Source organism: Paenarthrobacter sp. 22069 (assembly GCF_052046035.1).
In the GTDB taxonomy this organism is placed as follows: Bacteria; Actinomycetota; Actinomycetes; order Actinomycetales; family Micrococcaceae; genus Arthrobacter.
Map to the genome: position 1 here is coordinate 56,681 of NZ_JBQEQF010000013.1, position 54,988 is coordinate 111,668.

54 protein-coding genes and 2 pseudogenes (2 of these 56 cut by a window edge) are annotated in these 54,988 nt (G+C 65.4%); 32 read left to right on the forward strand and 24 right to left on the reverse strand.

Features of this window, described 5'->3' with window-relative positions:
- A protein-coding gene (locus tag ACTJK0_RS12175; protein WP_440745337.1) for an MOSC domain-containing protein crosses the window boundary here: on the reverse strand, positions 1-476 show its 5' portion. The gene continues 97 nt to the left of window position 1, outside the view; only the first 476 of its 573 coding nucleotides appear in the window; the start codon lies at positions 474-476; the stop codon falls past the left edge of the window.
- Positions 477-537: 61 nt separating this feature from the next.
- Between ACTJK0_RS12175 and ACTJK0_RS12180 the strand changes: the two genes are divergently transcribed.
- Positions 538-1,500 carry an alpha/beta hydrolase gene (locus tag ACTJK0_RS12180; protein WP_440745338.1) on the forward strand — a complete coding sequence of 321 codons (963 nt, stop codon included), beginning with the start codon at positions 538-540 and terminating at the stop codon, positions 1,498-1,500.
- Positions 1,501-1,520: 20 nt separating this feature from the next.
- Here the strand turns inward: ACTJK0_RS12180 and ACTJK0_RS12185 are convergent, their stop codons facing one another.
- From ACTJK0_RS12185 to ACTJK0_RS12195, 3 genes are all read right to left on the reverse strand, one after another.
- Positions 1,521-3,905 (reverse strand): ATP-binding cassette domain-containing protein, encoded by a 2,385-nt coding sequence (locus ACTJK0_RS12185; protein WP_440745408.1) that lies wholly within the window; start codon positions 3,903-3,905, stop codon positions 1,521-1,523.
- A 110-nt stretch (positions 3,906-4,015) separates the two neighbouring features.
- A complete protein-coding gene (locus tag ACTJK0_RS12190) occupies positions 4,016-4,435 on the reverse strand; it encodes a VOC family protein (protein ID WP_440745339.1) in 420 nt (139 codons plus the stop codon).
- The gene (locus ACTJK0_RS12195) at positions 4,432-4,839 is read right to left on the reverse strand and encodes a helix-turn-helix transcriptional regulator (RefSeq protein WP_440745409.1); all 408 of its coding nucleotides are present in this window, start codon (positions 4,837-4,839) and stop codon (positions 4,432-4,434) included. The genes ACTJK0_RS12190 and ACTJK0_RS12195 overlap by 4 nt, the downstream gene beginning before the upstream one ends.
- Positions 4,840-5,103: 264 nt before the next feature.
- Between ACTJK0_RS12195 and ACTJK0_RS12200 the strand changes: the two genes are divergently transcribed.
- Both ACTJK0_RS12200 and ACTJK0_RS12205 read left to right on the forward strand, forming a co-directional pair.
- Positions 5,104-5,493 (forward strand): CBU_0592 family membrane protein, encoded by a 390-nt coding sequence (locus ACTJK0_RS12200; protein WP_110542220.1) that lies wholly within the window; start codon positions 5,104-5,106, stop codon positions 5,491-5,493.
- Between the two features lie 41 nt (positions 5,494-5,534).
- A complete protein-coding gene (locus ACTJK0_RS12205; protein WP_440745340.1) occupies positions 5,535-6,323 on the forward strand; it encodes a sugar phosphate isomerase/epimerase family protein in 789 nt (262 codons plus the stop codon).
- Positions 6,324-6,345: 22 nt separating this feature from the next.
- On the opposite strand, the gene ACTJK0_RS12210 is transcribed toward ACTJK0_RS12205, so the two are convergent.
- The 3 genes from ACTJK0_RS12210 to ACTJK0_RS12220 form a co-directional block, all read right to left on the reverse strand.
- Positions 6,346-6,981: an ANTAR domain-containing protein gene (locus tag ACTJK0_RS12210; RefSeq protein ID WP_440745341.1), complete on the reverse strand. Its 636-nt coding sequence runs from the start codon at positions 6,979-6,981 to the stop codon at positions 6,346-6,348.
- 672 nt (positions 6,982-7,653) lie between these two features.
- Positions 7,654-8,706 carry a Vgb family protein gene (locus ACTJK0_RS12215; RefSeq protein ID WP_440745342.1) on the reverse strand — a complete coding sequence of 351 codons (1,053 nt, stop codon included), beginning with the start codon at positions 8,704-8,706 and terminating at the stop codon, positions 7,654-7,656.
- Between the two features lie 292 nt (positions 8,707-8,998).
- Entirely contained in the window at positions 8,999-9,532 is a 534-nt protein-coding gene (locus tag ACTJK0_RS12220) for a hypothetical protein (protein ID WP_440745343.1), read from the reverse strand.
- Between the two features lie 346 nt (positions 9,533-9,878).
- Between ACTJK0_RS12220 and ACTJK0_RS12225 the strand changes: the two are divergent.
- Positions 9,879-10,307, forward strand: a pseudogene (locus tag ACTJK0_RS12225) (RNA polymerase sigma factor); the annotation flags it as partial.
- On the opposite strand, the gene ACTJK0_RS12230 reads toward ACTJK0_RS12225, so the two are convergent.
- The 9 genes from ACTJK0_RS12230 to ACTJK0_RS12270 form a co-directional block, all read right to left on the reverse strand.
- Positions 10,211-11,560: an MFS transporter gene (locus tag ACTJK0_RS12230; protein ID WP_255173930.1), complete on the reverse strand. Its 1,350-nt coding sequence runs from the start codon at positions 11,558-11,560 to the stop codon at positions 10,211-10,213. The pseudogene ACTJK0_RS12225 and the gene ACTJK0_RS12230 overlap by 97 nt on opposite strands.
- A gap of 157 nt (positions 11,561-11,717) precedes the next feature.
- Complete coding sequence (locus tag ACTJK0_RS12235) at positions 11,718-12,515, reverse strand: IclR family transcriptional regulator (RefSeq protein WP_440745344.1); 798 nt, start codon at positions 12,513-12,515, stop codon at positions 11,718-11,720.
- A 95-nt stretch (positions 12,516-12,610) separates the two neighbouring features.
- Positions 12,611-13,348, reverse strand: coding sequence for a fumarylacetoacetate hydrolase family protein (locus tag ACTJK0_RS12240; RefSeq protein ID WP_440745345.1), 738 nt, complete (start codon positions 13,346-13,348; stop codon positions 12,611-12,613).
- Positions 13,349-13,365: 17 nt separating this feature from the next.
- Positions 13,366-14,418, reverse strand: a complete 1,053-nt coding sequence (locus ACTJK0_RS12245) for a D-2-hydroxyacid dehydrogenase (RefSeq protein WP_440745346.1) — start codon at positions 14,416-14,418, stop codon at positions 13,366-13,368.
- A gap of 363 nt (positions 14,419-14,781) precedes the next feature.
- Positions 14,782-16,257 (reverse strand): NAD-dependent succinate-semialdehyde dehydrogenase, encoded by a 1,476-nt coding sequence (locus ACTJK0_RS12250; protein ID WP_440745410.1) that lies wholly within the window; start codon positions 16,255-16,257, stop codon positions 14,782-14,784.
- Between the two features lie 32 nt (positions 16,258-16,289).
- Entirely contained in the window at positions 16,290-16,739 is a 450-nt protein-coding gene (locus tag ACTJK0_RS12255) for a riboflavin kinase (protein ID WP_110542229.1), read from the reverse strand.
- Positions 16,736-17,218 carry an NUDIX domain-containing protein gene (locus ACTJK0_RS12260; protein WP_440745347.1) on the reverse strand — a complete coding sequence of 161 codons (483 nt, stop codon included), beginning with the start codon at positions 17,216-17,218 and terminating at the stop codon, positions 16,736-16,738. The genes ACTJK0_RS12255 and ACTJK0_RS12260 overlap by 4 nt, the downstream gene beginning before the upstream one ends.
- 88 nt (positions 17,219-17,306) lie before the next feature.
- Entirely contained in the window at positions 17,307-18,737 is a 1,431-nt protein-coding gene (locus tag ACTJK0_RS12265; RefSeq protein ID WP_440745348.1) for a purine-cytosine permease family protein, read from the reverse strand.
- Positions 18,738-18,841: 104 nt separating this feature from the next.
- Positions 18,842-19,780, reverse strand: coding sequence for a flavin reductase (locus ACTJK0_RS12270; RefSeq protein WP_440745349.1), 939 nt, complete (start codon positions 19,778-19,780; stop codon positions 18,842-18,844).
- 140 nt (positions 19,781-19,920) lie between these two features.
- Between ACTJK0_RS12270 and ACTJK0_RS12275 the strand changes: the two genes are divergently transcribed.
- The 7 genes from ACTJK0_RS12275 to ACTJK0_RS12305 are packed head-to-tail and all read left to right on the forward strand — an operon-like array spanning position 19,921 to position 25,380.
- A complete protein-coding gene (locus ACTJK0_RS12275) occupies positions 19,921-20,601 on the forward strand; it encodes a GntR family transcriptional regulator (RefSeq protein WP_110542233.1) in 681 nt (226 codons plus the stop codon).
- Positions 20,602-20,650: 49 nt separating this feature from the next.
- Entirely contained in the window at positions 20,651-21,262 is a 612-nt protein-coding gene (locus tag ACTJK0_RS12280; protein ID WP_220034377.1) for an amino acid synthesis family protein, read from the forward strand.
- Positions 21,259-21,813 carry an amino acid synthesis family protein gene (locus ACTJK0_RS12285; RefSeq protein ID WP_440745350.1) on the forward strand — a complete coding sequence of 185 codons (555 nt, stop codon included), beginning with the start codon at positions 21,259-21,261 and terminating at the stop codon, positions 21,811-21,813. The genes ACTJK0_RS12280 and ACTJK0_RS12285 overlap by 4 nt, the downstream gene beginning before the upstream one ends.
- A 13-nt stretch (positions 21,814-21,826) precedes the next feature.
- Positions 21,827-22,564 carry an alpha/beta fold hydrolase gene (locus ACTJK0_RS12290; RefSeq protein ID WP_110542537.1) on the forward strand — a complete coding sequence of 246 codons (738 nt, stop codon included), beginning with the start codon at positions 21,827-21,829 and terminating at the stop codon, positions 22,562-22,564.
- Complete coding sequence (locus ACTJK0_RS12295) at positions 22,554-24,041, forward strand: aldehyde dehydrogenase (RefSeq protein WP_110542235.1); 1,488 nt, start codon at positions 22,554-22,556, stop codon at positions 24,039-24,041. Before ACTJK0_RS12290 ends, ACTJK0_RS12295 begins: the two co-directional genes overlap by 11 nt.
- Positions 24,042-24,053: 12 nt before the next feature.
- Complete coding sequence (locus ACTJK0_RS12300; RefSeq protein WP_110542236.1) at positions 24,054-24,287, forward strand: tautomerase family protein; 234 nt, start codon at positions 24,054-24,056, stop codon at positions 24,285-24,287.
- A gap of 25 nt (positions 24,288-24,312) precedes the next feature.
- A complete protein-coding gene (locus tag ACTJK0_RS12305) occupies positions 24,313-25,380 on the forward strand; it encodes an LLM class flavin-dependent oxidoreductase (RefSeq protein ID WP_440745351.1) in 1,068 nt (355 codons plus the stop codon).
- 169 nt (positions 25,381-25,549) lie between these two features.
- On the opposite strand, the gene ACTJK0_RS12310 is transcribed toward ACTJK0_RS12305, so the two are convergent.
- Complete coding sequence (locus ACTJK0_RS12310) at positions 25,550-26,980, reverse strand: MFS transporter (RefSeq protein WP_440745352.1); 1,431 nt, start codon at positions 26,978-26,980, stop codon at positions 25,550-25,552.
- Between the two features lie 153 nt (positions 26,981-27,133).
- Between ACTJK0_RS12310 and ACTJK0_RS12315 the strand changes: the two genes are divergently transcribed.
- Positions 27,134-27,655, forward strand: a complete 522-nt coding sequence (locus ACTJK0_RS12315; RefSeq protein ID WP_440745411.1) for a TetR/AcrR family transcriptional regulator — start codon at positions 27,134-27,136, stop codon at positions 27,653-27,655.
- A 92-nt stretch (positions 27,656-27,747) separates the two neighbouring features.
- On the opposite strand, the gene ACTJK0_RS12320 is transcribed toward ACTJK0_RS12315, so the two are convergent.
- Positions 27,748-28,854, reverse strand: a complete 1,107-nt coding sequence (locus ACTJK0_RS12320) for a GTP pyrophosphokinase (protein WP_440745353.1) — start codon at positions 28,852-28,854, stop codon at positions 27,748-27,750.
- Positions 28,855-28,900: 46 nt separating this feature from the next.
- Positions 28,901-29,890, reverse strand: coding sequence for a LacI family DNA-binding transcriptional regulator (locus ACTJK0_RS12325; protein ID WP_440745412.1), 990 nt, complete (start codon positions 29,888-29,890; stop codon positions 28,901-28,903).
- Between the two features lie 219 nt (positions 29,891-30,109).
- Here ACTJK0_RS12325 and uriH point away from each other — a divergent pair, with 219 nt between their 5' ends.
- Genes uriH through ACTJK0_RS12340 form a run of 3 tightly spaced genes read left to right on the forward strand, consistent with a single transcriptional unit; the run spans position 30,110 to position 33,612 of the window.
- Entirely contained in the window at positions 30,110-31,219 is a 1,110-nt protein-coding gene (uriH, locus tag ACTJK0_RS12330; RefSeq protein WP_440745354.1) for a uridine-preferring nucleoside hydrolase UriH, read from the forward strand.
- The gene (gene uriT, locus ACTJK0_RS12335) at positions 31,220-32,647 is read left to right on the forward strand and encodes a uridine transporter UriT (RefSeq protein WP_440745355.1); all 1,428 of its coding nucleotides are present in this window, start codon (positions 31,220-31,222) and stop codon (positions 32,645-32,647) included.
- Positions 32,644-33,612 carry a ribokinase gene (locus ACTJK0_RS12340; RefSeq protein WP_110542243.1) on the forward strand — a complete coding sequence of 323 codons (969 nt, stop codon included), beginning with the start codon at positions 32,644-32,646 and terminating at the stop codon, positions 33,610-33,612. The genes uriT and ACTJK0_RS12340 overlap by 4 nt, the downstream gene beginning before the upstream one ends.
- Positions 33,613-33,682: 70 nt before the next feature.
- Here ACTJK0_RS12340 and ACTJK0_RS12345 read toward each other — a convergent pair whose 3' ends face one another.
- Both ACTJK0_RS12345 and ACTJK0_RS12350 read right to left on the reverse strand, forming a co-directional pair.
- Positions 33,683-34,423, reverse strand: coding sequence for an SDR family NAD(P)-dependent oxidoreductase (locus ACTJK0_RS12345; RefSeq protein ID WP_110542244.1), 741 nt, complete (start codon positions 34,421-34,423; stop codon positions 33,683-33,685).
- Between the two features lie 45 nt (positions 34,424-34,468).
- Complete coding sequence (locus ACTJK0_RS12350; RefSeq protein WP_440745356.1) at positions 34,469-35,116, reverse strand: cyclodeaminase/cyclohydrolase family protein; 648 nt, start codon at positions 35,114-35,116, stop codon at positions 34,469-34,471.
- Positions 35,117-35,254: 138 nt separating this feature from the next.
- Between ACTJK0_RS12350 and ACTJK0_RS12355 the strand changes: the two genes are divergently transcribed.
- The gene (locus ACTJK0_RS12355; RefSeq protein ID WP_440745357.1) at positions 35,255-36,055 is read left to right on the forward strand and encodes an alpha/beta hydrolase; all 801 of its coding nucleotides are present in this window, start codon (positions 35,255-35,257) and stop codon (positions 36,053-36,055) included.
- A 42-nt stretch (positions 36,056-36,097) separates the two neighbouring features.
- Positions 36,098-37,033, forward strand: coding sequence for a carbohydrate kinase family protein (locus ACTJK0_RS12360; protein ID WP_440745358.1), 936 nt, complete (start codon positions 36,098-36,100; stop codon positions 37,031-37,033).
- Between the two features lie 3 nt (positions 37,034-37,036).
- On the opposite strand, the gene ACTJK0_RS12365 is transcribed toward ACTJK0_RS12360, so the two are convergent.
- Positions 37,037-37,906 carry a ThuA domain-containing protein gene (locus tag ACTJK0_RS12365; RefSeq protein ID WP_110542246.1) on the reverse strand — a complete coding sequence of 290 codons (870 nt, stop codon included), beginning with the start codon at positions 37,904-37,906 and terminating at the stop codon, positions 37,037-37,039.
- Between the two features lie 107 nt (positions 37,907-38,013).
- Between ACTJK0_RS12365 and ACTJK0_RS12370 the strand changes: the two genes are divergently transcribed.
- Both ACTJK0_RS12370 and ACTJK0_RS12375 read left to right on the forward strand, forming a co-directional pair.
- On the forward strand, positions 38,014-39,306 hold the full coding sequence (locus ACTJK0_RS12370; protein ID WP_440745359.1) for a C-glycoside deglycosidase beta subunit domain-containing protein: 1,293 nt from the start codon (positions 38,014-38,016) through the stop codon (positions 39,304-39,306).
- A 32-nt stretch (positions 39,307-39,338) separates the two neighbouring features.
- Positions 39,339-40,817 (forward strand): C-glycoside deglycosidase beta subunit domain-containing protein, encoded by a 1,479-nt coding sequence (locus ACTJK0_RS12375; protein ID WP_440745360.1) that lies wholly within the window; start codon positions 39,339-39,341, stop codon positions 40,815-40,817.
- An 89-nt stretch (positions 40,818-40,906) separates the two neighbouring features.
- Here ACTJK0_RS12375 and ACTJK0_RS12380 read toward each other — a convergent pair whose 3' ends face one another.
- Positions 40,907-41,851 carry a LysR family transcriptional regulator gene (locus tag ACTJK0_RS12380; protein WP_440745361.1) on the reverse strand — a complete coding sequence of 315 codons (945 nt, stop codon included), beginning with the start codon at positions 41,849-41,851 and terminating at the stop codon, positions 40,907-40,909.
- A gap of 237 nt (positions 41,852-42,088) precedes the next feature.
- Here ACTJK0_RS12380 and ACTJK0_RS12385 point away from each other — a divergent pair, with 237 nt between their 5' ends.
- The 13 genes and pseudogenes from ACTJK0_RS12385 to ACTJK0_RS12445 all read left to right on the forward strand — a co-directional run bounded on the left by ACTJK0_RS12385 (position 42,089) and on the right by ACTJK0_RS12445 (position 53,980).
- Positions 42,089-43,384: an ABC transporter substrate-binding protein gene (locus tag ACTJK0_RS12385; RefSeq protein ID WP_440745362.1), complete on the forward strand. Its 1,296-nt coding sequence runs from the start codon at positions 42,089-42,091 to the stop codon at positions 43,382-43,384.
- Between the two features lie 155 nt (positions 43,385-43,539).
- Positions 43,540-44,397 carry a carbohydrate ABC transporter permease gene (locus tag ACTJK0_RS12390; RefSeq protein WP_440745363.1) on the forward strand — a complete coding sequence of 286 codons (858 nt, stop codon included), beginning with the start codon at positions 43,540-43,542 and terminating at the stop codon, positions 44,395-44,397.
- Between the two features lie 3 nt (positions 44,398-44,400).
- Positions 44,401-45,237 (forward strand): carbohydrate ABC transporter permease, encoded by an 837-nt coding sequence (locus ACTJK0_RS12395; protein ID WP_440745364.1) that lies wholly within the window; start codon positions 44,401-44,403, stop codon positions 45,235-45,237.
- Positions 45,238-45,243: 6 nt separating this feature from the next.
- A complete protein-coding gene (locus ACTJK0_RS12400) occupies positions 45,244-45,615 on the forward strand; it encodes a nuclear transport factor 2 family protein (RefSeq protein WP_440745365.1) in 372 nt (123 codons plus the stop codon).
- Positions 45,616-45,643: 28 nt separating this feature from the next.
- Entirely contained in the window at positions 45,644-46,417 is a 774-nt protein-coding gene (locus tag ACTJK0_RS12405) for a TIM barrel protein (RefSeq protein WP_440745366.1), read from the forward strand.
- On the forward strand, positions 46,414-47,973 hold the full coding sequence (locus ACTJK0_RS12410; protein ID WP_440745367.1) for a GMC oxidoreductase: 1,560 nt from the start codon (positions 46,414-46,416) through the stop codon (positions 47,971-47,973). The genes ACTJK0_RS12405 and ACTJK0_RS12410 overlap by 4 nt, the downstream gene beginning before the upstream one ends.
- A gap of 70 nt (positions 47,974-48,043) precedes the next feature.
- On the forward strand, positions 48,044-48,439 hold the full coding sequence (locus ACTJK0_RS12415; RefSeq protein ID WP_043453838.1) for a C-glycoside deglycosidase beta subunit domain-containing protein: 396 nt from the start codon (positions 48,044-48,046) through the stop codon (positions 48,437-48,439).
- Positions 48,436-49,539, forward strand: coding sequence for a sugar phosphate isomerase/epimerase family protein (locus ACTJK0_RS12420; protein ID WP_440745368.1), 1,104 nt, complete (start codon positions 48,436-48,438; stop codon positions 49,537-49,539). The genes ACTJK0_RS12415 and ACTJK0_RS12420 overlap by 4 nt, the downstream gene beginning before the upstream one ends.
- An 18-nt stretch (positions 49,540-49,557) precedes the next feature.
- The gene (locus ACTJK0_RS12425; protein ID WP_440745369.1) at positions 49,558-50,583 is read left to right on the forward strand and encodes a sugar phosphate isomerase/epimerase family protein; all 1,026 of its coding nucleotides are present in this window, start codon (positions 49,558-49,560) and stop codon (positions 50,581-50,583) included.
- Between the two features lie 8 nt (positions 50,584-50,591).
- Positions 50,592-51,362, forward strand: a complete 771-nt coding sequence (locus ACTJK0_RS12430; RefSeq protein ID WP_440745370.1) for a nuclear transport factor 2 family protein — start codon at positions 50,592-50,594, stop codon at positions 51,360-51,362.
- A gap of 8 nt (positions 51,363-51,370) precedes the next feature.
- The gene (locus tag ACTJK0_RS12435; RefSeq protein ID WP_440745371.1) at positions 51,371-51,769 is read left to right on the forward strand and encodes a C-glycoside deglycosidase beta subunit domain-containing protein; all 399 of its coding nucleotides are present in this window, start codon (positions 51,371-51,373) and stop codon (positions 51,767-51,769) included.
- Positions 51,766-52,961, forward strand: a pseudogene (locus ACTJK0_RS12440) (Gfo/Idh/MocA family protein). Before ACTJK0_RS12435 ends, ACTJK0_RS12440 begins: the two are co-directional and overlap by 4 nt.
- 14 nt (positions 52,962-52,975) lie before the next feature.
- The gene (locus tag ACTJK0_RS12445; protein ID WP_110542255.1) at positions 52,976-53,980 is read left to right on the forward strand and encodes a sugar phosphate isomerase/epimerase family protein; all 1,005 of its coding nucleotides are present in this window, start codon (positions 52,976-52,978) and stop codon (positions 53,978-53,980) included.
- 75 nt (positions 53,981-54,055) lie between these two features.
- Here ACTJK0_RS12445 and ACTJK0_RS12450 read toward each other — a convergent pair whose 3' ends face one another.
- A protein-coding gene (locus tag ACTJK0_RS12450) for a restriction endonuclease subunit R (RefSeq protein ID WP_440745372.1) crosses the window boundary here: on the reverse strand, positions 54,056-54,988 show its 3' portion. It continues 93 nt past the right edge of the window; only the last 933 of its 1,026 coding nucleotides appear in the window; its start codon lies off the right edge, out of view — the gene reads right to left on this strand; its stop codon occupies positions 54,056-54,058.

Below are 54,988 nucleotides of genomic sequence, written 5' to 3' on the forward strand. Positions count from 1 at the left end.
AATCCACTGGAAACGGCCCGGCAGCGGATGCCGCCGCGGCCGCGCATGGCCGGATGGGCGCCGGGGGCGAGCATTTCGTTCATCCAGGCGCAGGGCTGGGCGTGCCGGCCGCCGTGGAACCGCACCAGGTCCCCGCCGGATTCCAGCGCAAAGTCCTGCCCCAGCAACGGCGGCAGCTGGGCTCCGCGCAGCACCACATTCCGGCGGGTCAGCAGGGGGTCGAACGGCGCCGCGCCCAACTCGGCGGCGATGGCTTCCAGGGACTCGACGGCGAACAGGGTCACCGCAGCATCCATGTGTGCTGCCTTGCCGAAGAACCGGTCGCCCACGATGCCCTTGCCGGCCACCACCTCCACCATGTCCGCGTCCGTGGTGGGGACGTCGGCGGCACCCTCCCTGGCCCGGCCGAAATAGGCGTGCGCGGGGGACACCAGCAGGTGCAGGATCTCAACGTCGTACCGGAACCTTTCGGGCATACGGCCAGCCTAGGCCAGCCCGGCATTGAAATCCTGCCGCCGGATGGAAGGATCAGGAACCATGGAGACCTCACCTGCCAGCCGGGCCAGCGCGCCGCCCAGGCGCCGCACCGCCCTCTTCTGGGCATCTGCGGTCTGCGCCGCCGCCCTGACGGGCATCGCGCTGTGGATGCTGGCGGGAAACCCCGCTGTCCTGGGCGGGCACCCGCTGCTGCCGGGCATCCTGCTCGCGGCGGCCGTTACCGGCGTCGTCTGGGGAATCCAGCTCTGGCGCCGCCGTGACACTCCCCGGCCCCGCTCCCGCGTCCGGGCCGTTGCAGCTTGGGCGGCCCGGCTGGCCGTGCTGGTGCTCACCGCCGCGCTGGCCTGGCTCAACCCCTTCGCCTACCAGCCAGGGCCGGCGGCGGAGGCCGGGCCGGCATCCGACCTCACCGTCACCGAGACTCCCACCTCCATCACCATGTCACCCGAGGGCGGCACGACGACGAAGGGGCTCGTCTTCTACCCCGGCGCCCGGGTGGACGTCCGCGCGTACCAGGACATCCTTGCCCCGGCCGTCGGGGCCGGGTACAGGGTGGTCATCCTGAAGGAACCGCTGGGGCTCAGCCTGCTGGACGGAAACCAGGCCCGCGGCGCGATGGCGGACAACCCGGACATCGCCACGTGGGCGGTCGGCGGCCACTCCCTGGGCGGGGTGTCCGCGTCGTCCTTTGCGCTCAACAACACCGACGTCAAAGGCCTGGTCCTGTACGCGTCCTACCCCATCGATTCTCTGCAGGACCGAAACGGACTGTCCGTTCTGTCCGTGTCCGGCGGCAACGATGGGCTAAGCACTCCTGCCAAGATCGAGGCCTCCCGGCAGCTGCTACCCGCAGACACCGAATTTGCGGCTGTCCGTGGCGGAGTACACGCCTTCTTCGGCGACTACGGCCCACAGCCCGGCGACGGCGAACCGGGCATCAGCCGCCAGGCCGCCCAGCAGCAGATCGCGGCCGCCACCGTGTCCTTCCTGGGGCAGCTGTAAGGGGCCTCCAGGTTTCCGGCTCAGGCGCCCACGTAGGTGGCCAGGTGCCGCCCGGTCAGCGTCTCCCGGCCGGCCACCAATTCGGCCGGCGTTCCTTCGAAAACGATTTTGCCGCCGTCGTGCCCCGCGCCTGGCCCGATGTCGATGATCCAGTCCGCGTGCGCCATCACCGCCTGGTGGTGTTCAATCACGATGACCGACTTGCCGGAGTCCACCAGCCGGTCCAGCAGGCCCAGGAGCTGTTCGACGTCGGCCAGGTGGAGCCCCACTGTCGGCTCGTCAAGGATATAGACGTCGCCGGCCTCGGCCATCTGGGTGGCCAGCTTCAGGCGCTGGCGCTCGCCGCCTGACAGCGTGGTCAGGGGCTGGCCCAGGGTGATGTAGCCCAGGCCGACGTCAGCCAGGCGTTCCAGGACCTTGTGGGCGGCAGGTGTCCTGGCCTCACCCTCCGCGAAGTAGGCCAGTGCGGCCTCCACTGACAGGTCCAGGACGTCCGCAATGTTCATGCCGCCCAGAGTATATTCGAGGACGGCAGGCTGGAACCGGCGGCCTTCGCAGTCCTCGCAGGTCGATTCGACGGTGGCCATCACACCAAGCTCGGTAAAGATCACGCCCGCGCCGTTGCAGGTGGGGCAGGCACCCTCCGAGTTGGAGCTGAAAAGGGCCGGCTTCACGCCGTTGGCCTTGGCGAATGCCTTGCGGATAGGTTCCAGCAGTCCGGTATACGTGGCGGGATTGCTGCGGCGGGAGCCCTTGATGGCCCCCTGGTCGATCACGACGACGCCGTCACGCATCGCCAGTGAGCCGTGGATCAGCGAGCTCTTGCCGGACCCGGCGACCCCTGTCACCACACAGAGCACGCCCAGCGGCACGTCCACGTCCACATCGCGCAGGTTGTTGGTCGAAGCGCCGCGCACCTCCAGAGCCCCCTTGCGGGTCCTGCTGGAACCCTTCAGCCGGGCCCGGTCGCCCAGGTGGCGGCCTGTGATGGTGCCGCTGGAACGCAGCCCGTCGACGTCGCCCTCGTAGACAATCTCGCCGCCCCCTGTCCCGGCGCCGGGTCCGAGGTCGACCACGTGGTCGGCGATGGCGATCATTTCCGGTTTGTGCTCGACCACCAGAACCGTGTTGCCTTTGTCCCGCAGTTGCAGCAGGAGGGTGTTCATCCGCTCGATGTCGTGCGGGTGCAGGCCGATGCTGGGCTCGTCGAACACGTAGGTAACGTCGGTGAGCGAGGAGCCAAGGTGCCGGATCATCTTGGTCCGCTGCGCCTCACCACCGGACAGTGTGCCGGCGGGGCGGTCCAGGGAGAGGTAGCCCAAGCCGATTTCGGTGAAGGCGTCTAGCAGGTCGCGGAGCCCCGCGAGCAGGGGGCGGACGGAGGGCTCGTTAAGTTCGCGGATCCACGTGGCGAGGTCGCTGATCTGCATGGCGCACAGGTCCGCGATGTTCCTGCCGTTGATCCGTGACGCGAGCACCTCGGGCGTGAGCCGGGTGCCTCCGCAATCCGGGCAGGTGGCGAAGGTGACGGCCCGCTCCACGAAGCGCTTTACATGCGGCTGCATGGCCTCCACGTCCTTGGAGAGCATGGATTTCTGGATCTTGGGGATGACGCCCTCGAAGGTGAGGTTAACGCCCTCCACCTTGATCTTGGTGGGTTCGGCGTACAGCATCGTGTCCAGCTGCTTCTTGGTGAAGGACGCGATCGGCTTGTCCATGGGCAGGCCCATGCCCTCGAACAGGCGCCCGTACCAGCCCTCCATGGAGTAGCCGGGGACGGTGAGCGCGCCCTCGTTCAGTGACTTCGAATCGTCGTAGAGCGCGGTCCGGTCGATGTCGCTGATGTTGCCCATCCCCTCGCAGCGCGGGCACATGCCGCCCAGGTAGGTGACTTGGCGGACCACATTCTTCTCCACCCGGCCGCCCTTCTCGGTGCTCATGATGCCGCTGGCCTTGCGGGTGGGCACGTTGAAGGAGAACGCCGTGGGCGGGCCAACATACGGCTTGCCCAGGCGGCTGAACAGGATGCGGAGCATGGCGTTGGCGTCGGTGGCGGTGCCCACGGTGGACCGCGGGTTGGCGCCCATGCGTTCCTGGTCCACGATGATCGCCGTGGTCAGTCCTTCAAGGCGGTCCACCTCGGGGCGGGCCAGGCTGGGCATGAACCCCTGCACGAACGCGCTGTAGGTCTCGTTGATGAGCCGCTGCGACTCGGCGGCGATGGTGGCGAACACCAGGGAGCTCTTGCCGGAGCCGGACACGCCGGTGAAGGCGGTCAGCCGCCGCTTGGGCAGCTCAACGCTGATGTCTTTGAGGTTGTTCTCGCGGGCGCCCTGCACGCGGATGAGGTCGTGGGTATCGGCGGTATGGAGTCCGGCCGGCGACGTTTCCGTCCCCGGGTCCATGCTGGTGTCCGTGCTCAAGGTGTCCCCCTTCTCGTGGAGCGGCACCGCCGCGGGGCTGCGCTGGCAGCCCCGCGTCGGCGTCGTCCTTGTATACGTAACTGTTTATATGCCTAGGACTGCTGGTTGATGCGGACGGTGTTGCCGGCCGGGTCGCGGAAGGCGCAGTCGCGAATTCCGTAGGGCTGGTCGATGGGTTCCTGGACGACGTCGGCCCCGCTAGCCTCCACCCTGGCAAAGGCGGCGTCCACGTCCGGGGAGGACAGGACGATGGTGGCGTAGGTGCCCTTGGCCATCATTTCGGCGATGGTGCGGCGCTCGTCGTCGGTGATCCCCGGGTCCACGGCAGGGGGGCACAGGACGATGGAAACGTCCTTTTGGCCGGCGGGGCCCACGGTAATCCACCGCATGGTGCCGCGGCCAACGTCGTTGCGGATTTCGAAGCCCAGGGCGTCGCGGTAGAACGCCAGCGAGGCGTCGGGATCGGTGGCGGGAAGGAAGGTTGAGGAAATGTTGATGTTCATGTCAGTCATGCTATTTGCGCCTCCAGGGTAGGCGCTTCTCGATTCCTGACCGGTCTGGTGACCTGTTTCGCCACGCAGGCCGGGATCCCCGCCGTCGAATGCTGCGCCTCCTGTTTATAGACGCTCGGCGGCATGCCCACCAGCTCGCTGAAGCGGGTGCTGAAGGTTCCCAGCGAGGAACAGCCGACGGCGAAGCACACGTCGGTGACGCTGAGGTCACCGATCCGCAACAGCGCCATTGCCCGTTCAATCCGGCGCGTCATGAGGTAGCTGTAGGGGGATTCCCCGTACGCGAGCTTGAAGCGGCGGCTGAAATGGCCGGCGGACATGTGGACATCCCTGGCGAGGGATTCGACGTCGAGCGGCTGGGCATATTCCCTGTCCATCCGGTCCTTGACGCGGCGCAGCTGCATGAGTTCGCGCAGGTACGGGTCGGTGGGTGGGCTGCTGGTCACAGCTCCGATCGTGCTACGCGGCGGGGGTCTTGTCCAGACGTGGGGACGACGCAGGTCCGCGGTCAAATCGACCTCCCGCCGCAGGGTATGATTATCCCGCGGAGCAGCATGAGGTCCTCGCCCGAACAAGGCTTGAGTAACCCGGCATCCGGCACAACAACCCCCGTTTTACCCTCCTAAATCCTGCCCGGATACTGCCCGGGGACCTTTTGAAAGGAAGCCATGAACCTGCTGTGGGAAGTCGCCGGATGGGCAGGCGCTATTGCGATTCTCAGTGCCTACCTGGCCGTATCCATGGGCTGGCTGAAGGCAGGCAAGGGGTTCCAGACCGCGAATCTTTTCGGTTCCGTTGCGTTCATCATCAACGGCACCCTGCATGGCGCCTGGCCGTCCGTAGTCACCAACGTGGCGTGGTTCCTCATCTCCGCGGTGGCCCTGGTGCGGATGCGGGCGGAGGAGCCGCAGGCTGAGCCGGTGGAAGCCGCCCATGTCCAGTACCCGGGAGTTCCCGACTCGACCGGCCAGATGGCCGTCGTCGAGGCTTTCACCGATGCCTTGCCTGTCGTCACGTCCGCTCACTCGGTCCCGGAAGGCCCACGCCTGGCGCTTTAGCCTAAAGAAGGTCACGACGGCGGGTTGCCGGCAGGGCGCGTGTGCTTCACCCCAACCCGCAGATCGGGGAGAAGCATGCCGAGGACATCCGCCGCTCAATCCGGCTGGCCCACCGGCTGGGCCAGACCCGGGTGGTCACCATGTCCGGCCTGCCCGGAGGCGAACCGGGGGCGACTGTTCCCAACTGGATCGTGAACGCCTGGAACTCGGCGGCTCTGGATGTCCTGGATTACCAGCGGGGGATTGCGGCCAGCTTCTGGAAAGAGATCGACCAGCTGGCGCGCGAACTCGAGGTCAAGGTGGCCCTGGAACTGCACCCGCAGAACCTGGTTTTCAACATCGCGGACGTGCGCCGGCTGATTGAGGTGACCGGCGCCACCCATGTGGGGGTGGAGCTTGATGCCTCACACCTGTTCTGGCAGCAGATGGACCCGGTGGCAGTGGTCCGTGAACTTGGCCCGCTGGTGTTCCAGGCCGCGGCCAAGGATGTCCGGATCAACCCGGGGAACGCGGCCCTTTACGGAGTGCTGGACGACAGCTTCCGACGCCTTTCCCCGGAGGAGAACCGCACCAACCTGGACGGTGACGAATGGGCCAACGAATGGCCGCGGAAGTCCGCCTGGGACTTCGTGGCCCTGGGCCGTGGCCATGACACCGCCTACTGGACCGAGTTCCTGCGCGCCCTGCATGACGTGGATCCGGACATGCTGGTCAACATCGAGCATGAAGACATTTCGCTGGGCCGGATCGAGGGGCTTGAAGTGGCGGCGAAGGTCCTGCGGGATGCCGACGCGGCATTGCGGGAGTCGTTGGCCTCCACTGCTGTATGAAACGGGCTGTTCTGCCCTGCGGTTACAGCAGGGGATGGCTCTGGTTCTCCGGATCTCCGGCGCGGACGGTGGCGCGGTCAACTATGTCCTGCGCAACCGCGTAGACCTTGCGGTTCGTGTCCTGGCTTAGCTGGCTGATGAGCTCGTATGCCTGGTCTGCGGTGACGCCGGTGCGCCCCATCAGGATGCCCTTCGCCTGTTCGATGACCGCCCTGTTGCGGGCGGACGCGGCCACGGCCTCGGTGGCGAGCTGATGCCGGTCCGAGTGGATGGACGTGGTGAGGTCCACCACGACCCCCCAGACGCCAACCGCGTTGTCACCGTCCAGGATATGGTCCGCTGAGAAAAGCATTTTGTGCTGGTTGTTCTTCTGGTCCCGAATGGACACGTAGATCGACGATGGGCCGCCAACGCTTGAAACGTGATCCCAATAGGCCTGGACTCTTGGCCGGTCTTCAGGCTCGATGTGGGGAAGCACCATATCCATGGACGGGACCACGTCGCCCCGTTCAAAGCCGTACATGCGGTACAAGCCGTCCGACCAGTGGAAAACACCCTCGTCGAAGTAGTACTCCACAAGCCCGGTGGGGCAATCGAGGAAATCATCGCTGGGGATGTTGGCTGAAGCGGGTTTGGAAAATTGGTTGCTGGTTGTCACTGAGGGCCATTCGACGTGCTGTGTCCTGCCTTCCCCTGGCCCGGACGGGAGAAGAACAGGATATAGCAGGCTGGCCCGCTTTCGAACCCGTGGACCGGGGTCGGAATGGCCCACTTTTAGCGTCAATAACGACGGCGGGACCCCCGGGTCATCGGGGGTCCCGCAGCTCAATGATGGGCCAGATTGGCAACAGCCTTCCGCGCCGCGGCCGGGTCCAGGTCGCCCCAGGCCTTGCGCCACGAGTTCCGGATACAGGTGGACGTCGGCGGAAGCCATAGGAGTGGCCCACCGGCTCCAGCACCCGGCCGGCAGCAAGGCCGCCGGTCATGATCCCCCGCTGCGCACTGAGGAGAATAGGACGTGGCAGGGGAGTCGTTCCTGACCTACCCGCAGTCTCTACGGTGTGGCACCTATTCCGGTGTCTTCCGGAAATCGAACCGCATGAGGCCACCGGGGTGGTAAAGCGACGCCATCCGCTGCCTCAAACGCTTCATTGCCCGCGAAATTTACTACAGCCCTAAACGGGACTTGTCCCGGGCTGGCTGACGAACAAGAGGTCAGCTGTCAATGCAGCTAGGGCAGCTGCCCTAACGCCAACGCCGGCCCATCCCCTTCGAAGGATCCTTGTCGAACACGGAAGGGCCGTTGGCCGCACCACGGAAACCCGGACGCTCAGTTTGGTGTGTGATCCGAAAGGACTGGAGATCTTTCAGGATCCTCTGCCGATGGCTCTAATGTGGCTGCCTCCTGGGCAGCTTCAGAACGCCTGCGCCTTCTGCCGGCCAGGATCAGCGCGGCGGCACCTACGAGGATGGCCGCGGCCACCGTGCCGACGATGACCGGAAGATTGGACATGATGCCGTTCCCCGTGGTGTCTGAGGTGGCCTGAGCCGTGGGTTCTGTTGCTTTGGCCTCAGCCTCAGCCCCAGTCTGAGCCTCTGCGGCTTGGGCTTTGACAGCCGCTAGCGCGGGGATGCTCAGGTCCTGGGCCGGGAAGACCGTCACGGACATATCGGCGGTGTTGGTGACCAGGACGGACCCGTTGGGAGCGACGGCGAGATGTCCGGGGTTCCGGGCCGTCGGCTGGCTGCGGCGGACACTTGTTTCCCCTGGTGCGATGACGTTAAGGCTGCTGTTCTCAGAAAGAACATAGACAGTGCTGTCCGGGCCGATGGCGATTTCCTTTGGTCCGCCTGGAACCGGCACACGATAGGAGACAGCTGACTCTCCCGGCTTGATCACTGCGACGTCGTTTGAGGTGATGTTGGTGACGTAGACCGCGCCGTCCGGGCCTACCGCGATCCCGTGGGGAGCGCCGGCGCTGTCAGTTGTCTTCCTGACGTCAATGGTGCGTGAGACCGTGCCGTCGCCCGGGGCGATGACCGAGACGGTCCCGCCGCCCTGGTTGGTCACGTAGGCGGTGCCGTCCTGGGCTATGGCTACTTCCTTGGGATTGTTGCCGACGGTGACGTCGTGAGCCGGGGCGTCGGCTCCCAGCGGGATGATTGACACTGTCCCCAGTTCTGGGTTCGGAACAAAAACAGTGCCGTCGGCCGCGGCGGAAATGAGGTGGGCGCCGAAACTGAGGGGAATCGTGCGCGCCACCGCAGAGGAGCCCTTCGGAATCACCGCGAGCTTTTCCTGCTGATCATCGAGGGCCGACCCCTCGACAAACAGGGTACCGTCGGGGCCTATCGCGATCCCGTGCGGATTGACGCCTGTCATGAGCGTCTTGGTTGGCTTGCTCGCCGCCGCGGGAAGAACGCTTACGCCCCCGCTATCGCCTATATAAGCGGTACCGTCGGCGTCGATAACGACGCCGAGGGGCCCTTGGCCAACATCAACGACATCCCCCGATGCCATCGACGGGGCAGCACCAATCAACAAGATGCTGCCAGCGACAGCCACAGCTATGCCCGCGGTGAACCGCATGCACCTAACCCCCAAACGTTGATGAAGAAGACCTTCGACGAGCATACTTCCGGCAATCTATCCCCGAAGGCCACAGATCGCCTTGTCAGTTGGCTCGTTCGGCAGTTGCCTGATAAGCAGCGACCTTCTTCATCCGCATCACAATGACGCATCGGGAGATGATCAGCGCGTTCAGGCCGAGAGCGCTGTATTCGACTCCACCGGGCGACTTTGTGGTCATGTAGACGACGATCAGGATGAATGCCGCTGCCGTTAGGGCGATCGCGGCGATCAGGGGTGCTTTGGCTGTGGAGAGCCGGGTAACGATGTTCCAGGTCCCTACTCCGACGTAGGCGAGGGAAAGCACGCAGAAGACACCGATGATCGCGACGGCACGGCTCATGGCATCGCCGGGGATGTAGCCCCCGGGCCTCGCGACGGTATCCATGACGCGGATGAGCGCGGAGATGTTGGTATAGGCGTAGAAGCCGGACATGAGGCCCAGGAACACGGAGCTGCACCCCAGGACGAGCCGCCACCTCCGCGACTTCTCAGCGTCGAGCGGGGAGAGGACACCTCCGTCAGGGCCTGGCTCAGAAAGCCATGGCTGCCGGTGGGAATACTGCTGGTCATAGCTCAATGCGCGCGCTCCTTCTAGCATGCAGGAGCGCGCCTTGACGGCCCCCAAACAAGCAGAGCTTATACGGCACCGAGCCAACTCGGGACATCAGTGAAGCTGGGCCTTGTCTATAGGAACATCCCCGCCGGCCGCGTAATCGCTGCGCGGGCGGAGCCCCTACCGACCCCAGCTAAGCTTCCGTGAACTCTTTCTTGGATGGGGGGCAATACTTCTTTGTGACGACCGACAGTGAACTCATCCATAGATCCCGCGAGGATCTTCAAGCCTTTGCCGAACTGTACGACAAGTATTGCCGTTCGGTGCATAGGTATGCGGCGACCAGGGCGGGGAATCCGTTGCTGATGACGTCATGGCACAAACCTTCCTGGTGGCATTTGAAAGCCGGGAATCCTTTGACCATCAGTGGGAAGATGCGAGGCCATGGCTCTTCGGCATCGCCACAAATTTACTTCGCCGTCACCATCGCACTGAAGCCAGAAGGCTCAAGGCTTTCGCCAAAGCCGCTGGCCGGGATAACTACGGTGTCGAGGTGCTGGGCGGGGGAGCTGTTCCATCCCGTGACCTGCCGCCCTGCCTTGAGCAGGTTGGCGGCCCTCGGTGCCCCATCAGGCCCAGCCCGACGAACCCCGGCACGCTGTGGTGCGGGACTCGTCGGGGCGGGGGAGGCGTTGCCGTTGTTTACCTGGCGTCCTCCACGAGGACCAGGTCGCGGCCGTTGGTTTCCGGGGTGAAGAACGTGGTGGCGAACGAGATTGCCGCCAGGACCAGCGAGTAGATCGCGGGAACCAGCCAGGAGTGGTTGGTTGCCGCCAGCAGTGCGACGCCGATCATCGGGGCAAAGCCGCCGGCGAGCACCGCGGAAAGTTCGCGGCTCAGGGCCACGCCGGTGAAGCGGTGCTGGGAGCCGAAGAGTTCCGGGAGCAGGGCGCACTGCGGACCAAGCATGGACTGCACGCCGAGGGCGATGCCCACGACCATGACCGCCCAGACCAGGGCGACGTTGCCGAGCGTGACCAGGTAGAAGGCCGGCAGGGCGATGACGGCCTGGAAGAGTGCACCGTAGCGGTACACGGGAACCCGGCCGAAGCGGTCGGAAAGGGCACCGAAGGCAACGACCAGCACCGCTGCGAAGCCCGCGGCGATCAGCAGGCCGGTGGGGCCGATGAACTTGTCACCGGGGAAGACGCCGGCCGGCATGCTGATAAAGGACACCAGCAGTGCGGAGTAGATGGACGAGTTGCCGTTTTCGCCCATGCGGAGGCCAATGCCGACCAGCACGTTCTTCTTGGAGTGCTTCCAGATCTGGCCCACCGGGTTCTTGACCACGGCCTTGTGCTTCTCCAGTTCCTGGAAGACGGGGGTCTCCTTGAGCCGGAGGCGGATGAACACGGCAATCGCGATCAGGATGATGCTGGCAAGGAACGGAACGCGCCAGAGCCAGCCCTGCAGGACCTGCTTGTCCGCCAGGGCCATCAGGGCGAAGGTGCCTGCGCCCAGCAGGGTCCCCAGCTGGATGCCCACGAACGGCAGGGAGGCAAAGAAACCACGACGACGGCGCGGGGCCACCTCCGAGATGAGGGTGGTGGCACCTGCCTGCTCGGCACCGGCGCCCAGGCCCTGCAGGATGCGCAGCGTCACCAGGAGCACCGCTCCCAGCATTCCCGCCTGTTCAAAGGTGGGCAGGAGGCCGATGGCGCAGCTGGACAGGCCCATCAGGCCGATGGTCAGGATGAGCACCATCTTGCGGCCGAAGCGGTCCCCGATGTGGCCGAAGACCACGCCGCCGAAGGGCCGCGCCGCGAAGCCGACGCCGTAGGTGGCGAAGGAAGCGATGACGGCGCCGCTCTCGCCGAGAGGCGCGAAGAACAGCGGGCCGAAGATCAGGGCCGAGGCCAGGCCGTAGATGTAGAAGTCGTAGTACTCCAGGGCGGAGCCCACGGAGCTGGCAAGTGTTGCCCTTCGCAGCTGGTCCGGATCGACGACGGCGCCGTCCGTGGTGGCCTGCGGTGAGTTAGTACGAGTTGTCACGAAAACTCCCTCTAATGCACTCCAGGCCCCCGTTGGCCTGGTGGGATAGCGACAACACCTGTTGTGTCGATCACTATGCTGAACACAATACAGCAAGCTGAACGACTGGCAACAGTTTTCGGATTTGAGTTACGAAAAGCCGATAGTTCGGGTGCGCTTAGCCCATCGGATTGCCCAGCGAGTGGGCCAGTTCCTGCAGTTCCTTGACCATTTGGGAGCCCTGCTCATGGGTATAGGTGGCCTTGAGGGCGGTTACCGAGAGGCCCAGGCTGGGGCCGTGAGCTCCGCGGGTGGGGACGGAGACAGCCAGGCACACCACGCCCGTGGTGGATTCCTCGTCCTCGAAGGCGAAGCCCTGCTCGCGGATTTCGCTCAGCTGGGCCTTCAGTTCCGCCCCGGTGCGAAGGGACTTGGGCGTGAGGACGGGCAGTTCGGCGTCGTCGGGGAACATCTCCTCGATGTCGTGCCGATTGAGTCGGGCGATCAGGGCCTTGCCCACCGCGCAGAGGGAAACGGGCATCTTGTCGCCGATGTTGGAGGTCAGGCGCACCGCGGGATGGCCCTCGTACCGGGCCAGGTAGATAACATTGGTGCCGTCCAGCATCGCGATCCGGACCGTCTCGCGTGAGAGGACGGAAGCCTGCTCGCAGTACCGGTAGAACTCCTGGACCTCATCCATCCGCCCAAGGTAGGCGGCGCCCAGTTCCACCAGTTTGCGGCCCAGGGTGAATTCCGCACCCTGCCTGCTGATCAGCCGGGCCTCTTCCAGTGCCAGCAGGAGGTTGGAGGTGGAGGACTTGGGAATGCCCACTTCGCGTGAAAGGTCGCTTAGTGTCAGCCGGCCGGTCGTCGAGGCGGCGAGGGCATCCAGTACGGCTGCTGCCCGGGTGACAGCCGGCGCCGGCGAGGAGGCTCCCGGCTTTTCCGATGAAGACGGGGCATGGGAATCGGCCATGATTCTCCTTAGGTCGCCGGGGCAGACTTCGCTGCTCGTTCAGTCAACTGAACGCAATCCATCATAAGGGCGCCGGCGGCCTCGGTTGTTTGCCGTCAGTCCACCGTGCTGCTGAGGGTGCCGATGCCCTCCACTACGATGTCCACCCGGTCCCCGGGTCCGATGGGTACCACTGTTGCGGGGGCGCCGGTCATCACCACATCGCCGGGTTCAAGGGTCAGCCACGAGGTGACGTAGATGAGGCAGTCCACTACCGAGGAGGGGAGGTTGAAGGTCCCGGAGGTGGCCTTGGCTGTTCCGTTGACGTAGACGTCGATGGCCACCTTTTCGGGGTCCGCCAGTCCGGTTTCTATCCAGGGGCCTATGGGTGTGTAGTTGAGGCCGGCCTTGCCTTGGAAGTTCCGCTCGTCCACCGCGTTCTGGTCCACGTTGGTGACGTCGTTGACGCAGGTGTAGCCGAGGACGTGCTCAAGGGCGTTTTCCGCGGTCAGGTTTGCTGATGTCCTGCCGATCACGACGGCGAGTTCACCCTCAGCATTGACCGTGCCGTGACCGCGGACAGCGGTGATGGCGTCTCCCGGCCCGGCGACGGTGTGGACGGACTTGTGCCACGCCTGGATGGGCAGGTGATGGTCATTCAAGGTCCGGTTGTGGCCAATGCCGAGGACGACGGCGGGCGTCACCGGGGCGAGGAACGTGGCCTCGCTGTGTGCGGTGGCGCCGCCGGTGTACCGGAGGGTCTCCTCAAACGGGTCGATGATGTGGTGCCATTCCCCGTCGCGTTCGATCGCGTGCTGCGGGCCTGCTGCTGTTTTCAGTCTTGCGATGCGCACCGGTTCTCCGCCCAGTCCTAGTAGAAGTGGACCGTGTCCACGAGGTGGGGCAGGTCCCCGCCGTCGAGGAACGTCCGGAGATTGCCGCAGAACCGCTCCGTGATGAGGCGGTTCTCGGCGGCGCTGAGGGCCGAGGTGTGGGGTGAGACCATGACCTTGGGGTGGTTCCACAGGGGGCTGTCCTGCGGCAACGGCTCCACGGCGAAGACGTCCAGGCAGGCGTAGCCCACCTGGCCGTTTTCCAGTGCATCCAGCAGCGCATCCTCGTCCACCACAGTTCCGCGGCCCACGTTGACGAACGTGGTCCCGGGCTTCATGGCGGCAAACATCTCCCGGTTGAACAGCTTTTCCGTGTAGGCGGTTCCGGGCAGGGTGTTTACGACGGCGTCTGCCGTGGCCAGGAGGGCAGGAAGCCCGGCGTTGTCCACAACCTGGTCGATTCCGTCGATGGGCTCCACGCTTCGTTTGCTGCCGCTGACCTTCATTCCCAGGGCCCTTGCGATCCGGGCCGTTTCCAGTCCGATTTCCCCGAGGCCGCTGATGACCAGGGTCGATCCGTTGACCAGCCGGGTGGGGACCCGGAGGCTGGGCCATGCCTTCGCGGCCTGGTCCTGGGCAAGTTCGGCGCTGCGCTTGAAGCCGTTGAGGATTCCCATCGCTGCGAACTCTGCGAGGGGCAGGGCGTGCACCCCGGCGGAGGTGGTGATTTTGAACTTCTGCAGGATGTCCTGCTCAAGGCCTGACGCCCTGACCGCCCCGCCCGCACCGGCCGCCATCGCGTGGACCCACTCGAGCCTTGGGTTTTCCCGGGCGATACGCGCCAGACCGTCAGGGCCCTCGTTGGGGAAGCCGTACAGCACCTCGGCGCTGTTGAGCATCGCCCAGTAGCGCTCTTCCTGCTCACCCGTCCGTTTGAAGGCCGGATCCCCTGCGTGGTCGGCCGGGTAGCGCTCCGGCGGCAGGAGGTCCGGCTCGTAGAGGACGGTGATGGAGAGATCAACGGCACGGATCCGGTCCACAAGCTCTGCTTCGAGCGGGACGGCAATAGCCACAGTCTTGGTGGAAGTCATGCGTTCAGCATACTGGGTGTAGTTCTGCCTACTGAACACTGTTGCCAGATTTCTTTGAGCTGGTTCCACCCGCGCAAGTTAACTGGGAGCTTACCCACCCCGGTCGAGCTCTTCCGGTTCCCTCGTTTGCAAAGCGGGCTGGCTTCTCCAGGGGTTTTTTGTGTCGGGTTAGCGATCAAGGGCGACTCGTTGCTGTGGCAGGTAATGCGGATTTGGAGGCGAAGCTGACACACGTTGGTCAGTAGCTTGAAGCCAGGTTGGGGTCTGCTTCTTCTTTACGGCAGTTAAACGGCGCGGGTAGACGGCTGCGGGACCCTGGATGTCCAAGGTCCCGCAGCTTAAAGGTGGTCCAGTTTGGTGTTGTTACTGGTTCGCGTAGGGGTCGGCGATGCCGATGTATTGGGTGGTGGTGTATTCGGCGATGCCTTCGGACCCGCCTTCACGTCCCAGGCCTGATTGTTTGACGCCGCCGAAGGGCGCTGCGGCGTTGGAGATGACGCCGGCGTTGAACCCGACCATGCCGAACTCGATCTGTTCGGCCACCCGGAGGAGCCGGTTGAAGTCCCTGCTGTAGAGGTAGGAGGCGAGGCCATACTCGGACGCGTTGGCCAGCCGGATGGCGTCTTGCTCGGTGCTGAAGGTGGTGACGGGTGCGACGGGGCCGAAGATTTCCTGGCCCAGGATCGCCGCGTCGTTGGGGACGTCCGCGAGGACGGTGGGCTGGTAGAAGTAGCCGGGCCCATCCACGGGCGCCCCGCCGGTCACTGCCACGGCCCCGGCATCGACGGCGGCAGTCACCAGGGCGTGCACGTCGTCGCGGGCGCCGGCGTCGATGAGCGGCCCTACCTGGGTGGCGGGGTCGGTGCCGCGGCCGGTGTTAAGGGCGCCCATGGCGGCTGCGAACTTGGCGGTGAATTCGGCGGCGACGGTTTCGTGGACGAGGAATCGGTTGGCCGCGGTGCAGGCTTCGCCCATGTTCCGCATCTTCGCGGCCATGGCCCCGTCGACGGCTTTGTCGAGGTCTGCGTCGTCGAAGACGATGAACGGGGCGTTCCCGCCGAGTTCCATGGAGGTGCGGAGCGCGTTCTGTGCGGCGTCGGCCATGAGCCGCTTGCCGACCGGGGTGGAGCCGGTGAAGGACACTTTCCGGAGCCGGGAGTCTTTCAGCAGCGGCCCGGAAATCCCGGATGCCGAGGATGAGGCGACGACGTTCAGGACCCCGGCGGGCAGGCCGGCGTCGAGCATGGTTTGGGCGAAGTACTGGGCCGTGAGCGGGGTGAGTTTGGCGGGTTTGAGGACCATGGTGCAGCCGGCGGCGACAGCCGGGGCGACCTTGCGGGTGGCCATGGCCAAGGGGAAGTTCCAGGGGGTGATGAGCAGGCAGGGGCCGACGGGTTTGTGCTGGACGAGGATCTTGTTTTTGCCTTCGGGGGTGGTGAGGTAGCGGCCGTAGTCGCGGACGGTTTCCTCGGCGAACCAGCGCAGGAATTCGGCGCCGTAGGTGACTTCGCCGCGGGCTTCGGCCAGGGGTTTGCCCATTTCCAGGGTCATCAGCAGCGCGAAGTCCTCGGCGCGTTCGGTCACCAGGTCGAAGGCGCGGCGCAGGATCTCGGACCGAACCCGTGGTGCCGTGCGGGCCCACGCGGCTTGGGCGGCGTCTGCCGCGTCCAGCGCGGCGACCGCGTCATCGCTCGTGGCCGACGCGAGGGTCGCGAGCACCTCCCCGGTGGCGGGGTCGTGGACGTCGAACGTGCCGCCGTCGGACGCCTCCACCCACTTCCCGTTGATCAGCAGGCCGGTAGGCACGGAGCCTAGCAGGGTGGTTTCGCGGTCAATCATCAAAGTCGTGGATTCAGCCACTTTGGACTCCTTTATGCGTAGCTCATGTTGGATGACGTCGGGCCTGTGGCGGAGGTCTCCGTGCTCGCCGCGGACACAAGGCCGGGGTAATGGGATGCGGCCCAGTCACAGGCCTGCTGGACGTCGTGGTGCAGTTGTTCGGTCAGGGACTGGACGTCCGGGAAGGCTTGTTGGGGCCGCAGCTTAACCTGCAGTTCCACGCGGATTTCTTGTCCGTAGAGGTCTTCGTTGTGGTCCAGGAGGTGGGCTTCGAGGAGCTTTGGCCCCGTTTCGCCGTAGAAGGTCCGACGGCGGCCCACGGATACTGCGGCAGCGGCCCACCTGCCTGGTCCTAGCCTGACAAGTGCCACCCAGACACCGTCAGAAACTTCCTCGTCGGAAACGGTGATGTTGGCGGTAGGAAAGCCGAGGAGCCGGCCCCGCTGGTCTCCGTGTTCGACGATGCCTTCGATGACTGTCATCGTTTAGCCCTTACGGCCGTCTGCGGCAAGGTGCCCTGCAGGACGGTGTCGAGCCAGGGGACGCGGTTGAAGAACCTGCTGATCTTGGAGGGGGCGGTCCAGCGGTAGGCGTCGTGCTCGTCGTTGATGGTCAGCCGGCGCCGGACGCTGACGGCAGTGTACGTGTGCACCAGCCAGGGGTTTCCGTCGTCGTCAGAGATGATGAGCTGGTCAGCTGGCGTGAAGGATGCGAGATCCTGCACCGTGAGGCCTGCTTCTTCTTCAAGCTCGGCCAGTGCCTGCTGCTGCGGGGAAGCGCCCGGCTCGAGGTAACCGGTGATGCAGTGCCAGAGGCCGCGCTCGTGCCCGACGGACTGGCTGCGTTTGAAGAGGGCAATCCGGCCGCGCCATTCGACAACCACAGCCACAACTTCCCGCGGTGCACAGGGCGGGGGCGTGTCTTTCAGTTCCCTTGTCTCCTGCAGTGTTGCGGTGCTCATCCGGCGCTCCTGGTGGGTGTGGCTATCGGGGCAGAGAGACGTTGGGGAGGATTCCGGTAATCCTCCCCAACGTCTTGTACTCGGTTTCTTACAGGGTCTGTCCGGCGAGAGTGCGGTCGAGCATCTCGTGGCCGGAGAGGCGCTGGCGCCGATGGGTGGCGAAGTAGACGCCGGTCGCGACAGCGGCTCCGATGTAGTAGGAGAGGTCACCAATCTGCGGGAAGGCAGCTGCGATGGGGCCGGTGTAGATAGAGGACATCCAGAAGGGGGAGGAGAGCGCGACGCCGGCGGCCCAGGCCACGAAGCCCCATTCGAACTTGCGGGACTTGTCGAAGAGTTCGCGCAGGCCGCGCTCGGTGCGGCGCCCGCCATAGAGGTAGTCGCAGACCAGGACTGCGACGTAAGGGGCGATGCAGTAAGCGGTCAGGTTCAGGAATGCCGTGAATCCTTCATTGAACCCTTCCTGTCCCCAGAGGGCCACGAGGTACGAGGCGATGCAGATGAAGATAACTGCGGTGTGGCGCTTGACCGGTACGCCCATCGTCTGAATGGAGATGGCACCGCCGTAGACGTTGAGGAAGTTCTGGGTGAAGGATGACAGTGCGACGACGCCCAGCCCGACGGCGGCCCAGGGGCCCATCGTTTCCTTGAGCGCGCCGATGCTGTCGGTAGCCGTGGTTGTGGAGCCGAGCAGGGTTCCGAGGATGCCCATCCAGACAAGAGTGACGAAGTTGCCGAGCATGGTGGCCCATCCCGCGCCGCGGCGGTTACCGGGGGTGTTGGGAAGGTAGCGGGAGTAGTCCGAAGCGAACGGCATCCAGGCGACGATGAAGGAGAAGAACCAGCCGAAGAAGATGATCCACCCACCGACGCCGTCGAAGCCCTTGGCGGATTCATTGAAAGTGTTTTCGATGCGCCCGTTGGCGGCGGCCACCACGGTGATGAAGATGAAGCCGATTACCAGCACGAAGGACAGGATGCGCTGCAGGAAGTGGATCAGGTTGTACCCGATGACGGCAACGCCAAGCTGTATGCCCATAAGAATCAGCGATGACACCCAGAACGGGATGTCTGTCAGCAGCGCGATGGCTTTGCCGCCAAGGATCACTGTAACGGCGGCCCAGCCGATGCCGGCGAAGACATTCACGTAGGCGACGGGGAAGAGGTTGCCGATGAATCCGAGCGGTCCGCGGCCCTGCATCTGCTGCGGGACACCGAGCCGGACTCCCATTTGGGACAGGTATCCCATGCCTGCCGAGGAGGTCACCCCGGCGAGGATGATGGCCAATGCCGCGGCCCAGAAGGGGAGTCCGAAGTAGGTGGCGCTGAAGCCGAGGACGACGATGGGGAAGTTCATTCCTGCGGCGAACCAGAGGAAGAACTGGGAGCGGGGTTTGCCGTGCCGTTCGACGTCGGGGATATGTTCGATGCCGTAGGGCTCGATTTTGGTGAGGCTGTTGCGGTAACCGCGGTCTTCGGCGACGCTGTCTTCGGCAGCGCGCAGGGTGTCAGGGCTCATCTTTATGTCCTAATGTGGAAGGCGCACCTTTGGTGCGCTGCTTACGAGCAGATTGGGTCGGCGTGGCTGGTGCCTGTCGGAGGGTGGCCAGCCGCGCCGGCCGTTTAGAGTTCGGCGAGTTCAGCGCCGTCGAAGAACCGTCCGGCCTTGTAGACCATCGGGGTGGTGTCGCTGGTTTCGGCGTGGCGGACCCGGCAGATGAAGACCGTGTGGGTCTTGGCCTGGAATCGTTCCTGGATTTCTGCTTCGAGGGAAGCTGCGGAGCCGTCCAGGAGTGGGCTACCCTGGGGTCCTTCGTGCCAGTCGAGTTCAGCGAACTTGTTGGGTGCCTTGGAGGCGAAAACTTTGACTGTATCCAGCTGTTCTGTGCCGAGGATGTTGATGCCGAGGTGGCTGGAGGAGAAGAGAGCAGAGTAGGTGCTCGAGGTCTTCTGGACGCAGACGAGCACCAGGGGCGGTTCGAGGGACACTGAGCAGTACGAGTTCGCTGCCAGCCCCTTGGGAGTTTCCCCTTCCTTTGTGGTTACCACCGTGACGCCGGTGATGAACTGTCGGTTGAAGGACTTCATCAGGTCCGGGTCCAGCTCGGGGAACTCCTCGCCGCCTGAGGCTGCCGGTGTGGCGATGCCGCGCAAGGGCCTGATGCCGAGACCGGCGAGCAATTCGCTGCCGTCCCAGGTCACGGACTCCGTAAGGATCTTTCCGTTGTCCAACGTGAGGATGTTCGAGCCGCGGGTCTGAACGGTGAGTCCCGTCGGGGGTACCCCGAGGTATTCGTTGGTATGGGTGCCTGTGGAGGTCCAGAAGACGGCGACGGTCCCGTCTCCTTCGACGACGTCATCGACCGTGGTGCGCAGGTCAGGGAAGGCCTCCCGGACCGCTGCGATCTCTGACTTAAGGCCGGCAAGGTCAACGGTTGCGCCCGTTGCTTTGCTGGTGCGCGTGTAACCGGGGGCTACCAGGCTGTCCAGGGCTTCAAGGTCACCCTTGTCCCAAGCTGCCAGCCACGCCGATGTGATGAGCGGTTCCAGGGTCTGTTGCATACCAATTACGGTAATGCAGCTCACAAGATGAGGTCAAGAGGAAGAGCGCATTTCTCCAAATTTCCCGGAATTGCGGCGATCTCACGAAAGCGCGACCTCCCTATTGACGCTCATGATGCATGCAACATAAGCTTTCATGTATGCAAGATGATCTCGAAACAGTTGGGGAGGCGGCCGGGCAGGACGGCCTCCTTCATCGGATCCGCCGGCTTGTCCTGGGAGGCGACTTTCCTCCCGGGGCTGTCCTGCCCGAAGCTTTCCTGGCACAGGAGTTCGATGTAAGCCGTACGCCCATCCGGGAAGCCTTGAAGCAGCTTCAGCACGAAGGTCTCGTAGAGATCCGCCCGAAGGTGGGCACCTTCGTGCGGGAGCCCACACGCAGGGAGATCATCGAGCTTTTCCAGCTCAAGGAATCCATGGAAGGACTCGCGGCATCCCTTCTGGCCCGCCGCGGGGAGGTCCCGGAACTGGCCGTCTTGCGGCGGAACCTTGAAGAATCGGAAATGGCCTCACTCACCCACGACACCGATGCCTACGCCCGGCTCGTCCACGAGTTTCACTGGACCATCATCCGGGGCTCGGACAACACCAAGCTCGTAGAGCACTACGAGCGGCTCATGAACCAGCTCGCTTACCAGCGGCTGGTCCTGCGCACAGTTGAACATCCCGGCAGGCTCGAAGCCTCCACCCGGGAACATCGGGCAGTCCTGGAAATGATCGAACACAAAGACCCCTTCGGAGCCGAATCCGCCATGAGGAACCACGTTCACGCCTCCTCACGAGAGGCACTGAGCGACCCGGCAACGGACCTCCGGCGTTGAACACACCACGAAAGGAAGCCATGCGCTTCTCCATGAATGAGGAGACCGAATGATGAACGACCAAAGGTTCGGCATCCGCAAAATCGTCTACTACAGCGAAGAAATCCTGACTGAGAACGGCCTTTCCCCGGCCGTACCGGCAGTCCGCGCCACGGCAGCAGCAGTGGTCACCAACCCCTGGTTGGGCGGAACGCCCACCGATGACCTGGGGGCGGAAGTCGTCCAGCTCGCTCCCGTCCTGGCACGCAAGCTCACCGATGTGCTTGCCGCCAACCTTGGCGGCGTGGAAGCCATCCAAGCGTTCGGCAAAGCGGCGATCGTAGGCACCGACGGCGAGATCGAGCATGGCGCCGCGCTCATTCACACCCCTTTCTTCGGCAACCTGGTGCGGGAATTCTTCGAAGGCGAGTCAATTATCTGTTTTGCCGACGACCGTGCCGACGCCGGAGCCTCGCTCGTCGTCCCGCTGTGGCACAAGAACGCGGCTGCAACCCGGACCCACTACCAAACCATCACCACCCGCGTCAGTGACGCGCCCCGCGCGGACGAGATCGTCGTCGTCGTCGGGGCCTCAACCGGCCCCCGGCCCCACTCCCGTATCGGTGACCGCCTCACCGACCCCATCGTCAAAGCAGAAACGCTAGGAGAACTTGTCTCATGAGCATCCGTAAAATCGTTACCGTCACCGAAGACGTCCTCACCGAAGGAGGCCGGGAAGTCAGCCCCGCAGCCCGGGTCGCCGTCGTCGCAGCCATCGTCAAGAACCCCTGGGCCGGCCAAGGCTTCGTTGAAGACCTCTCCGAAGGCATCGACGCCAACGCCTCGGACCTCGGCGCGCTGCTCGCCCCCCGCGTACTGGAGGCCCTTGGTGCCCCCGCCGAAGCGTACGGCAAGGCAGCCATCGTCGGACTTAACGGCGAAATCGAGCACGGCTCGGGACTCATCCACACCCTGGCCTTCGGCAACCACTTCCGCGACGCGGCCAACGCCACCACGCTGCTGCCCGCCGTGGAAAAGCGCGGCCCCGCAGGTGTCCTCTTCGACATCCCGCTCAAACACATCACCGATGCGACCATCCGCTCCCATCACCAGAGCATTGAAGTCCGCATCAACGATGCACCGCATGCCGACGAAATCGTGATCGCCCTCGCCGCCGGTGCCCAGGGCCGGCCCCAGCAACGCCTGGCAGCCTTCTCCACCGAAAAGAACTGAGGTGTCATCCGCCGTGAGCCGCGAGCGTCTTGCGCTGATCCACGGGGTGGGACTGGACAGCTCAATGTGGAACCCCCTGCGTGAATTCCTGGAACCGGAATACGACGTCCAGGTCCTGGAACTCCTTGGACACGGACACCGACCACCGGCACCCGAAGGAATCACGCTTGCCGGGCTCGCGGCGGACATCGCCGAACAGCTCGAACCCAACACCCATCTGGTGGGCTTCTCGCTCGGCGCCCTCGTGGCGCAGCACCTGGCCCGGTTCCGTCCCGACCTGGTCGCCAGCCTGGTCTCAGTCGCATCCGTCTGCGCACGCACCTCGCAGGAGCACGCCGCCGTCATGGTAAGACTGGCGTCCGCCGAATCGGACTTCCCTGCAACCATCGAAGCATCAATCCAACGCTGGTATCCGCAAGGATCCAACGTCCCCGCGGAACTGGTCGAAGCAACACGTGAAGTACTGCAGGGCAACGACCCAAAGTCCTTCCTGGCCTGCTACCGGGTATTTGCCACAGCAGACGCCGAAATCGCCCCGGAACTGCCCCACATCTCCGTTCCCTCCCACGCCGTGACAGGCGAACTGGACCCGGGCTCCACCCCGGAAATGAGCGCACGTCTGGCAGCAGCCATACCCGGCTGCACCTACTCCATCATCCCCGGCGCACGTCACATGATGCCGGTCGAGCGTCCCCAGGAACTCGCCCACACCCTGACCGCCTTTATCAAGGAGCATTCACATGTCCGCTGAACTCCGCTATGACCACTTCATCGGGGGTACCTGGACTGCCCCGGCCGGCGGGGAATACTTCGCCAGCACCAACCCCGCAACCCTGGAAACGCTGTACAAAGCAGCCCGAGGCAACGAGGAAGACGTCCGTCGCGCTGTGGCAGCAGCCAAAGACGCGTTTGAATCCCCCTTGTGGCGCGACCTCACCGCCACCAAACGCGGCCACCTCCTCCGCCGCCTCGGCGACCTCATCGGTGAGCACGCAGACGAGCTCGCCGAACTGGAAACCCTGGACAACGGCAAACTCCTGCGCGAGATGCGCGGCCAACTCGCCTCCCTGCCCGAGTACCTGTACTACTACGCCGGGCTCGCGGACAAGGTCCAGGGCAGCCAAATCCCCACCAACTCCATCACCATGCTGAACTACACCCAGCGCGAACCCCTCGGGGTTGTCGGCGCCATCACGCCGTGGAACTCGCCCCTGACACTGACCACATCCAAACTGGCCCCGGCCCTCGCAGCCGGCAACACCGTGGTCATCAAGCCCAGCGAGTACACCTCCCGGACGATCCTCCGCGTCGCCGAACTGGCCTCCCAGGCAGGGTTCCCCGACGGTGTGGTTAACGTGGTCACGGGCTTCGGGCCGGAAGCCGGCGCTGCACTGGTCAGCCACCGCGACCTGGCCAAGATTTCCTTCACCGGCTCCACCCAGACCGGGGCACGCATCGCCGCGGAGACGGCGTCGCGCTTCATCGGCTCCACCCTTGAGCTGGGCGGTAAAAGCCCCAACATCGTCTTCGAGGACGCCGATGTATCGAATGCGGCGATGGGCGTCATCGCCGGGATTTTCGCGGCAGCGGGCCAGACCTGCATCGCCGGCAGCCGCGTCTTCGCGCACCGCAGCGTTTACGACGAACTCGTTGAGCGTGTTGCCGAACGCGCTGCTTCGATCATTATCGGCGACCCACGCCTGGCCACCACCGAACTCGGTCCACTCGCTTTCGGCGCGCAGCTGGAGAAGGTCAGTTCCTATGTCGACATCGGGGTCAAGGAAGGCGCGACCGTACGCACGGGCGGCAAGCGACCAGACATCGAGCTCCCCGGTTACTTCTTCTCACCCACCGTCCTGACAGGCGTCAACAACTCCATGCGCGTTGTCCGGGAGGAAATCTTCGGCCCGGTCGCCGCGATCATGCCCTTCGACTCCGAAGACGAAGTGGTTGGCCTGGCCAACGACACCGAATACGGACTCGCCGCCGGCATCTGGACCCAGAACCTTGCGCGGGCGCACCGGATGGCCCGCCGACTGGAAGCAGGCACCGTGTGGGTCAATACCTACCGGGCCATGTCCCCGATGTCCCCGCGGCAGGGGTTCAAGAACTCCGGCGTGGGCATCGAGCACGGGCTGGAGTCCATGCACGAATACACGCGGCTCAAGAGCGTCTGGATCAACACCGACGAGGGCCCCGTCTCCGACCCCTTCATCATGCGCAGTTAGAGGAAACCCCCAATGCCACTGATAGAAGTTTCCATCGCCCGCGGCCGCAGCTCCGAGCAGCTGCGCTCCCTGATTAAGGAGCTGCACCTGGCCGCAGAAAAGGCTGTTGGTGCGGTCCCGGACAACACCACAGTCATCATCCGCGAAATCGACCACGAACACTGGTCCCGCGGCAACCAGACCATCGCCGAACGCAACCAGGCGGCCACCCAAACGGCAACTGCCACCGATCACGCACCGGCGTAACCGCCGAAGAACGAAGGAATTACTCATGCGCTTTTCCCTCTTCGTCCACATGGAGCGCTGGGACGAGTCCGTCTCGCACCAGGAATGCTTCGAGAACCTGACCGAGCTCACCCTCATGGCCGAAGCCGGCGGCTTCAGCACTGTATGGATTGGCGAGCATCACTCGATGGAATACACCATCTCGCCCAGCCCCATGCCCCAGCTCGCCTACCTGGCAGCAAAGACCTCCAAGATCCGCCTCGGCGCGGGCACCATCATCGCCCCGTTCTGGAACCCGCTCCGGGTAGCAGGGGAGTGTGCACTCCTTGACGTCATCAGCAACGGCCGCATGGAGGTGGGGCTGGCCCGCGGCGCCTACCAGTTCGAGTTTGACCGCCTAATGGACGGCATGTCAGCGGTCGACGGCGGCAAGCACCTCCGCGAACTCGTCCCCGCCGTGCGCAAGCTGTGGGAAGGCGACTACGAACACAACGGAGAGGTGTGGCAGTTCCCCACCTCCACCAGCGTCCCCAAGCCTGTCCAGAAGCCGACCCCGCCGATGTGGATCGCGGCCCGCGACATTTCCTCCCACGAGTTCGCGGTCGAAAACGGCTGCAACGTCATGGTCACACCCCTCATGAAGGGCGACGAGGAAGTCGAAGACCTGGCGCACAAGTTCGACTCCGCTGTCGAGAAGAACCCTGGCGTCCCCCGCCCCGACCTCATGGTCCTCCGCCACACCCACGTCCACTCAGCCGACGACCCGGAAGGATGGCGCCGCCCGGCCGAAGGCATCAACAAGTTCTACCGCACCTTCGACGCCTGGTTCGGCAACAAGACCACCCCGAAGAACGGCTTCCTGGAGCCCAGCCCTGAAGAAAAGTTCGCAGGCCGGGAGGAGTTCACACCTGAGTCACTCCACAAGACAGCCATGATCGGCACCCCGGACGAGATTATCGAACGGCTCCGTCACTATGAGGCACTTGGCGTGACCGAATTCAGCGTCTGGTCCGACAACAGCCTCACCCACGAAGAGAAGAAGCGCTCACTTGAGCTCTTCATCGAACACGTCGTTCCGGCCTTCCAGGAACAACCCGCTGCAGCGGCCCGCTAAATCGCTGCAAAATGGAAGCCCCAGGTGTTCTGACCTGGACTTTCAGGTCAGAACACCTGGGGCTTCTCGCTGGCGGCGTCGTCACGCACGTTGTGCAGTAAAAATGTCGCAAGCCCAGGGACCCCGCCTTGCTGAACCTTGCCCATGAGAGGCCCGAAGCGGGCGCGTGTCAGGGGTGCCGCTCGGACCGGCGGGATAGCCGCAGCGGCTTGATGATCAGCCCGAGGACGGCTGCCAGTGCAAGGGCGGAGAGGATGGTCGCGGACCAGAACCCTGCGCGGCCTCCGGTCAGGAAGTCGCCGGGGACGGCGAAAGCTGCGTAGGTTGAAGCCACGATCGCCAGTCCAACGGCACCGCCAAGCTGCTGCATCGTCTGGAACAGTCCGGATGCGGATCCTGCGTGCTCGGGTTCGACGTTGCGAAGCGCGAGCGTCGTGAGCGGCATGAAGGTCAGGCCGGCTGAGATTCCGGTCAGCAGCAGGGCCGCCATGACCACCAGGAAAGGGGTGTCCGGACCCAGCTGGGTGAGCGGCAGGAAGCCGACGACGCGCAGGGCGGCGCCGAGGATGACGAGGCGGACGGCTCCGAAGCGCTCGACCAGCCGCGGGACGATCCGGGACATCGCGAAGATGCTCAAGGGCATCGGCAGGAAGGCCAGTCCGGTCACCAGCGGGCTGAGGCCCAGATCGCCTTGAAGATACTGGACCATGAGAAAGAACATGGCCAGCATCCCGGCATAAGTGGCGGCCATAGCTGCCAGCGCCGCGACCCGGCTCGGACTGCGGAGCAGCTGCGGGCGGAGCAGGGGGTGGGCGACTCTCCGCTCGGTGAAGGTCAGAATGGCGATCAGTATCGCGCCGACCGCAAGGCCGCCGATCGTCCGCGGACTGGACCAGCCGGTGTCGCCCGCCTGGATGAGGGCCCATACGATGGCGACGGCGCCGCCTGTCGCCGTTACCGCCCCGACGAGGTCGAAGCGGCCGGGCCGCCGCGGTGTCTCGGTGACAAGGCGGGGCACCGCAAGAAGCACCACGACGCCGATGGGGACGTTGATGAATAGGGTCCACCGCCAGGTGGTCAGGTCGGTGAGCAGGCCGCCGAGAATGAGTCCGAGCGCGCCTCCCATCGAGGCGATGGCGGAGAACAGGGCGAGGGCGCGGTTGCGCGCGCCGTCGTCCCGCGCGCTGGTGGTGATGAGAGCGAGTACGCTCGGGGCGGCGAACGCGGCGCCCAGTCCCTGGAGCGCGCGGGCAATGACGAGCAGGAGGGGCGAGGTAGCCAGCCCCCCGAGCAGGGAGAAGACCGTGAAGGCGGCGACTCCAATGAGGAAGGCTCGACGCCGGCCGAAGACGTCGCCGATCCGTCCGCCGAGCAGCAGGAGGCCGCCGAAGGCGAGGGAATAGCCATTCAGAACCCAGCTGAGTTCGGCCCGGGAGAAGTGGAGGTCGGTGGCGATGTGGGGGAGCGCAACGTTAACTACCGTCGCGTCGAGGACAAGCATGAGTTGGGCAAGCATGACCAGCCAGAGGCCGATGCTGCCCACCCGGGATCCCGACGGCGCGATGCCGGCAGGCGCGCGAGTAGCGGTGGTGGATGTCATGGAATGGTGTCCTGTTCTAGCCGATGGGCTGACGTACACTAAGAGGAGAGATGCTCCGCTTAGAACTATACGGAGACACTCTCCGTTTGGCAATAGTGGCTTGAGAGGTGTGTTTCTGTGCGTGCTGACGCTCAACGTAACCGCAACCGGATCGTGGAGGTTGCGCGCGCTCTTTTTCGCGCAAGAGGCTTCGATGCCGTATCTATGGACGAGGTCTCCAAAGGTGCCGGAGTAGGCCCCGGTACCCTCTACCGGCACTTCCCGACCAAGGAGTCCTTGTACGACGCAGTTATCGAGGCCTGGGCAGACAGGGTCAACGCCGCCGTCGACCGCGCGCTTGCCCTCGACGCGCCCGCACGGGCTCGACTATTGGCATGGCTGTCCGACTACACGGCGATGCTGACCGAACATAAGGGGGCTGCAGCGCGGATCACCGCAGCGCTCGGCGACCCTGGATCTCCGTTCGCAACCAAGTGCCAGACCTACCTCGGCGCCAACCAGCGCCTGATTGAAGGGATGGACTCGGCCCTGCGTCCAGGGGTGGACGCCATGCAGATCAGCCGGCTGGTGGGTGGCGTCGCTGCGGTTGCAGACAACAGCGAGCTTCCCGCGGATTCAGTGGAAGCGATGCTCGCAGTCATCGCCGACGGACTACTCGCCTCCGTGAAGGCCTAACTGCCGAACGGTGTGGATAGCCACCTCGCAGGATGCCCGAGCCTAAGCTCGTGATGGAATCCGGCTCAGCCGCACAGTTCCCACAAACGCCCCTACTTCGCCGTCATCCTGTACCGTTCAATCTGCCGCAGCCGCCGCAGGAGGCTGTCCCGCCGGGGGTGGGGGACGGCGTCGGGCCCCTCGGCGGTCAGGTCCACGTGGGCGGTGCCGTACTGCCACAGCAGCAGGTCGTCCAGGAGCCGGTCCGGGCCGGGGGAGTAGCGGTGGTCCAGGGCCTTGCGCACTTCGGTGATGCGGTTTGCGTTCAGCAGGCCGGCCAGCTGCATGGTCTGGTTCAGGCCGTGCGCGGCCAGCAGTTCCGCGGCCCAGCCCCAGTCGTCGTCCACCTTGCGGTCCACGTGCGGCAGCAGGGTGCGCCAGACATCCCTGATCCGGTTGGGCGTGAGCGGCGCGGCCCCCTCGCCGTCCACATCCCAGTAGCTGCGGACTTCCTCGTACCGCTCATGCAGGTCGGCGAAGGCCGTCTCCACGGTTTCCAGCATGGCGGCGGTGGCCGTGAACTGCCGGTCGAAGTGCGGGGTCCAGGCGCGCGGGTCCTCCGCCTTGAACCGGATGTCATGCTCGATCTCGCTCCATGCATGGGCAAAGATGGTGCGGATCTGGCACTCAAAAAAGTAGCTGCCGTTGGGCTGAAGGTCCGGGTTGAAGACCTGCTGGTACTCCTTGACGGCCTCGTTCTGGATGGTGCGCAGGATCAGGTGCCGGCTGGAGTAGCCGTAGGTGCCGGATTCGATGGAGCCGATGTCCTTCTCCCGGTCGCCGCGGCAGTCGAACAGCTGCCGCTGGCGCTTGATGATGTTGGCCACCGCGGCATTCTCCGCTGGCAGCTTGGTGATCACCCGGATGCCCACCATGTCGTTGAGGGTGCGGAACGGGTCCGGGAACTTCAGCAACCGCCGCCCGCCGGGCTCCAGCGGCTCCTCGGTGCGTGAGATCTTCTCCTTGAAGGACTCCACGGTCTTGGTGCGGCCGGTGACGAACAGGGGCGTGACTTCGGTGTCCTTCAGCATGTCCCGCAGCACCAGCAGGACGTCCCGGGTCACCAGTTTCAGGGCAGGCCGGACGCGTTCGTAGATCTCCACGTTGTGCTGCACGGACTCGCGCAGCGGCTCGTCCAGGCTTTCCCAGTTACTCGGCATGGTCCCAGCTTACGGCCGGGGTCCGACAGGACGCCGTTGACGTCCCCTACGTTTCGGCGGCCGCCGTGGAGCCGCGCACTACCAGCGAGCTTTCCAAAATGAGCTCTTCCTGCTCCAGCGGCTGCCCCTCCATCAACCGGCGCAGCTGCTCCCCGGCCTTGAGGCCCAGCAGCGCCGCGGGCAGGTGCACGCTGGTAAGGCCCGGGCTGCTGGTTGCCGAGTAGGGCAGGTCGTCGAAGCCCGCAACCGCCAGCTCCTCCGGGATCCGCACCCCCTCCACGCGTGCCTCCTGCAGCACGCCGTAGGCGTGGGTGTCCGTGGCACAGACGACGGCGGTCACCCCCTCGCGCTGCCACTCCGGCCACGCTGCGGCAAAGGCGCCCGCCGCATCACCGACGTCGATTGTAGTGGCGGGGATATGATCCGGATCTACCGTCATGCCCCGCGCCGCGGCCGCCGCCAGGAACGCCTCCCGGCGGATGGTGAAGGTCTCCGTTCCCGTCACACTGTCCAGGTAGGCCACGCGGCGGTGGCCCGCACCCGCCAGGTGGGCTGCCAGCTCCCGGGCACCCTGCGCCACGTCCAGGTTTACCGCCGGGGCCAGCGATTCCAGCCCCGGGGCGTCCAGCAAAACCAGCGGACCGGCAACGGAGAGATCGGCCAGGAAGCCGGCGTTCGGCGCATCAACCAAAAGCCCTGCCGGCCGCAGGGACATCAACTTCCGCACGTCGTCGGCCTTGGGGAACTCGCCGGAATCGGTGACGGACAGCAGCAGCTGGTACTGCGGGCCCAGGGACTCCCGTACCCCGCCGATCACCTTGGCGAAGAAGGGGTTGGAAATGTCCGGGGCCACCAGGATCACGATGGAGCTGACGCCTTTTGCGAGCGAGCTGCCGATGCCGTCCACCACGTAGCCCAGCTCGGAAATCGCCTCCCGCACCCGGGAAATGTTGTCCTCGGACACCCGGCCGGCCGTCTTGCCGTTGGCCACCAACGAGACCGTGGCGACGGAAACGCCGGCACGCGCCGCGACCATCGCCGCCGTCACCCGCCGGGGCCTGCCCCGCTGCTGCAGCTGTTCCCCGGATTCCATACATCGATCCTATCCGCCACAGCGCACGCCAGAAGCCCCAGTGCATCAAGCGCTTGACGTGGGCAAATGCAGAAGCAGCGTTAAGCGTTTGACGTAGGCCACAAAATCCTGCCATGATCACTCCCGGAAGACTGAAAACCCTGCCGTCCCCGGCAGGCCCCAATGACGTGGAGAACCATCGTGGAACCAAATCCCCGAACCAGCCCAAGCCAGCCCCTGAAGGGCCGGCAGTGGACGAATCCAACAGAGCGCAGGCAGATCATCCTGGACTGCGACCCCGGCCACGATGACGCCGTGGCCTTGCTGCTCGCGCACGGCAACCCCACCATCGACCTGCTGGCCGTCACCACCGTGGTGGGCAACCAGACGCTCGAAAAAGTCACCCGCAACGCCCTCGCCGTCGGCACCATCGCCGGCATCACCGGCGTCCCCTTCGCCGCCGGCTGCCCTCGCCCCCTGGTACGGAGCATCGAAACCGCGCCGGACATCCACGGCGAATCCGGCATGGACGGCCCCGCCCTCCCGGAGTCCACCATCGAACTGGACCCGCGCCACGCCGTCGACCTCATCATCGACACCGTGATGGCGCACGAGCCCGGCACCGTCACCCTGGTGCCCACCGCCGGCCTGACCAACATCGCCATGGCCGCCCGCAAGGAACCGCGCATCGTGGAACGCGTGAAGGAGGTAGTCCTCATGGGCGGCGGCTACCACGTGGGCAACTGGAGTGCCGTGGCTGAATTCAACATCATCATCGACCCCGAGGCCGCCCACATCGTCTTCAACGAGAAGTGGCCGGTGGTCATGGTGGGCCTGGATCTCACCCACCAGGCGCTGGCCACCCCGGACGTGGTGGAAAAGATCGCCGCCATCGGCACCACGCCCGCCAAGTTCGTCACCGAACTGATGGACTTCTTCGCCCACACCTACAAGGATGCCCAGGGCTTCGACTACCCGCCCGTCCACGATCCCTGCGCCGTGGCCTACGTCATCGACCCCAGCATCGTCAGCACCCGCAAGGTTCCCGTCAACATCGAGCTGCAGGGCGCCCTCACCCTCGGCATGACCGTCGCCGATTTCCGGGCCCCGGCACCCGCCGATTGCCACACCAGCGTTGCGGTGGACCTGGACCACGGACGGTTCTGGGACCTCGTCACCGACGCCCTGGTACGCATCGGCGAGCCGGGCAGCGGGAACACCTCCAGCGCTGGCAACACGTCCGACGTCGAACGCCAGGCAAGTGCCTCCCTCACCACCGGAGGGGTCAAGTAAATGACTGCCACCCTGACCGGCGCCAAGACCGGCCGCGGCAACACCGCCGCCCTCATGACCGCCCTGCTGGCAGCCTGCGTGGCCTTCCAGCTCAACGCCTCCATGCTCAGCCCTGCACTGGTCACCATGGGCGAGGAACTCAAGACCGATCAGGCCGTAATCGGCCTCTCCCAGACCTGGTTCTTCACCGCCGCCGCCCTCTTCTCCCTGTTCCTGCCCCGCCTGAGCGACATCGTGGGCCGCAAGAAGGTCCTGGTGGGCATGATGGTCCTCATGGCCGTGGGGTCCGTGATCGCGGCCCTCGCGCCCGACGTCACCTGGCTCTTCGTAGGCCGGATCATCCAGGGCGTCAGCGGACCCACGGTGCCGCTCTGCCTGATCATGCTGCGCTCCGCCGTCAGCAACCCCCGCAAATACGGCACCCTGATGGGCCTCATCACCGCCGTCAACGGCGGCGTCGCCGGTGTGGACTCCTTCGTGGGCGGCTACTTCGCCGAGCACTTCGGCTTCCGCAGCATCTTCTGGCTGATGGTGGTCCTGGCCGTCGCTGCCACGGCCCTCGTGGTGTTCCTCGCCTCCGAAAGCAAGCCCGCAGCCGGCACCCGGATGGACTGGCTGGGCGTGTTCTTCATCGTGGTGGCCGTTGGGGCGCTGCTGACCGCCCTGAATGAAGGCTCCAAGCTGGTGGCCGGGTTCTCCTCCGCCACCCTGCTGCTGAGCCTGGCTCTGGTCCTCGTGTCCGCCGTCGCGTTCTTCGCCTTCTGGCGCACCGAACAGCGCACCGCCCAGCCCATGGTGGAAACCGTGCACCTGCGCCAGCGCTCCACCTGGGCGCCGCTGCTGACCACCACGCTGACCATGACTGGCATCTTCGCCGTCATCAACGGCATCGTCCCCGCCTACGTCCAGGCCGCCGCCCCCGGATTCGGCATCGGACCCACGGAAATGTCGCTGATCATCCTCACCCCGTACGCCCTGCTCGGCTGGCTGGTCGGACCGCTCAGCGGCAGGCTGGCCCCGGTCCTCGGGTACACCAAGGTTCTCCGCATCGGCCTCCTCGGCAGCATCGCCGCGCTCGCCGTCATCGCGTTCCTGGGACTGGACAGCCTGCCGATGATGATCGCCGGAACGGTCTTGCTGGGCATCATGTACGCCGGTACGGTCAACATCATGCTCAACGGACTCGGCGTTGTCCTCTCGCCCGCCGGCAACCCCGGCTTCCTGCCCGGCATGAACGCCGGCGCCTTCAACCTCGGCGCAGGCCTCAGCTTCCTTGTCCTGCCGGCCGTGCTGGTGGCGACGTCGGCGCTCGGCGATGCGAAGGCCTCCTACCTGACCGTCGTGGTCGTCGGCCTGGCGCTGACCGTCGCCGCCTTCGCAGCGTCCCTGCTGATCCCCAAGCCGGTCGAGGCCGAGGTGGCGCCATGAGTGCCGCGGCCGCCGCTTCTGGCGGGATCGTCGTCGTCGGTTCCCTCAACGCAGACCTCACCATCTACTGCGACCGCCTGCCGCAGCCCGGCGAAACCGTCCAGGGCAACGGGTTCGCCGTTAACCCCGGCGGCAAGAGCGCCAACCAGGCCGTGGCCGCCGCCCGGCTGGGAGGGCGGGTCAGCCTGGTCGGCGCGGTGGGGGAGGACGCCAACGGCAACATGCTTGAGGCCTCGGTAGCCGGGGCCGGAGTGGATGTCAGCCATGTCCGCACATCCAGCGAACCCACCGGCGTGGCCGTCATCGCCGTGGACGCCCGGGGCGAAAACAACATCATCATCTCCGCCGGCGCCAACGGCACCCTGTCCCCGGCGGACGTTGCCGCGGCGTCGGACGTGCTGGACGGGGCCGCCGTCGTGAGCCTCTGCCTGGAGGTGGCCATGGAGACCGTGCTGGCGGCCGCGCAGGCAGGGCACGACGCCGGCGGCACAGTTCTGCTGAATCTCTCGCCGTACGCGGAGATCCCGTCAGCCCTGGCCGGGCTGGCGGATGTGCTGCTGGTTAACGCCCACGAAGCAGCGCTGTTCCTGGGTGACGGGGCGCCCATGCCGGACGCCGCTGCGCCCGCCGCCGAGTGGGACGCGGTGCGCGAACGGTTCGCGGGCCACGGCATCCAGCAGGTCCTGCTGACCCTGGGCTCCCAGGGGTCCGTGGTGCTGGATTCCCTGGGCCCGAACGGCTCCCGCGTCATCCGGGTCCAGCCCACCGAGGTTCACGCCGTGGACACCACCGGCGCCGGCGACGCCTTCACCGGAGCGGTGGCCGTGCGCCTGGCCGCCGGCGATGCGCTCGCCGACGCAGCAGCTTTCGCCTCCGTGGCCGCCGCCCTGGCCACCACCCGCAAAGGCACGCAGGCGGCGTACCCTGAGACGGCCGACGTCGAACGGCGCCTGCGCACGCCCTAAACCCCATCGACTGCTCCGTATTTGCCGTTTTCGAGCGTGAATACGACAAGTACGGAGCAATGGATTGGGTTCAGCCCACCGCGTCCAGGGTCACCTCGGTGTGCTCCGCGAGCCGGGCCAGCAGGGCGTCCTGGAAGCCGGGGTCGTTGGCGGCAGCATGGGGCGTTTGCCGTTGCCCGTGGTACCAGTAGCCGCCGCTGGAGAGGGCCTCGGGATCGTCGCTGGTGGCCAGCCATTCCTGGGTCCGATGGCCCAGTTCCAGGTCATCCGGGGCTGACCGGCCGCCCATCCGGGTGGGCACCCAACCGGGGTCGACGGCGTTGCTGGCGACGTGCGGCACCAGCCTGGCCAGCGCTGCCGACAACGCAGTGACCTGCAGCTTGGTGGTGGAGTAGGAAGCCGTCGTCGTCCGTCCTGCCCAGTCCAGGCCGTCCAGGCCGGTGGTGCCGCCGCGGTGCATGCCGCTGCTGAGGTACACGAGCCGGCGCGGGCCGGGGATGAGGGCCGTCAGCAGGTAGGGGGCCACCACGTTGACCGGCAGCAGGGCCGGGCCGCTGAGCACGCCGGCGTTGTGAATGACCGCGTCAATGCCGCCGATGCCGTTGGCCTGCTCCGCAATCTGCCGGATGTCCGCAGTCACGGCCAGGTCCCCGAGGACGCACTGCGCCCCGCGGTCCAGCAGGTGCTGAACCGCGGGGAGCCGCTTGGAGGACCGCGCGTGGACAATCACCTCGTGCCCCTCCCGGAGCAGCGTCTCCGCCGCCGCCAGGCCAAGCCCGTCCGTGGATCCGGTGATGAAAACGCGTGCCATGCGCGGCCCTCCCTGAATTGCTTGTGGTTCCCAGTATCGTCCCGTTCAAGCGGCGTCGGTGGGCGCGGCCCTGTGGTCTATCGCTGCCGTCAGCTCGTCGATCCGCTTTATGGCGGCATTCAGCTTCTCGACGCTGGCCCACAGGTCCGGATGCTGTTCCCGGACCTCGTCAAGGCCGGTACCCGCGGAGCGGAGCGAGCCCAGGTCGAAGCTGACGTTGGTGCGTGCCCCGGCGACGGCGGCGCGGAGGGCGCCGAACGCGACGACGACGTCCGCCACCAATGCCCGGTTGCCCTTGGTTGCAAGCCAGGCGAGATCGTCAATGGCGTCGATGGCCCGTTCGCCGAGGACGGCAGAGGAGGCCGCCGCTTCCACGGATGCCTGCCGTATCGCTTCGTCCCGCTCCTTGCCGGGTTCCAGCCGGAACGCGGCACCGAATGCCTTCGAGGCGGCGGCGTCGTCATCGGCCAGGTCCAGGGCTTCCTTGCGCAGCGCCTGGGCCCGGCCGCGGATCCTGTCCGGCTCGCCGCCGTCGTCATCGCTGTAACCGGCAACCATGGACGTCAGGGACGCCGCGACGGCGAGCATCAGCCCCGTCCCCGCACCGCCGCCCGGGGACCCTGTGGACTCCGCCAGTGCGCGCGTCCATTCCTCCACCGTTGATGCCTGCGTGGTCACTTCCTGATCTTCCATGCGGGAACCGTGCCCACAGGATGCTGCGGCTAAACGGACCGCCGCGTGGCGCGCCGCACGAACTAGCCCAGTTTCGAGGGTTCTGCCTGAGGATACAAGGCCCACTTCCGGTGATGGGGGCAGCTAAAGTGGGCCAGTGTGACGCAACGCCACCGCTATGAATACGGCCAGGACCCGAGCCAGTGGGGTGAACTTTTCCTGCCGGACCTCCCGGCCGGCGGGAAACACCGGGGCGTGGTGGTGGTGATCCATGGCGGCTACTGGCGCTCCACGTATGGGGCCGAACTGGGTGAACCGCTGGCGAAGGACCTGGCGGAACACGGCATGGCTGCCTGGAACCTCGAGTACCGGCGCGCCGGGAACGGCGGGGGCTGGCCCGGCACGTTCCAGGACATCCTGGCCGGAATCGACAAACTCGCCGCGCTCGCCGGGCCGCACGGCCTGGACCTGGGCAAGGTGGTGGCCCTGGGGCATTCCGCGGGCGGCCACCTGGCTGTGTGGGCTGCCGGGCGGGACCGGCTGGGGAGGCTTGGCCTGACGGCGGCTGACCGTGGGGTACAGGCTCACGGGGACGGCGTCCCCCTGACCGGGGTGGTGAGCCAGTCCGGCGTCCTGGACTTGGCGGGGGCCGAAAGGCTCAACCTCAGCAACGGCGCGGCAGCCAACCTGCTGGGTGGACCGTCGTCGGACATTCCGGAACGGTTCAAGTATGCGGACCCGATGGCCGCCCTCCCACTGGACGTGCCCGTCTACGCCGTCCACACGGACGACGACGACGACGTCCCGCTGGCCATGTCCGCCGCGTACGTGCAGGCGGGCAGTTTGGGTCCGGTGCCCCCGCAGCTGGTCACCGTTCCGGGGGACCACTTTGCGCTGATTGACGTCACGTCCGAGGCCTACCGGACGTGCCGGGAGCTGGTTGGCCGGCTGCTCCGCTGAGACGAACTGCTGAGGCCGCCCCGTTTCTGGCAGAGTATGTCCATGCTCACAGTTATCGGCGAAGGCCTTGTTGACGTTGTCCAGCGTGCCTCCGGCATTGAGGCCCACGTGGGCGGCAGCCCGCTCAACGTTGCCGTGGGCCTGGCGCGGCTGGACCACCCGGTGCAGTTCATCGGCCGTTACGGCCGGGACGCCTACGGTGACTCGGTGGCGGCCCACCTGCGCTCCAGTTCAGTGATGCTGCCGGTGCCGCCGGACGACCTGCCCACCAGCGTGGCCACTGCGCTGATTGACGACGACGGTGCCGCCACCTATACGTTCGACCTCACCTGGGAGCTGCCGGGCATCACCGACCGGCTCGGCTTCATGCTGCGGGGCACCACCCTGCTGCACACCGGCTCCATCGCCACCATGCTGATGCCGGGTGCCACCGAGGTGCTGGCCGCCGTCGAATTTGCCCACCCGTCGGCCACCATCAGCTTCGACCCCAACTGCCGGCCGACCATCGTCACCGATGTGGACTTCGCGCGCCGGCAGGCGGAAAAATTCGTCACGCTCTCCGACGTGGTGAAGGCCTCGGATGAGGACCTGGCCTGGCTGTACCCCGGGCAGGACGTCCTGGACTCGGCCCGCAAATGGCTGGCCCTGGGCGGCGAGGAGGGCCCTGCCCTGGTGGTGGTCACCCGCGGCGCGGACGGGCCCTGGGGCGTCTGCCGGACCGGCGAAGCCAAGGTTGCCGCGCCCCGGGTTGAGGTGGCGGATACCGTCGGGGCGGGCGACTCCTTCATGGCGGCGCTGCTCTCCGGCCTCGTGGACAGGGAACTGGACGGCGCCCAGAACCGCCAGGAACTGCGCGAACTCCCTGCCGAAGGCCTCGCCGAACTGCTGGCCCACGCCGCCAAGGCTGCTGCCGTCACGGTCTCCCGCCCAGGGGCCAACCCGCCCACGCGGGCCGAGCTGAACGCACTGGGCGGGTAGCCGCTACCCCTCCTGGTTGTAGTAGGGCCAGGGAAGGAAGCGGCGCTCACCCCTGCGGTCCGGCCCTTCGAGCGTGACCTTGCCCGTGGCCGCCCATTCGACGCCGCGGGGGAACATCCGGATGAATTCAATCCGCCGGAAGGTGTCGATGTCGTGCCCGATGGTGATGGTGAAGCTGCGGCCGTTGCCGTAGTTGTTGATCCAGGCCAGCGGTTGCAGGGTGTTGATGCCGGGAAGGCCGCTGGGTCCTTCCGGCGGGATGGCCACCGGATAGTGGGACATCGGCCACATGGGTGCTTGCTCGTACGATTCCAGATCATCAAACACTGAGAGAAGCACCTCCGCTCCTTCGTGCAGCTCCACCCCGGTGAGGATGTCATCGCCCGTTACCGTCCAGGTTTTGCTGATGCCCTCGGTGATGGGATGGCGTGGTTCGGCCGTCTGGAGCAGCGCCTCACCCCAGGGGCGGGGGCGCAGGCCGGTGGGAACGCTGAGCTTCGCGCCCCGCATGGTGTTGTACTCCTCGGGATATCCCCAGTCGTCCTCCTGCACGGCAGAGCCGTGGAACCAGACCATGCCCTTGCCGTCTTCGTGGACAAATTTCAGCAGGGCGGCGTCGGTTTCAGCGCCGAAGCCCACCGCCTTCTCGTGGTAGCCGTCGCGGCCTTCGAACACCACAATCACAACGTCGTATTTGTCGATCACGCTCGCCCCGAGGCCGCGCGGATCCTCCACCACGCGCACCCGGAACCGGCCGGTGTCTTCCAGTACTGACGTCAGCCACTGGTTGTGCTGGCGGAAGCTGCGGAATTCGTTGTCGTGTTCCCGGGTCATATGCCCGGAGAGGATGAGGGCGTTCAGGATGTCGGTCATGGCACCATTGCCTCGCTTCGGTAGTTTGGAAGAAAGTCTACAAACTTTTGCTGGAATCTAACATAACGATGTTACGCTGGTTCTGCACCTAGAGAGAGTGAGCAATGATGCTTCTCGAAAGAGACCTCATCCAGTCATCCGGCTTCCGCAACGTGCGTGAGGGCGGCAGAATCACGGGCTTCCAGTTCCGGCTCCGGATGCCTTCCTACCGGGGAATGGCAGCCTCCCTGATCGACGGCGTCGCCGTGCGCGTGGGGAACCTCGTGGACGTACCGGCCGACGTTCCCCGCTGGACCTTCGGCGGCAGGCAGTACTCGCTGCAGGAACTCTGGAACAGCGACGGCGTCCGCTGGCCCCTGGAGGAGGCGGCCCTGGTCACGGTTCCGTTCGACGGCGGCCTTCCGCAGGGAGTCCATGAGCTCAGCATTGAGCTCCGGCTCCGGATGTCCTACATTCCGCTGGAGCACCAGCCCTCCACCTACCGCGTCAGCCGCGCGGTCACCCTCGCCCCCGAGGGCGGCGAGGGCACCTTCCGCTACGGCGTGTCCCTCTACAGCTACATGGACGACTTCGGCACCGTGATGGACCTCGAGACTGCCCTGGCCTCCGTCGCCGACGTCGGGGCCACCGGCGTCGAGATCCTCGGTGAGGCGCACGTGCCGCACTATCCCGAGCCCTCCACCACCTGGACCGACAACTGGTTCGCGCTCCTGGAGAAGTACTCCCTGGAGCCCACCAACTATGGCTCCTGGATTGATACCCGGCTGCACCCCGGCCGGTCCATGACGGTCACCGAAGGCGCCGCGGCGCTGCAGCGGGACCTGAGGCTTGCCCACCGCCTCGGGTTCAGCTTTGTCCGGCCCAAGATCGGCGTGGTCTCCAGCGACCTGGTTCCGGACCCCATCTGGACCGAATCGGTGGAGCGCTCGCTGGACCTGGCGCATGAACTGGGCGTCATCATCTGCCCCGAAATCCACTCGCCGACCCCCATCAAGCACCCGGTGGTGGACGATTACATTGCCCTCATCGAGCGGACCGGCACCAAGAACTTCGGCCTCCTCATCGACACCGGAATCTTCCAGGACCGCCCCATCCCGCTGCGGCAGGGCGAGACCCGCGAAACCCGCCCGGCCTTCCTGGACGGCATTGGCGTCGATCCCGCTGACTTCGCCCAAATCGCCCAGTACGTGGTCTTCATCCAGGCCAAGTTCCACGACATCAACGAACAGCTCGAGGACCAGCAGATTCCGTGGCTCCCGGTCCTGAAAGCCCTCAAGGACGCCGGATACACGGGCTACCTCTCCAGCGAGTACGAAGGTGAACGGACCCCCTGGCGGGCGATCGAACAGGTCCGTCGCCAGCACGCGCTGATCCGCCGCATCGCCGGCCAACTCGACTGACCACCGCCGCGCCAACATTGAAGAGTGACACCATGCCCAACGGACTTATTGATGATGCAAGCCTGCGCACGCACCCGGACGGTCTCGCGCTGTCCCTGACCATCCCGTGGTACCGGAGCCTGTGGCTCTCCTCGGTATCCAAGATGACCCTCTCCGTGGATGGACAGGAGGTTCCGCAGGAGGACCTGAGCCTTGAACTGGACGGAACGCGGTACGCGCTGGCCGACCTGCCCGCCCAGAGCGAAACGCTGTGGTACCTCCAGCAGCACCCCCATCTGATCGCCAGGCGCGATACGCCTGTGGTTCTGGGCGAGGTGCACGCTGTTGCGATCAGCGGAGAGCTGAGGCTGCCGTACATGCAGATTGCGCCCGGTGAGGAGGGCGGTCCGGGCATGTATGTCCCCAACTTCGTGCGCCAGTACCTGGAGCTCACGGTGATGGACCGGGACGCGCCGGCACCGGAGCTGGCAGCGGTAACTGCGCCTGCCCCGCAGCGTACCGCGGAAGACCCCTTTAAGCTGGGGCTGACCCTCTACTCAGCAAGCGCCGAATTCCGTGCCGGCTGGTACGACTTCGACGGCCTGCTCAAGCGTGTCGCGGACCTGGGCATCGGCCCCGGCATCGAAATCGTCGCCTCGCAGGTGCTGCCCACGTATCCCGTGGTGGACGACGGGTTCGTGCGCACCTGGAAGGCTGCCTTCGACAAGTATGGCTTCGATGCCAGCTCCTTCGGGGCCAACCTTGACATGGGCCGGCGCCGTGACCGCGACATGACCCCGGACGAGGAATTCGAGTTCACCAGGACCTTGTTCCAAGGCGCCAAGATGCTTGGCTTCCCGCTGGTGCGCATCCAGAGTGCGAAGCCGCAGCTGCTCCGCCGGCTCCTGCCGCTCGCAGAACAGCTCGAACTGAAGCTGGCCTACGAGATCCACGCGCCCCTGGGGCCCAACTCCCCGGAAATCATGAAGGTCCGTGACGTGTACGCGGAGCTCGATTCGCCGTTGCTCGGATTCGTGGCCGATTTCTCGTCAACCATGCACAGCATGTCGCCGACGCTGCTGCGTGCAGTCCGCCGTGCAGGTCTTGACGATGAAGCCATCGATAGGCTGCAGGCCATTTGGGCCACCGATGCCACCATGCGTGAACGCCAGGAGGAATTCATCGGTTACCTGCGCAGCCGGGGCTTCGACCCGGGCCGCCTCGGCTCCTTCGCCCACCTGGCCTTCAATATGCATGGCAACGTCCAGCCCACGGAGTGGGCCGATATCATGCCGCAGATCATGCACGTCCATGCGAAGTTCTACGACATCGACGACGACGGCAACGAACCGGCGATCGACTATCCGGAGCTGGTCCGCGTCTTTGTCGACGGCGGCTACCGCGGGTACTGGTCCAGTGAGTGGGAGGGACACGCTTTCGCCGAACTCGGCGAGGTGGACCCGCTCCTGCTGGTGCGGAAGCAGCACGACCTCATCCGGAAGAGCATGCGGTCCGTGCCGGCCTCCACCTAAGCGGCAGCATTCCAACTGAGGGGCCCGGCCGGGATACCGGCCGGGCCCTTGGTCTCCAAGCGCGCCCGTGCCTTACGTGCCCGCGTCTCTTATGTGCCCCCCTTGGCAGCGGACGCCGCCACCATGTCTGCGGCCTCCTTGAAGAGACCCCGCATCCACTCATGCTCTGAGTCCCGGTCGTGCACGGGATGCCACCACAGGGCGTTCACCAGGGGAGTGGCATCAAACGGCAGCGGCAGGACACGGACGCCGTCGAGCTGCAGCGCAAAAGGGGCAAGGGCGGACTGGATCAGTCCTATCCGCTGCGTACCCGCCACGAAATGCGGGAGCGAGAGGAAGCTTTCAACAACCACATCCACCCGCGGCTCAATCCCCAGCTGCTGGATCTGGCGCTGGGCCGAGGTGAACGCGGACCGGGACTGGTACGTCATGACCCACGGCAGTTCCGCAATGTTCTCCATGGTGATGTCTGTGCCCACAGCATCGTTGGATGCGGAGACAACGGCCACCCACCCGTCGCGCCACAGGTCCTGGTACGGCAGTCCGTTGAGGAAGCCATGCGGGATCACCATGCCGTCTACGGAACGAAGCCGGTTGGCGGCGTCCTCCACCACCAACGGATTGTGGAGCATGAACCGGAAGCGCACTCCCGGGGCACGCTCTGCCGCAAGCTCCGAAACAGCGCGTCCGATGGTGCTGAACCCGTAGTCCGAACCATAGATCAGGAACTCCCGCTCGGATTCGGCCGGCTCCCACGTCGCCTGGCTCTCAAAGACACGGCGGGCCGCCTCCAGGGCAGTGGTGGTGTGCTCCGCAAGCCGCAGCGCGAAGGGGGTGAGCTCATAGGCATTGCCCCTCCGCGCCAGGATCGGATCCCCGAAGTGTGACCGCAGCCGCCCCAACGAAGCGCTCAGGGCGGGCTGGCTCAAATGCAGCCGCTCTGCTGCCCGCGTCACGCTGCGCTCGGTGATCAATGCATCGAGCGAAATCAGGAGGTTGAGGTCGAGCCGGGACAGTTGGGAATAGTTCGTCATGGAACAGGTCTTCCACTCGTGAAGTACGTCACCCCAGCTTATCAGTGCCGCCGATATGAAGCGCTTGCTGCATCATTTCCTACTATGTCAACCGGGTGGATTTGTGCACCACGGCCAGACTTATGTCTGTCATAGCAAAGACTTATGTGCTTTTCCTGCACATCTCCCTCATACTTAGGAGTGACCGGGGTCACCGCTCCCGGATGTTCTTCGACAACGAAGTCTGAAAGGCTGAACATGACACAGCACCGCCGCTCCGCGGGTTTGAAGGTTATCGGCGTCCTCGCCGTCCCCACCATCGCGGCCCTTGCTCTCACCGGCTGCTCAAGCCCTGCCGGCAGCAACTCACCTGCGGGTGGGTCCAAGGAGTTTTCCCTGTCGTTCGCGACGTCCAACACCATGGAGAGCCCCTTCCAGGTGTTGGCAGAGAGCTACATGAAGTCGCACCCCGACGTGAAGATCACGTTCAACCCGCAGCCGAACGATTCGTATGACCAGACCCTGCGGACCCAGCTCCAGGCCGGCAACGCCTCGGACATCGTGGTCACCACCCCCGGTTCGGGCCAGGGACGCAGCATTCTGCCCCTCGCCGAGGCCGGCTTCCTGGAGCCGCTGGACGACGCTGCCAAGAAGCTGGTCCCCGAAGGAAGCACCAGCCTTTTCGGCAAGGATGACAAGGTTTACGGGCAGGCCGCGGAAATTACCGTCGTTGGCCTGGTAGCGAACGAGACTGCGGCGAAGGCTTCAGGCGTTGCCGACTTCCCGTCGGATTTCTCCGCGCTTGAACAGCAGTGCAAGACCCTGCAATCCAACGGCAAGTCGTTCTTTGCCGTGGCCGGGTCAGCCGCCCCCAACACCGGGCTGATGGCAATGTCGCTCGCGGGATCCCGGGTTTACGCCGACGACCCGAAGTGGAACGAAAAGCGTGCGAACAACCAGACCACGTTCGCCGGTTCTGACGGCTGGAAGTCGGCCCTCGAGGCCGTCAGCAAACTCAATGACGCCGGTTGTTTCCAGCAGGGCGTTGCAGGTGCGGGCTTTGACGCCATCACCCAGGGCCTGGCCACCGGAACTTCGCTTGCCGGCTTCATCCCCGCCCCCAGCTGGAAGCAGCTGAAGTCGGCGGCAGCCAGCTCGGACTTCGATGTCCGCGCATTGCCTGCGGAGAAGGACCACAAGGCCTTCACCTACGCAAGCGCCAACTACGCATTCTCGATCAACGCCGCTTCCAAGAACAAGGACGCAGCCCGGGCCTTCCTCGACTGGACGGCCGAGCCCGAACAGACCAAGGCTTTCGCGGAGATCGACGGCGCCCTGCCGGTCAGCGGCCTGGACAGCTACGACTTCAGCAGCGGCGCGTACAAGAATGTCGCCGACCTTATCAAGGGTGGAAAGTATGGCCCGCTGCCGAACACGCAGTGGCCAAACTCGGCGGTCTACGACGCCCTCGCGTCCGGCGTGCAGGGGCTGATCACCGGCCAGAAGACGGCTGACCAGGTCCTTCAGTCCATGGACGCCGCCTGGGGACAGTAAAGTCCGCCGACAACCAAGTTCCGACGACTCAAAGGGACAAGCAAGGAATACCATGACTGCGACGATGCAACCCAAAAGCGAAGCAGCTGAAGCACCCCGGCGAGGCAGGCGCGCACCGGGGGCGGGNCAAGACCGCCCGCCCCCGGTCCCGCTCCATGGAGTTCGGACACTGGTGGTGGGCACTCCCCGGAATCGCCCTCGTGGTGGCCATTCACTACGTGGCCACCGGAATTGGCGGCTTCTTTGCGTTCACCAACTGGACCGGGATCGGATCCTTCAAGATCACCGGGTGGCAAAACTTTGAGGTGATCTTCAAAGACCCCACCAAGGTGGGCGCCCTTTCCAACACCCTGTTCCTGGCCTTTGGCTCGGTGCTGCTGGGCAACATTGCCGGGTTGGTGATCGCGCTGGGACTGAACCGCGTCCTCAAGACGCGCTACATCCTGCGCACACTCTTCTTTATGCCGGTGGTGCTCAGTCCCCTTGCCACCGCTTACATCTGGAAATACATCTTCGATTTCAACGGTCCCATCAACGTCATCCTCAAGTCGATCGGCGCAGGCGGGCTGGCCAAGCCGTGGCTTGCCGATCCACAGTGGGCCATCTGGACCGTCCTGGTGGTGCTGGTCTGGTCCTCCACCGGCTTTGCCATGGTGATCTTCATGGCGGGCCTGGCCGGAGTTCCGGTTGAAGTGGAGGAGGCGGCCGCCATCGACGGGGCCAACCTGTGGCAGCGCTTCTCCAACGTCACACTGCCGGCGATCCGCCCCGCCGTCGCCATCGCCACGACGCTGGGGATTGTGCAGGGCCTCCGGGTCTTCGACCCCATCATGGCGCTCACCGGCGGCGGTCCGGCCGGCGCAACCGAAACGCTGGCCACCCAGGTTTACAAGCAGGCGTTTGCGCTGGGCAACTTTGGCGGCGGCGCCGCCCTGGCCCTGGTGCTTGCCGCGATCATCCTGATCTTCGCCGTAATTCAGCAGCGGCTGACGCGATCGAACCCTGAGGACTAACCCATGTTCCGTTACACCAAACTGACCCTGCTCCGGGAAATTGGCCTCTGGGCACTCGCCCTGGTCTTCCTTGCCCCGTTCTACTTTCTGGTGACCACGGCTTTGAAGCCGGACAGCGAAATGTACACCACATCGGCGCTGGCGCTCCCCGCCAACCCGGACTTCAGCAACTTCGTCAAAGTCCTGACGGCCACAGGCAACTCGAACGTCGTCGCGGGCCTGGTCAACAGCATCATCATCACGGCCGGAAGCATTGTTGGGCTGATCGCGCTGGGGTCGATTACGGGCTACGTCATTTCGCGCAGCACCCGCCGCTGGAGTAAAGCGGCCTACTTCCTCTTCCTGGTGGCCATCATTCTTCCGGGCCAGCTCGGTGCCGTGCCGCTGTACATGGGCGCCCGTGCCCTCGGGTTGACGGGTTCGGCCTGGGGCCTGATCGTGCTGTTCACGGGAATGCTCCTGCCGCTGTCGATCTTCCTGTACGCGAACTTTTTCCGCGGCCTGGGCACGGACTACGAGGAAGCGGCCACCATCGACGGTGCCACCAAGACGCAGATCTTTTCCAAGGTGGTGTTCCCGATGATGGCTCCTGCCACCGGGACGGTCACCATTTTCGCCGGGCTCATCGTATGGAATGACTTCTTCACGTCACTGATCTTCCTTGGTGGATCCGCCAACCAGACCCTGCCGGTGGCCATGTACTACTTCATCGGCTCCCTGGTATCGAAGTGGAACTCCATCTTTGCCATAGTCATCGTGTCGATGGTCCCCATCCTGGCGCTGTTCCTCTTCGCGCAGAAGCGCTTCATCCAGGGCTTCTCCGGCGGCCTTAAAGGCTGATCCACCATGACTGACAACCGCGCGGCGTTCGAACGCTTCGTGGAGATCTTCTACACCCAAAAACGGGTGCGGGAGGCCTTCGAATTCCTCGTCGCAGATGACTACCGCCAACACAATCCCACCATCAACGACGGCCCGGAAGAGGCTATCCGGATGCTGACGCCCAAGTTCGACGGTTCCCCCGACTCCCGCTTCGAGGTCCAGCGCATCCTGGTGGACGGGGACCTCGCCATGGTCCACGTCCGGGCTTCGGGCCCCGGGCGCCCGGACGCCGCCGTCGCGGACATCTACCGCTTTGAGGGCGGCCGGATCGTCGAGCACTGGGACGTGCTCCAGCCCGTCCCTGACCTGCCGGTCCACGACCACCCCATGTTCTAGAACTTTGCAACCTTCCAAGGAGTAAGCCATGTACCAACTCGCCCCCAACATCGACCTTCTGTTCACCGAGGCCGGGGACGCAGCGGACCGCGTCCGCGCCGCCGCTGCCGCAGGTTTCGACGCCGTGGAAATGTGGGGCCCCACGGGCAAGGACATTCCGGCGCTCAAGGCGGCACTCGAAGAAACCGGCGTCCAGCTCACCGCCCAGCTGGCTGAGCCCCGGATGCAGTTCATGATCCCGCCGAAGGACCACGCCCCGTTCTATACGGGCCTGGACGCCGGCGTCGAAGTGGCGCGGCAGCTCGGCTGTCCCCGGATCGTCGTGGGCAGCGGCACCGGTTTCGGCGGCAGGAAGCGGCAGGACCAGCTGGATGAACTGATCGGGATCTTCACCAAGGGCGTGGCCCACATCGAGGGTTCCGGCATTACCCTGGTCCTCGAGCCGGTGAACATCAGGGTGGACCACCCCGGTGCACTGCTGGACCGGACCTCCGAAGCGGTCTACGTCGCCAAGGGCGTCAATTCGGCCAACTTCGGCGTCCTCTACGACCTCTACCACTCCACGGTCGAAGGCGAGGACGTGGCGGCCGAGCTGGCCAACGCCGGAGACCTCATCAAGTACGTCCAGATAGCCGACGCCCCGGGCCGCGGTGAGCCCGCCTCCGGATCCATCGACTGGCCCGCCCGCCTGGGTGACCTGCGCAGCAGCGGTTATGCAGGCCCCATCGGGCTTGAGTACTACCCCACCATTGATTCGGCCAAGTCCGTCCGGCGCATCCAGGAACTGGTGGCAGGCCAGTGAGCACCGGCCGCTACCCCGGATCCGTGGATGTCGCCATCGTCGGCAGCGGTCCCACGGCCTCGGCCTACGCCCGGATCCTCAGTGAGGAAGCTCCCGGAGCCACCATCGCGATGTTCGAGGTAGGCCCCACGGTCAGCAACCCGCCCGGCGCCCACGTCAAGAACATCGAGGATCCGGACAGCAGAAGCCTCGCCCAGCGTGCATCGGAAGGCCCCGGCGCGGGCGCCGAGACGGTAAGTTCTCCCGGCGCCGTCAAGAGCGGGGAGCGGAGGGCAAGGCCGGGAACGTACCTGCTGCAGGACGGCTACTCTTTCCCCGGTGAGGACGGCATGCCCGTCGCGGCCATGTCCAGCAACGTGGGCGGCATGGCCGCACACTGGACCGCCGCGTGCCCCCGGCCCGGCGGCAAGGAGCGGATTCCGTTCCTTCCGGACCTGGACGAACTCCTTGCGGACGCGGACCGGCTCCTCGGCGTCACCACGCATGCCTTCGACGGTGCGCCCTTTTCCGATCTCGTCCGGACGCGCCTGTCCGCCGTGGTGGACGCCGGCCGGGCACCCGCCTACCGCGTCCAGCCCATGCCGCTCGCTGTCCACCGGCGTGCGGACGGCCGCCTGGTGTGGTCAGGCTCCGACGTCGTCATGGGCGATGTCACCCGGGAAAACCCGCAGTTTGAACTCTTTGATGAGTCGTTGGTGACCCGTGTGCTGGTGGAGGACGGCATTGCCGGCGGCGTTGAAGTCCAGGACCGCCGCAGCGGCACCACCCACCGGGTAGGCGCCCGCTACGTCGTGGTGGCGGCCGATGCCTTGCGAACCCCCCAGTTGTTGTGGGCTTCGGGCATCCGGCCGGACGCACTGGGGCGCTACCTGAACGACCAGGCCCAGCTGGTGTTCGCCAGCAGGCTGCGGGACGTCACTGCCCCGAAGGGGCCGGCCACCGCCAACGGCGCACTCAGTGAACAGAGCGGGGTGGCCTGGGTTCCCTACACCGACGAGGCTCCCTTCCATGGCCAGATCATGCAGCTGGACGCATCGCCCGTCCCGCTGGCGGACGATGACCCCGTTGTGCCGGGCTCCATCGTGGGGCTGGGGCTGTTCTGCGCCAAGGACCTGCAGCGCGAGGACCGGGTGGCATTCGACGACGGTGCCAGCGACTCCTACGGCATGCCCGCCATGAGGATCCACTACCGCCTCACCGGGCGGGACCGTGAGGTGCTGGAGCGCGCCAAAAATGAGATAGTCCGCCTGGGCAAGGCGGTCGGTGAGCCGCTGGACGAGCGTCCATTCGTCCTCCCGCCGGGATCGTCGCTGCACTACCAGGGCACCACGCGGATGGGCGTGGCGGACGACGGCGAGAGCGTCTGCTCGCCCGACAGCCAGGTATGGCAGGTCCCCGGCCTCTTCGTGGCCGGCAATGGCGTCATTCCCACCCCCACCGCATGCAACCCCACGCTCACGGCAGTAGCGCTCGCGGTGCGGGGGGCCAGGAGGATCGCCGCCGGGATCGGCAGCGCTTTACTTATGTCAGAATCAGACAATACAATGTCTAAATAATGAAGAAGAGGCATCACGCCGCTTTTCCACGCAAGTACAGGCAAGGAATGCCGCAGACAAGGAGGTCGCGATGATCGCCGACCGCATCATTGAGCAGGGAACACTGACCACCGGCAGTGGCCGGACCGCCGTCGAAGTCCGCATCCCCTGGTACCGGGCCCTTCCCGGGTCCTGCATTGCAGGGGCGGCCCTGACGGTGGACGGCGTCGCCGCCCCGAAAGAGTCGCTGCGCTGGACCATGAACAACCGCACCTTCAGCTTCGATGAGCTGGTGGACGAAACCGGTGAGTGGTGGTTCCCGCTGGACTCGGCCGTCCTTTCCGGCGATCTTCCGGTTGCGGACGACCAGGCGGAGCACGAGGTCCGCGTGGACCTGAAGCTCTACATCCCCTACATCATCACCGACCACGGCGTGCTGCACATCGAAGAGCACGACACCAAAACCATGAAGGTGGCACAGCGATGACCAGCCCCGGCACGCCCATCCAGGGCGTCACCCTCTACAGCTTCACCCGGGCCTTCCACGGCCGGCAGTACGACCTTGACGGCCTGATCCGAAAGGTGGCGGCAGAGGGTTTCGGCCCGGGGCTCGAAATCATCGGCTTCTCCAGCCTCCGCGGCTTCCCGGACCGCGTCGACGATGCCTTTGTGGGACATTTCCGGGACCTCGTGGAAGAGGTGGACCTGGTCCCTACCTCGCTCGCCGTCAATGTGGACACGGGAATCCGGCGCGACCGGCTGATGAACCACGACGAGCTCGTGGAGTACATGCGCAAGCAGATCGAAATGGCCGCCAGGCTCGGTTTCCCGATCGCCCGCGTGCAGATCTCGCTGACTCCGGACGCCATGGAGAGCCTGCTGCCCGTCGCTGAGCAGTATGGTGTGACCCTTGCCCTGGAAGTCCACGCCGACCAGCACGGCGCGCACGAGCGTGTCCTTGCCCTGCGGGACCGGTACGAAAAACTCAACTCCCCCCTGCTGGGATTCACCGCCGACTGGGGTGCCACCGTCACCGGTTTTGCTCCCTCCCTCCTCGAGGCCTACCGCCGCCGCGGTGCCTCCGAGGATCTGCTCCGGCAGGTAGTGGAGCTGTGGGACGGCTTTTACGCCGAGGGCCCGCCCAACACCCAGAAGGTCCACGGCGAACGGTTCGGCGCCTTCATCGGCCTCGCCGCCCGGAACGGCAGGCCGGACCTGGGCATCGACTTCGGGATCAACGGCACGGGACTGTTCGGGCCGGCCCCTATCGACACCTGGCTGGAAATCATGCCGTGGGTCCGCCACGTGCACGGCAAGTTCTTCGGCATCGACGAGAACGGCGAGGAGCCCTCGGTTCCGGTACGGGACCTGGTCCGGCAGTTGGTGGAAAACGGCTATTCCGGCGCCATTTCCAGCGAATACGAAGGCTGGCACTGGAACAACTGGCAGGACCCGTTCGAGATCATCCGCGGCGAACAGGCCCTCCAGCGCTCAGCAGCGGCCAACGCCGGTTCCGCCATGATCACCGACGCAACAGAAGCCCGCCGCATCCTCAGCAGCCACCTCGCCCAACCCGTCCGCGGCTAAAGCAAAAGGAATTAAGACATGTCAGAAGGCATCGCAGGCTCAGGCATCGAGCTTGGCATTACCCTTTATTCGCTTACCTCCGAATTCGCTGCCGGGCTCTACACGCCCGAGACGATGATCAAGGCGGTGGCCGATGAAGGCCTCGGCCCCGGCGTCGAATTCAACATCGCCCAGATGCTGCGCACCTATCCCGACGTCGACGCCGGCTTCGTCAAGCTTTGGCGCGACAGCATGGACCGCTACGGCCTGACCCCCAGCGCCGTCGGCACCAACCTGGACATGGGCCGCCGCAAGGACCGGGACATGACCCCGGACGAGGAGTTCGACTTCTTCGCCAGGCAGCTCAAGACGGCCAACACGCTCGGCTTCCACAAGATCGTCATCCGGTCCGCCGGCAAGGAACTGCTGCGCCGCCTCCTGCCGCTGGCCGAAAAGTACGACCAGAAACTGGGCTACGAAATCCACGCCCCGCAGGGCCCGAACGACCCCAAGATCCTCCAGATCCGCGAGATGTACGAGGAACTCGGCAGCGACCGGCTGGGTTTCACCGCCGACTTCAGCTCTACCATGCACAGCCTGTCACCCACCCTGTTCCGCACCCTGACCCAGATGGGCCTGCCGGAAGAACACTTCGCTGTCATGCAGGACATCTGGCGCAAGCCGCTGCCCATGCAGGAACGGAACCAGGAGTTCGAGGACTACCTGCGCGCCAACAACTTCGATCCCGCGCGGCTGGGTCCCTTCACGCGGCTGGCCTTCAACATGCACGGCCTGGTTCCGCCGGAGGAATGGCTGGACATCATGCCGCAGATGTTCCACGTCCACGCCAAGTTCTACGACATCGACGAAAACGGCAATGAGCCCGCCATGGACATCCCGCGGATCGTGCGCCAGTTCGTCAAGGGCGGTTACACCGGCTTCCTGTCCAGCGAATGGGAGGGGCACGCCTTCGCCGACCTCGGCGAATCGGACCCGATCGAGCTGGTCAAGAAGCAGCATGCACTCATGCGGCGCGCCATCGAAGAGTCCGTGGTACCGGCCTAAGGAGACCCATGCCTGCAATCGATACAGACCTTACGGCAGAGGTGGAGCGGCTCCGGGGCGAACTGGCCGAAGCCCTGAAATTGGCCCGCAGGGCCAATGACCGGGGCGACATCGAGAACCTGTTCAACCGCTATACGTACCTCCACAATGCCTTTGAGGATGAACAAATCATCCCGCTGTGGGTCAAGCCGGGTACCCCCGGCATCCGGGCGAGGTACACCAACGCCGGCCAGTACACGGACTATGACAGCGTCATCCGCTACCACCAGGACCGTCCGCGGCCCGAGGGCAAGCTGATCCTGCACTACACCACCACGCCCGTCATCGAGGTGGCCGCGGACGGCAACACCGCCAAGGGCGTCTGGATCATGGCCGGCAACGAGTCCGGCCTGACCGACCCGGAAGTGGCCAAGGACAGCCCGGACTACATGTACTCGCCGCGGGAGGTACAGGGCAAGAAGGTCTGGGCCCACTGGGTCTGGTGCAAGTACGCGGTGGACTTCCTGCGCCAGGACGGCGAATGGAAGATCTGGAAGTTCCGCTGCTACGAGCTCCTCCGTGCACCTTTTGAGGAAAACTGGATCAGTTTTGCCGAGAAGAACCAGCACGCCTTCGCGCTGGACCTTATGTACTTCGGCGACGATGGCAAGCCCGTCTTCATGCCTCCGGCGGACGAGCCCGTCCCCAGCGAATACCACCCCTATCATCCGTCGGCCAGGCAGACGCTGGAACCGCAGCCGCCAGTGCCCCACCAGACATTCGTCGAGACCTTCGAGTAAGGACCATCATGGCAACCCACAACTCCCTGTTCCAGGACGCTGACGTCCGCCGGCACCCCGAGGGCATCTCCGTCTCCGTACAGCTGCCCTGGTACCGCAGCCTCTGGCTGTCCGCCGTCGACGATGTAGCGGCCACGGTCGACGGGAAAGAAATCCCCAAGGAATCACTCCGCTTCGAACTTCAGGGCAACTCCTATTCCATCGCCGAGCTTCCGCACCAGTGGGAGACCCTGTGGTTCGTCGCCGACAAGCCGAAGATCATTATCCCCCTGAACCGTGTCCCGGAGGCCGGCGAGGAAATCGACGTCGAAGTGATCCTGACCCTTCGCCTCCTGTACATGCAGATCGCCCCCATGCGCTACGTGGGCAACCGGGTGGCCGTCGAGCGCAAGGTAGTGCTGGCATGACACGCCTCCGCGTAGCCATGATCGGCCACGGCTTTATGGGAGCGGCCCATTCGCAGGGCTGGCGCACCGCCCCGCGGGTCTTCGACCTGCCGGCAGAGCCGGAGATGGCCGTCGTCGTGGGGCGCAACGCCGAGGCGGTGGCAGCCGCCGCGCCGAAGTGGGGATGGGCTGAGTCGGTCACTGACTGGCGCGAGGTGGTGGCCCGGGACGATATCGACGTCGTCGACATTGTCACACCCGGTGACACGCACGCCGAGATCGCCATCGCCGCGCTCGAAGCGGGCAAGCACGTGCTGTGCGAGAAGCCGCTCGCCAACACGGTGGCCGAAGCCGAAGCGATGGCGGAGGCGGCTGGAAAGGCGGCGGCACTGGGAATCCGCGCCATGGTGGGCTTCACCTACCGGCGGGTCCCCGCCGTGACGTTCCTGCGCGACCTCATCGCTGAAGGTGCCGTGGGCACGGTAAACCAGGTGCGTGCCTCGTACCGGCAGGACTGGCTCGTGGATCCGGAAATGCCGCTGGCGTGGCGCCTGCAGAAGGAACATGCCGGCTCCGGCGCGCTCGGTGACATCGGCGCCCACGCGATTGACCTGGCGCAGTTCGTGACCGGGCAGAACATCGACAAGGTGTCAGGCGTGATCGACACGATCGTGAAGGAGCGGCCCCTTTTGGACAACTCCGCTTCCGGCTCGGGGCTCTCGGGCACGGCCGGGGCCGGCCGGGGCAAGGTGACTGTGGACGATATCGCCATCTTCACGGGCAGGTTCGAATCGGGCGCACTGGCCTCCTTTGAAGCCTCGCGCTTCGCCACCGGGCGCAAGAACGCGCTGCAAATCGAGGTGTCCGGGACAAGGGTGCCCTCGCCTTCGACCTGGAAGACCTCAACAGCGTCCAGTTCTACGACCGCACCGCCCCTGCCGACCGGCAGGGATTCCGGAAGATCCTGGTCACCGAAGCGGAGCATCCATACGTTTCGGCCTGGTGGCCGGCCGGCCACATGCTGGGCTACGAGCACGGCTTCTCGCACCAGGTCAAGGACCTCGTCGAAGCCATCTCCAACGGCACCGACCCCCACCCCACCTTCGCCGACGGGCTGCGGGTGCAGCGTGTGCTCGACGCCGTCGAGCGCAGTTCCGAGAATGACTCCGCCTGGACGCGCGTGGGCGCCCGTGTCCCCGCCCAGGCTGGCTAGGAAAGGGAAAGTACATGGCACGACCAATCACCCTGTTCACGGGCCAATGGGCCGACCTGCCGTTCGAAGAGGTGGCCCGGCTCGCCGGCGAGTGGGGCTACGACGGCCTGGAAATCGCCTGCTGGGGCGACCACCTGGACCCCTGGCGGTGGGACGACGACGCGTACGTCCAGGGCAGGCTGGACATCCTGGAGCGGAACAACCTGAAGGTATGGACCATCTCCAACCACCTCAAGGGCCAGGCCGTGTGCGATGACCCCATCGACGAGCGGCACCGGGGGATCCTGCCGGATGTCGTCTGGGGCGATGGCGACCCCGAGGGCGTCCGCCGCCGCGCAGCCGAGGAAATGAAGAACACTGCCCGCCTCGCCGCGAAACTGGGCGTGAAAACCGTCACCGGGTTCACGGGCTCCTCCATCTGGAAGTACGTGGCAATGTTCCCGCCGGCCTCCGAAAAGATGGTCGACGCCGGCTACCAGGACTTTGCGGACCGTTGGAACCCCATCCTGGACGTCTTCGACGAGGTGGGGGTCCGGTTTGCCCATGAGGTGCACCCCTCCGAGATTGCCTACGACTACTGGACAACCCAGCGCGCCCTGGAGGCGATCGGACACCGCGAGGCGTTCGGGCTGAACTGGGATCCGAGCCACATGGTGTGGCAGGACATCGATCCCGTGGGTTTCCTGTGGGACTTCAAGGACCGCATCTACCACGTGCACTGCAAGGACACAAAGAAGCGGCTCAGCAATGGCCGCAATGGACGGCTCTCATCCCACCTTGCATGGGCTGATCCGCGGCGCGGCTGGGACTTCATCTCCACCGGCCACGGAGACGTGCCGTGGGAGGATGCCTTCCGGATGCTCAACTCCATCAACTACCGCGGCCCGCTGTCCGTGGAGTGGGAGGACGCCGGAATGGACCGCCTGGACGGAGCGCCCGAAGCGTTGCAGTTTGTTCGGCGCCTTTCCGGGTACGAGCCCTCAGCAGCGGCCTTCGACGCCGCTTTCAGCACAAAGTAGCTCAACACGAAGAAGTGAACACAAAGAGTGGCCGGTCCTGTAATCCAGGACCGGCCGCTCTTCCTTATGCGAGCCTCAGCCGGTGATTGGACGTGCCGCAATCGGGGTTTCGACGTGCTCAACCAGCGCTTCCCGTGCCAGTGCAAGGTGCCGCCGCGTCATGTCCGTCGGGTCGTCCTGCAGCCACTCATGGCCGCCCCATTCGCTGGTCAAAGTGCCGGTGAAGCCGTTGGCGGCCAGGAGGCCGCCAAGTTCCTGCAGCGGCCGGGAAACCCGTCCGCCGTCATCATCCAAATCCCAGAACTTCAGGTGGAAGGCGCCCACCAGCGGCAGGATGCCCTGCAGGTCGGCGGCGTCGCTGCGGCCAAATCGGATCAGCAGGTTCATGAAAAGGGTGTGGATGGGTGGCGGCACGTGTCCGGACCGCAGCAGCGCGGTGACCGCGTCCATGGTGGCGGGATCGCGCCAGTCGTCCTCCAGGCGCGCCATAAAGTCCCGTGGCAGGCCAGCGCGGCGCAGTTTCCCGAGGTAGCTGACGGGAAGGGCGGGCATCAGCATGCTGATATCAACCAGAACCCGGACGTGGTCATCGTCCAGCCCGGCAATCAGCTCCAGCGCAGGCTCGACGGCTGGGCTTCCGGGCGCCTGCTGGCCCTGGATCTCTTCGTACAGCACCAGGTCAAGGCGGTGCAGGATCGGCTGGAGCAGGGCGAGCAGTTCACCTCCCGCCTGGCCGATCGGAAGACGGACGCCGTGCGCTCCCACCCGGTGGGCGGCATGCAGTTGCGGGACCAGGAAATCCAGGCGCTCCTGCAGCGGGCGGCGCTCCGTGGGCGAGGAGAAATCGTCAAGGCTGGCCCCAACGATACTGACGGATCCGCCCCTTGCCGCCAGCGACGCCCGGAGCCCTTCGACTTCGCCGTCATTGGGGGTAGGGAATGAGCGCCACACCAGTCCCGGCTCGAGTTCGATCACCTTCACTACAGCGTCCGCGATCCCCGTGACGGT

What these genes read in the sequence shown, in the direction of transcription:
- ACTJK0_RS12180 (WP_440745338.1), top strand. Translation starts at nt 538, where the DNA reads ATGGAGACCTCACCTGCCAGCCGGGCCAGCGCGCCGCCCAGGCGCCGC.
- ACTJK0_RS12185 (WP_440745408.1), bottom strand. Translation starts at nt 3,905, where the DNA reads ATGGACCCGGGGACGGAAACGTCGCCGGCCGGACTCCATACCGCCGAT.
- ACTJK0_RS12190 (WP_440745339.1), bottom strand. Translation starts at nt 4,435, where the DNA reads ATGACTGACATGAACATCAACATTTCCTCAACCTTCCTTCCCGCCACC.
- ACTJK0_RS12195 (WP_440745409.1), bottom strand. Translation starts at nt 4,839, where the DNA reads ATGCAGCTGCGCCGCGTCAAGGACCGGATGGACAGGGAATATGCCCAG.
- ACTJK0_RS12200 (WP_110542220.1), top strand. Translation starts at nt 5,104, where the DNA reads ATGAACCTGCTGTGGGAAGTCGCCGGATGGGCAGGCGCTATTGCGATT.
- ACTJK0_RS12215 (WP_440745342.1), bottom strand. Translation starts at nt 8,706, where the DNA reads ATGACAGGCGTCAATCCGCACGGGATCGCGATAGGCCCCGACGGTACC.
- ACTJK0_RS12235 (WP_440745344.1), bottom strand. Translation starts at nt 12,515, where the DNA reads ATGGCCGATTCCCATGCCCCGTCTTCATCGGAAAAGCCGGGAGCCTCC.
- ACTJK0_RS12245 (WP_440745346.1), bottom strand. Translation starts at nt 14,418, where the DNA reads ATGACTTCCACCAAGACTGTGGCTATTGCCGTCCCGCTCGAAGCAGAG.
- ACTJK0_RS12250 (WP_440745410.1), bottom strand. Translation starts at nt 16,257, where the DNA reads ATGATTGACCGCGAAACCACCCTGCTAGGCTCCGTGCCTACCGGCCTG.
- ACTJK0_RS12255 (WP_110542229.1), bottom strand. Translation starts at nt 16,739, where the DNA reads ATGACAGTCATCGAAGGCATCGTCGAACACGGAGACCAGCGGGGCCGG.
- ACTJK0_RS12260 (WP_440745347.1), bottom strand. Translation starts at nt 17,218, where the DNA reads ATGAGCACCGCAACACTGCAGGAGACAAGGGAACTGAAAGACACGCCC.
- ACTJK0_RS12265 (WP_440745348.1), bottom strand. Translation starts at nt 18,737, where the DNA reads ATGAGCCCTGACACCCTGCGCGCTGCCGAAGACAGCGTCGCCGAAGAC.
- ACTJK0_RS12270 (WP_440745349.1), bottom strand. Translation starts at nt 19,780, where the DNA reads ATGCAACAGACCCTGGAACCGCTCATCACATCGGCGTGGCTGGCAGCT.
- ACTJK0_RS12275 (WP_110542233.1), top strand. Translation starts at nt 19,921, where the DNA reads ATGCAAGATGATCTCGAAACAGTTGGGGAGGCGGCCGGGCAGGACGGC.
- ACTJK0_RS12280 (WP_220034377.1), top strand. Translation starts at nt 20,651, where the DNA reads ATGATGAACGACCAAAGGTTCGGCATCCGCAAAATCGTCTACTACAGC.
- ACTJK0_RS12285 (WP_440745350.1), top strand. Translation starts at nt 21,259, where the DNA reads ATGAGCATCCGTAAAATCGTTACCGTCACCGAAGACGTCCTCACCGAA.
- ACTJK0_RS12295 (WP_110542235.1), top strand. Translation starts at nt 22,554, where the DNA reads ATGTCCGCTGAACTCCGCTATGACCACTTCATCGGGGGTACCTGGACT.
- ACTJK0_RS12300 (WP_110542236.1), top strand. Translation starts at nt 24,054, where the DNA reads ATGCCACTGATAGAAGTTTCCATCGCCCGCGGCCGCAGCTCCGAGCAG.
- ACTJK0_RS12305 (WP_440745351.1), top strand. Translation starts at nt 24,313, where the DNA reads ATGCGCTTTTCCCTCTTCGTCCACATGGAGCGCTGGGACGAGTCCGTC.
- ACTJK0_RS12310 (WP_440745352.1), bottom strand. Translation starts at nt 26,980, where the DNA reads ATGACATCCACCACCGCTACTCGCGCGCCTGCCGGCATCGCGCCGTCG.
- ACTJK0_RS12320 (WP_440745353.1), bottom strand. Translation starts at nt 28,854, where the DNA reads ATGCCGAGTAACTGGGAAAGCCTGGACGAGCCGCTGCGCGAGTCCGTG.
- ACTJK0_RS12325 (WP_440745412.1), bottom strand. Translation starts at nt 29,890, where the DNA reads ATGGTCGCGGCGCGTGCCGGCGTTTCCGTCGCCACGGTCTCGTTGGTG.
- uriH (WP_440745354.1), top strand. Translation starts at nt 30,110, where the DNA reads ATGACGTGGAGAACCATCGTGGAACCAAATCCCCGAACCAGCCCAAGC.
- uriT (WP_440745355.1), top strand. Translation starts at nt 31,220, where the DNA reads ATGACTGCCACCCTGACCGGCGCCAAGACCGGCCGCGGCAACACCGCC.
- ACTJK0_RS12340 (WP_110542243.1), top strand. Translation starts at nt 32,644, where the DNA reads ATGAGTGCCGCGGCCGCCGCTTCTGGCGGGATCGTCGTCGTCGGTTCC.
- ACTJK0_RS12345 (WP_110542244.1), bottom strand. Translation starts at nt 34,423, where the DNA reads ATGGCACGCGTTTTCATCACCGGATCCACGGACGGGCTTGGCCTGGCG.
- ACTJK0_RS12350 (WP_440745356.1), bottom strand. Translation starts at nt 35,116, where the DNA reads ATGGAAGATCAGGAAGTGACCACGCAGGCATCAACGGTGGAGGAATGG.
- ACTJK0_RS12360 (WP_440745358.1), top strand. Translation starts at nt 36,098, where the DNA reads ATGCTCACAGTTATCGGCGAAGGCCTTGTTGACGTTGTCCAGCGTGCC.
- ACTJK0_RS12365 (WP_110542246.1), bottom strand. Translation starts at nt 37,906, where the DNA reads ATGACCGACATCCTGAACGCCCTCATCCTCTCCGGGCATATGACCCGG.
- ACTJK0_RS12370 (WP_440745359.1), top strand. Translation starts at nt 38,014, where the DNA reads ATGCTTCTCGAAAGAGACCTCATCCAGTCATCCGGCTTCCGCAACGTG.
- ACTJK0_RS12375 (WP_440745360.1), top strand. Translation starts at nt 39,339, where the DNA reads ATGCCCAACGGACTTATTGATGATGCAAGCCTGCGCACGCACCCGGAC.
- ACTJK0_RS12380 (WP_440745361.1), bottom strand. Translation starts at nt 41,851, where the DNA reads ATGACGAACTATTCCCAACTGTCCCGGCTCGACCTCAACCTCCTGATT.
- ACTJK0_RS12385 (WP_440745362.1), top strand. Translation starts at nt 42,089, where the DNA reads ATGACACAGCACCGCCGCTCCGCGGGTTTGAAGGTTATCGGCGTCCTC.
- ACTJK0_RS12390 (WP_440745363.1), top strand. Translation starts at nt 43,540, where the DNA reads ATGGAGTTCGGACACTGGTGGTGGGCACTCCCCGGAATCGCCCTCGTG.
- ACTJK0_RS12395 (WP_440745364.1), top strand. Translation starts at nt 44,401, where the DNA reads ATGTTCCGTTACACCAAACTGACCCTGCTCCGGGAAATTGGCCTCTGG.
- ACTJK0_RS12400 (WP_440745365.1), top strand. Translation starts at nt 45,244, where the DNA reads ATGACTGACAACCGCGCGGCGTTCGAACGCTTCGTGGAGATCTTCTAC.
- ACTJK0_RS12405 (WP_440745366.1), top strand. Translation starts at nt 45,644, where the DNA reads ATGTACCAACTCGCCCCCAACATCGACCTTCTGTTCACCGAGGCCGGG.
- ACTJK0_RS12415 (WP_043453838.1), top strand. Translation starts at nt 48,044, where the DNA reads ATGATCGCCGACCGCATCATTGAGCAGGGAACACTGACCACCGGCAGT.
- ACTJK0_RS12420 (WP_440745368.1), top strand. Translation starts at nt 48,436, where the DNA reads ATGACCAGCCCCGGCACGCCCATCCAGGGCGTCACCCTCTACAGCTTC.
- ACTJK0_RS12425 (WP_440745369.1), top strand. Translation starts at nt 49,558, where the DNA reads ATGTCAGAAGGCATCGCAGGCTCAGGCATCGAGCTTGGCATTACCCTT.
- ACTJK0_RS12430 (WP_440745370.1), top strand. Translation starts at nt 50,592, where the DNA reads ATGCCTGCAATCGATACAGACCTTACGGCAGAGGTGGAGCGGCTCCGG.
- ACTJK0_RS12435 (WP_440745371.1), top strand. Translation starts at nt 51,371, where the DNA reads ATGGCAACCCACAACTCCCTGTTCCAGGACGCTGACGTCCGCCGGCAC.
- ACTJK0_RS12445 (WP_110542255.1), top strand. Translation starts at nt 52,976, where the DNA reads ATGGCACGACCAATCACCCTGTTCACGGGCCAATGGGCCGACCTGCCG.